Annotated in this window: 54 protein-coding genes (2 of these 54 running past the window's edge); 28 read left to right on the top strand and 26 right to left on the bottom strand. The window is 62.7% G+C overall.

Going from position 1 to position 57,671, the window contains the following annotated elements; all coding sequences use genetic code 11:
* The 3 genes in view from THALAR_RS04160 to THALAR_RS04150 are tightly spaced (each overlapping or abutting the next) and all read left to right on the top strand, a layout consistent with a single transcriptional unit that may run on beyond the window.
* On the top strand, positions 1-534 hold the 3' portion of the coding sequence (locus THALAR_RS04160) for a DsbA family oxidoreductase (protein WP_021100235.1). The gene continues 111 nt to the left of window position 1, outside the view; only the last 534 of its 645 coding nucleotides appear in the window; the start codon falls outside the window, past its left edge; it ends in the stop codon at positions 532-534.
* On the top strand, positions 531-1,007 hold the full coding sequence (locus THALAR_RS04155) for a metal-dependent hydrolase (protein ID WP_021100234.1): 477 nt from the start codon (positions 531-533) through the stop codon (positions 1,005-1,007). Before THALAR_RS04160 ends, THALAR_RS04155 begins: the two co-directional genes overlap by 4 nt.
* Positions 1,004-2,191 (top strand): multidrug effflux MFS transporter, encoded by a 1,188-nt coding sequence (locus tag THALAR_RS04150; protein WP_021100233.1) that lies wholly within the window; start codon positions 1,004-1,006, stop codon positions 2,189-2,191. The genes THALAR_RS04155 and THALAR_RS04150 overlap by 4 nt, the downstream gene beginning before the upstream one ends.
* 246 nt (positions 2,192-2,437) lie before the next feature.
* Here the strand turns inward: THALAR_RS04150 and mfd are convergent, their stop codons facing one another.
* Positions 2,438-5,884 carry a transcription-repair coupling factor gene (gene mfd, locus THALAR_RS04145; RefSeq protein ID WP_021100231.1) on the bottom strand — a complete coding sequence of 1,149 codons (3,447 nt, stop codon included), beginning with the start codon at positions 5,882-5,884 and terminating at the stop codon, positions 2,438-2,440.
* A gap of 31 nt (positions 5,885-5,915) precedes the next feature.
* On the bottom strand, positions 5,916-6,437 hold the full coding sequence (locus tag THALAR_RS04140; RefSeq protein ID WP_021100230.1) for a hypothetical protein: 522 nt from the start codon (positions 6,435-6,437) through the stop codon (positions 5,916-5,918).
* A 177-nt stretch (positions 6,438-6,614) separates the two neighbouring features.
* Here THALAR_RS04140 and hemB point away from each other — a divergent pair, with 177 nt between their 5' ends.
* From hemB to THALAR_RS04125, 3 genes are all read left to right on the top strand, one after another.
* Positions 6,615-7,613 (top strand): porphobilinogen synthase, encoded by a 999-nt coding sequence (gene hemB, locus THALAR_RS04135; RefSeq protein WP_040817673.1) that lies wholly within the window; start codon positions 6,615-6,617, stop codon positions 7,611-7,613.
* Positions 7,610-7,981, top strand: a complete 372-nt coding sequence (locus THALAR_RS04130; RefSeq protein WP_021100228.1) for a hypothetical protein — start codon at positions 7,610-7,612, stop codon at positions 7,979-7,981. Before hemB ends, THALAR_RS04130 begins: the two co-directional genes overlap by 4 nt.
* 128 nt (positions 7,982-8,109) lie before the next feature.
* Entirely contained in the window at positions 8,110-8,667 is a 558-nt protein-coding gene (locus tag THALAR_RS04125; RefSeq protein ID WP_021100227.1) for a lipid-binding SYLF domain-containing protein, read from the top strand.
* A 120-nt stretch (positions 8,668-8,787) separates the two neighbouring features.
* On the opposite strand, the gene guaD is transcribed toward THALAR_RS04125, so the two are convergent.
* The 5 genes from guaD to xdhA all read right to left on the bottom strand — a co-directional run bounded on the left by guaD (position 8,788) and on the right by xdhA (position 16,447).
* The gene (gene guaD / locus THALAR_RS04120) at positions 8,788-10,083 is read right to left on the bottom strand and encodes a guanine deaminase (protein WP_021100226.1); all 1,296 of its coding nucleotides are present in this window, start codon (positions 10,081-10,083) and stop codon (positions 8,788-8,790) included.
* 72 nt (positions 10,084-10,155) lie between these two features.
* Positions 10,156-11,760, bottom strand: a complete 1,605-nt coding sequence (locus tag THALAR_RS04115; RefSeq protein ID WP_040817183.1) for a xanthine/uracil/vitamin C permease — start codon at positions 11,758-11,760, stop codon at positions 10,156-10,158.
* A gap of 44 nt (positions 11,761-11,804) precedes the next feature.
* On the bottom strand, positions 11,805-12,647 hold the full coding sequence (xdhC, locus tag THALAR_RS04110) for a xanthine dehydrogenase accessory protein XdhC (RefSeq protein WP_021100224.1): 843 nt from the start codon (positions 12,645-12,647) through the stop codon (positions 11,805-11,807).
* Between the two features lie 4 nt (positions 12,648-12,651).
* Complete coding sequence (gene xdhB / locus THALAR_RS04105) at positions 12,652-14,976, bottom strand: xanthine dehydrogenase molybdopterin binding subunit (RefSeq protein ID WP_021100223.1); 2,325 nt, start codon at positions 14,974-14,976, stop codon at positions 12,652-12,654.
* Positions 14,977-14,989: 13 nt separating this feature from the next.
* Complete coding sequence (xdhA, locus tag THALAR_RS04100; RefSeq protein WP_021100222.1) at positions 14,990-16,447, bottom strand: xanthine dehydrogenase small subunit; 1,458 nt, start codon at positions 16,445-16,447, stop codon at positions 14,990-14,992.
* Between the two features lie 123 nt (positions 16,448-16,570).
* Between xdhA and THALAR_RS04095 the strand changes: the two genes are divergently transcribed.
* Complete coding sequence (locus tag THALAR_RS04095; RefSeq protein ID WP_021100221.1) at positions 16,571-17,488, top strand: LysR family transcriptional regulator; 918 nt, start codon at positions 16,571-16,573, stop codon at positions 17,486-17,488.
* A 123-nt stretch (positions 17,489-17,611) separates the two neighbouring features.
* Entirely contained in the window at positions 17,612-19,231 is a 1,620-nt protein-coding gene (locus tag THALAR_RS04090) for a caspase family protein (RefSeq protein ID WP_021100220.1), read from the top strand.
* 8 nt (positions 19,232-19,239) lie between these two features.
* On the opposite strand, the gene THALAR_RS04085 is transcribed toward THALAR_RS04090, so the two are convergent.
* Together THALAR_RS04085 and THALAR_RS04080 are read right to left on the bottom strand one after the other, a co-directional pair.
* Positions 19,240-19,983 (bottom strand): hypothetical protein, encoded by a 744-nt coding sequence (locus tag THALAR_RS04085; RefSeq protein ID WP_021100219.1) that lies wholly within the window; start codon positions 19,981-19,983, stop codon positions 19,240-19,242.
* A 67-nt stretch (positions 19,984-20,050) separates the two neighbouring features.
* Positions 20,051-20,926, bottom strand: coding sequence for an NAD(P)-dependent oxidoreductase (locus tag THALAR_RS04080; protein ID WP_021100218.1), 876 nt, complete (start codon positions 20,924-20,926; stop codon positions 20,051-20,053).
* A gap of 99 nt (positions 20,927-21,025) precedes the next feature.
* Here THALAR_RS04080 and THALAR_RS04075 point away from each other — a divergent pair, with 99 nt between their 5' ends.
* Positions 21,026-23,488, top strand: coding sequence for a penicillin acylase family protein (locus tag THALAR_RS04075; protein WP_021100217.1), 2,463 nt, complete (start codon positions 21,026-21,028; stop codon positions 23,486-23,488).
* Positions 23,485-24,021 carry a histidine phosphatase family protein gene (locus THALAR_RS04070; RefSeq protein WP_021100216.1) on the top strand — a complete coding sequence of 179 codons (537 nt, stop codon included), beginning with the start codon at positions 23,485-23,487 and terminating at the stop codon, positions 24,019-24,021. The genes THALAR_RS04075 and THALAR_RS04070 overlap by 4 nt, the downstream gene beginning before the upstream one ends.
* Before the next feature lie 99 nt (positions 24,022-24,120).
* On the opposite strand, the gene THALAR_RS04065 is transcribed toward THALAR_RS04070, so the two are convergent.
* The 10 genes from THALAR_RS04065 to dusB all read right to left on the bottom strand — a co-directional run bounded on the left by THALAR_RS04065 (position 24,121) and on the right by dusB (position 36,471).
* Positions 24,121-24,528, bottom strand: a complete 408-nt coding sequence (locus tag THALAR_RS04065) for a DUF2177 family protein (RefSeq protein WP_021100215.1) — start codon at positions 24,526-24,528, stop codon at positions 24,121-24,123.
* A gap of 57 nt (positions 24,529-24,585) precedes the next feature.
* Positions 24,586-25,872, bottom strand: coding sequence for a GTPase HflX (hflX, locus tag THALAR_RS04060; RefSeq protein ID WP_407638125.1), 1,287 nt, complete (start codon positions 25,870-25,872; stop codon positions 24,586-24,588).
* Positions 25,856-26,095, bottom strand: coding sequence for an RNA chaperone Hfq (gene hfq / locus THALAR_RS04055; RefSeq protein WP_021100213.1), 240 nt, complete (start codon positions 26,093-26,095; stop codon positions 25,856-25,858). Before hfq ends, hflX begins: the two co-directional genes overlap by 17 nt.
* Before the next feature lie 137 nt (positions 26,096-26,232).
* On the bottom strand, positions 26,233-27,780 hold the full coding sequence (locus tag THALAR_RS04050) for a potassium transporter TrkG (RefSeq protein ID WP_245622344.1): 1,548 nt from the start codon (positions 27,778-27,780) through the stop codon (positions 26,233-26,235).
* Between the two features lie 2 nt (positions 27,781-27,782).
* Positions 27,783-29,168 carry a Trk system potassium transporter TrkA gene (gene trkA, locus THALAR_RS04045; RefSeq protein WP_407638130.1) on the bottom strand — a complete coding sequence of 462 codons (1,386 nt, stop codon included), beginning with the start codon at positions 29,166-29,168 and terminating at the stop codon, positions 27,783-27,785.
* 69 nt (positions 29,169-29,237) lie between these two features.
* Complete coding sequence (gene ntrX, locus THALAR_RS04040; protein ID WP_021100210.1) at positions 29,238-30,659, bottom strand: nitrogen assimilation response regulator NtrX; 1,422 nt, start codon at positions 30,657-30,659, stop codon at positions 29,238-29,240.
* A 25-nt stretch (positions 30,660-30,684) separates the two neighbouring features.
* The gene (locus tag THALAR_RS04035; RefSeq protein ID WP_040817180.1) at positions 30,685-32,943 is read right to left on the bottom strand and encodes a sensor histidine kinase NtrY-like; all 2,259 of its coding nucleotides are present in this window, start codon (positions 32,941-32,943) and stop codon (positions 30,685-30,687) included.
* An 86-nt stretch (positions 32,944-33,029) separates the two neighbouring features.
* Positions 33,030-34,400, bottom strand: a complete 1,371-nt coding sequence (locus tag THALAR_RS04030; RefSeq protein WP_021100208.1) for a response regulator — start codon at positions 34,398-34,400, stop codon at positions 33,030-33,032.
* Positions 34,401-34,426: 26 nt separating this feature from the next.
* A complete protein-coding gene (locus THALAR_RS04025) occupies positions 34,427-35,503 on the bottom strand; it encodes a two-component system sensor histidine kinase NtrB (RefSeq protein WP_021100207.1) in 1,077 nt (358 codons plus the stop codon).
* On the bottom strand, positions 35,500-36,471 hold the full coding sequence (gene dusB / locus THALAR_RS04020) for a tRNA dihydrouridine synthase DusB (protein WP_021100206.1): 972 nt from the start codon (positions 36,469-36,471) through the stop codon (positions 35,500-35,502). The genes THALAR_RS04025 and dusB overlap by 4 nt, the downstream gene beginning before the upstream one ends.
* A gap of 174 nt (positions 36,472-36,645) precedes the next feature.
* Here dusB and THALAR_RS04015 point away from each other — a divergent pair, with 174 nt between their 5' ends.
* From THALAR_RS04015 to THALAR_RS03985, 7 genes are all read left to right on the top strand, one after another.
* Positions 36,646-37,773, top strand: a complete 1,128-nt coding sequence (locus THALAR_RS04015; RefSeq protein ID WP_407638124.1) for a bifunctional 2-C-methyl-D-erythritol 4-phosphate cytidylyltransferase/2-C-methyl-D-erythritol 2,4-cyclodiphosphate synthase — start codon at positions 36,646-36,648, stop codon at positions 37,771-37,773.
* Positions 37,774-37,777: 4 nt separating this feature from the next.
* The gene (locus THALAR_RS04010; protein WP_021100204.1) at positions 37,778-38,266 is read left to right on the top strand and encodes a phosphatidylglycerophosphatase A family protein; all 489 of its coding nucleotides are present in this window, start codon (positions 37,778-37,780) and stop codon (positions 38,264-38,266) included.
* On the top strand, positions 38,259-38,726 hold the full coding sequence (locus tag THALAR_RS04005; protein WP_021100203.1) for a CinA family protein: 468 nt from the start codon (positions 38,259-38,261) through the stop codon (positions 38,724-38,726). Before THALAR_RS04010 ends, THALAR_RS04005 begins: the two co-directional genes overlap by 8 nt.
* 348 nt (positions 38,727-39,074) lie before the next feature.
* Positions 39,075-39,485: a DUF2852 domain-containing protein gene (locus THALAR_RS04000; protein ID WP_021100202.1), complete on the top strand. Its 411-nt coding sequence runs from the start codon at positions 39,075-39,077 to the stop codon at positions 39,483-39,485.
* A 61-nt stretch (positions 39,486-39,546) separates the two neighbouring features.
* Positions 39,547-40,008, top strand: coding sequence for an RDD family protein (locus THALAR_RS03995; protein WP_021100201.1), 462 nt, complete (start codon positions 39,547-39,549; stop codon positions 40,006-40,008).
* A gap of 86 nt (positions 40,009-40,094) precedes the next feature.
* On the top strand, positions 40,095-40,922 hold the full coding sequence (locus THALAR_RS03990) for an arginyltransferase (protein WP_021100200.1): 828 nt from the start codon (positions 40,095-40,097) through the stop codon (positions 40,920-40,922).
* A complete protein-coding gene (locus THALAR_RS03985) occupies positions 40,919-41,311 on the top strand; it encodes a VOC family protein (RefSeq protein WP_021100199.1) in 393 nt (130 codons plus the stop codon). Before THALAR_RS03990 ends, THALAR_RS03985 begins: the two co-directional genes overlap by 4 nt.
* Positions 41,312-41,435: 124 nt before the next feature.
* On the opposite strand, the gene THALAR_RS03980 is transcribed toward THALAR_RS03985, so the two are convergent.
* From THALAR_RS03980 to THALAR_RS03970, 3 genes are all read right to left on the bottom strand, one after another.
* Positions 41,436-43,790, bottom strand: coding sequence for a TRAP transporter large permease (locus THALAR_RS03980; RefSeq protein ID WP_021100198.1), 2,355 nt, complete (start codon positions 43,788-43,790; stop codon positions 41,436-41,438).
* Positions 43,791-43,802: 12 nt separating this feature from the next.
* Positions 43,803-44,729 carry a TRAP transporter small permease subunit gene (locus THALAR_RS03975; RefSeq protein WP_021100197.1) on the bottom strand — a complete coding sequence of 309 codons (927 nt, stop codon included), beginning with the start codon at positions 44,727-44,729 and terminating at the stop codon, positions 43,803-43,805.
* A gap of 132 nt (positions 44,730-44,861) precedes the next feature.
* Positions 44,862-45,947, bottom strand: a complete 1,086-nt coding sequence (locus tag THALAR_RS03970) for a TRAP transporter substrate-binding protein (RefSeq protein WP_021100196.1) — start codon at positions 45,945-45,947, stop codon at positions 44,862-44,864.
* A gap of 243 nt (positions 45,948-46,190) precedes the next feature.
* On the opposite strand from THALAR_RS03970, the gene THALAR_RS03965 reads away from it, so the two are divergent.
* Entirely contained in the window at positions 46,191-47,636 is a 1,446-nt protein-coding gene (locus tag THALAR_RS03965) for a cache domain-containing protein (protein WP_021100195.1), read from the top strand.
* Complete coding sequence (locus THALAR_RS03960; protein ID WP_021100194.1) at positions 47,633-48,277, top strand: response regulator transcription factor; 645 nt, start codon at positions 47,633-47,635, stop codon at positions 48,275-48,277. Before THALAR_RS03965 ends, THALAR_RS03960 begins: the two co-directional genes overlap by 4 nt.
* On the opposite strand, the gene THALAR_RS03955 is transcribed toward THALAR_RS03960, so the two are convergent.
* The 4 genes from THALAR_RS03955 to THALAR_RS03940 form a co-directional block, all read right to left on the bottom strand.
* Positions 48,278-49,099 carry a MauE/DoxX family redox-associated membrane protein gene (locus tag THALAR_RS03955; RefSeq protein WP_021100193.1) on the bottom strand — a complete coding sequence of 274 codons (822 nt, stop codon included), beginning with the start codon at positions 49,097-49,099 and terminating at the stop codon, positions 48,278-48,280.
* Between the two features lie 16 nt (positions 49,100-49,115).
* Positions 49,116-49,637: a DUF305 domain-containing protein gene (locus THALAR_RS03950; RefSeq protein ID WP_021100192.1), complete on the bottom strand. Its 522-nt coding sequence runs from the start codon at positions 49,635-49,637 to the stop codon at positions 49,116-49,118.
* Positions 49,638-49,810: 173 nt separating this feature from the next.
* Positions 49,811-50,173 carry a Lin0512 family protein gene (locus THALAR_RS03945; RefSeq protein ID WP_040817178.1) on the bottom strand — a complete coding sequence of 121 codons (363 nt, stop codon included), beginning with the start codon at positions 50,171-50,173 and terminating at the stop codon, positions 49,811-49,813.
* A complete protein-coding gene (locus tag THALAR_RS03940) occupies positions 50,170-50,517 on the bottom strand; it encodes a Lin0512 family protein (RefSeq protein WP_021100190.1) in 348 nt (115 codons plus the stop codon). Before THALAR_RS03940 ends, THALAR_RS03945 begins: the two co-directional genes overlap by 4 nt.
* A gap of 396 nt (positions 50,518-50,913) precedes the next feature.
* Here THALAR_RS03940 and hemP point away from each other — a divergent pair, with 396 nt between their 5' ends.
* The 9 genes in view from hemP to THALAR_RS03900 are tightly spaced (at most 40 nt apart) and all read left to right on the top strand, a layout consistent with a single transcriptional unit that may run on beyond the window.
* Entirely contained in the window at positions 50,914-51,078 is a 165-nt protein-coding gene (gene hemP / locus THALAR_RS18015; protein WP_021100189.1) for a hemin uptake protein HemP, read from the top strand.
* Positions 51,075-51,551 carry a hypothetical protein gene (locus THALAR_RS03935; RefSeq protein ID WP_021100188.1) on the top strand — a complete coding sequence of 159 codons (477 nt, stop codon included), beginning with the start codon at positions 51,075-51,077 and terminating at the stop codon, positions 51,549-51,551. The genes hemP and THALAR_RS03935 overlap by 4 nt, the downstream gene beginning before the upstream one ends.
* A gap of 13 nt (positions 51,552-51,564) precedes the next feature.
* On the top strand, positions 51,565-52,827 hold the full coding sequence (locus THALAR_RS03930; protein WP_021100187.1) for an imelysin family protein: 1,263 nt from the start codon (positions 51,565-51,567) through the stop codon (positions 52,825-52,827).
* Between the two features lie 21 nt (positions 52,828-52,848).
* Complete coding sequence (locus THALAR_RS03925) at positions 52,849-53,115, top strand: (2Fe-2S)-binding protein (protein ID WP_021100186.1); 267 nt, start codon at positions 52,849-52,851, stop codon at positions 53,113-53,115.
* Positions 53,090-53,575 (top strand): bacterioferritin, encoded by a 486-nt coding sequence (gene bfr / locus THALAR_RS03920; protein ID WP_021100185.1) that lies wholly within the window; start codon positions 53,090-53,092, stop codon positions 53,573-53,575. The genes THALAR_RS03925 and bfr overlap by 26 nt, the downstream gene beginning before the upstream one ends.
* Positions 53,547-55,100: a di-heme oxidoreductase family protein gene (locus tag THALAR_RS03915; protein ID WP_040817176.1), complete on the top strand. Its 1,554-nt coding sequence runs from the start codon at positions 53,547-53,549 to the stop codon at positions 55,098-55,100. The genes bfr and THALAR_RS03915 overlap by 29 nt, the downstream gene beginning before the upstream one ends.
* Positions 55,097-56,104 (top strand): imelysin family protein, encoded by a 1,008-nt coding sequence (locus THALAR_RS03910; RefSeq protein WP_040817173.1) that lies wholly within the window; start codon positions 55,097-55,099, stop codon positions 56,102-56,104. The genes THALAR_RS03915 and THALAR_RS03910 overlap by 4 nt, the downstream gene beginning before the upstream one ends.
* Before the next feature lies 1 nt (position 56,105).
* Positions 56,106-57,182 (top strand): DUF1513 domain-containing protein, encoded by a 1,077-nt coding sequence (locus tag THALAR_RS03905; RefSeq protein ID WP_021100182.1) that lies wholly within the window; start codon positions 56,106-56,108, stop codon positions 57,180-57,182.
* Between the two features lie 40 nt (positions 57,183-57,222).
* Positions 57,223-57,671, top strand: partial view of a benzoate/H(+) symporter BenE family transporter gene (locus THALAR_RS03900; RefSeq protein ID WP_021100181.1) — the 5' portion only. Its footprint extends 736 nt past the window's final position; the window shows 449 of its 1,185 coding nt (coding positions 1-449); the start codon lies at positions 57,223-57,225; its stop codon lies beyond the right edge, outside the window.

Genomic DNA, 57,671 nt, shown 5'->3' with positions numbered 1-57,671 from the left:
TGGCACCCGTTCCAACTGAACCCGACGATGCCCGAGGGCGGCATGGACCGCCGGGAGTATCTTGAGCACAAGTTCGGCGGCAAGGAAGGCGCGGTGCGCGTCTACGCCCAGATCGCCGAGGCTGGCGAGGCGGCCGGGCTGGAAATCGACTTCAGCGCGATCCAGCGCACGCCGAATACCATCAACGCCCATCGCCTGATCCATTGGGCGGGGCTGGAGGGGCGGCAGACCGCCATCGTCTCCAAGCTGTTCCGCGCCTATTTCAAGGAAGGCCGCGATATCGGCGACATCGAGGTTCTGCTCGACGTGGCCGAAGCCGCAGAGATGGACCGCGAAATGGTCGCCCGCCTCATGGCGACCGATCAGGACATTGACGACATCCGCGCCCGTGACGCCAACGCCCGCGAGCGTGGGGTGACCGGCGTGCCGACCTTTGTCGTCGCAAACCAGCACGTCCTGCCCGGCGCGCAGCAGCCGGAGCTTTGGGCCAATGTGATCGAAGAAATCAACGCGCAGCTTGCAGCGCAGCCATGATCACCGCCCACCTCCCTTCGGGCTACGTTCTGGGCCGCACCGCGCGGCGCTACGGGGTGCATCCGTGGCTGATGCCCGCCGCGATCATCGGCGCGGTGCTGCCTGATCTGGACCTGATCTGGTTCTACCTGATCGACGGCGGCGCCGTTCACCACCATTACTACTGGGTGCATATCCCGTTTTTCTGGTTGCTGGTCTGGCCCCCCACCATGCTGGCCCTGCATCGCTGGAAGCCAAACTGGCTGCCCCCTGCCCGCGCCTTCTTTGTGGGCATCCTGCTGCATCTGATCCTTGACACCGTCGCGGGCGATATCGCGTGGGGCCTTCCCTTCACCGACCAGCTGTTCCACCTGTTCACGGTGCCTGCCACCCAAAGCCATTGGGTGCTGTCCTACATGCTGCACTGGACCTTCTCGCTGGAGCTGATGATCTGGGCGCTGGCCATCTATCTCTTTGCCAAGGCCAAGCTATGAGCGCCGCCATAAGGCGCCTGTCGCGCCCCGAATTCATCGCGCTCATCGCCGCAAACATGGCTCTCACCGCATTCAGCATCGATTCGATGCTGCCCGCCTTGCCCGAGATCGCCCAAGCCCTGACACCCGATGCCCCCAACCGCGCGCAACTGGTGCTGACCAGCTTCGTCTTCGGCATGGGGCTTGGTACCTTGTTCACCGGCCCGCTGTCGGACAGTTTCGGTCGCAAGCCGGTCATGTTCGGCGGCGCAATCCTCTATGTCATCGGCGCTTTGCTGGCCGCCCATGCGCAAAGCCTCGACACCATGCTGGCAAGCCGCGTAGTGCAGGGGATCGGCATGGCAGGCCCACGGGTGGTGACGCTGGCCATCGTGCGCGACCAGTATGAGGGGCGCACCATGGCGGCGATCATGTCCTACGCGCTGATGATCTTCACACTGGTCCCCGCCGTGGCCCCCCTTCTGGGCAGCTACATCATCGCGGGCTTCGGCTGGCGGGCGGTGTTCTACAGCTTCATCGTTTTCGCGTTTCTCGCCATCGGCTGGCTGATGGTCCGTCAGGCCGAGACCCTGCCGAAAGAGGCCCGCCGCCCGTTCAACCCCTCGGCGCTGGTGACCGCCACGAAGGAGTGTTTCGGCTACAAGGTCTTCACCCTGTCCACGTTTCTCCAAATCCTGTCCTTCGGCATGCTGTTCGGCTGTCTCAGCTCCGTCCAGCAAATCTTCGAGACCAGTTTCGACCGCGCCGCTTCCTTCCCCTACTGGTTCGCCCTGATCGCCCTTGTCGCAGGCTCCGCCTCGGTGCTGAACGCGCGGCTGGTGGTGCGGGTGGGTATGCAACGTATGATCGCGGCGGGCTTCGGGATGCAAATCTTCTTCTCCGTCGCGGTGGTTCTCGCGGGCCTGTCCACCAGCGTTCCGTTCCCGCTCTACGTCATCTGGACCACCTCCTTGTTCTTCATGGCGGGTCTGGTGATCGGCAACCTCAACGCGCTGGCGATGGAGCCCGTCGGCCACATCGCAGGCCTCGCGGCCTCGGTGCTGGGGGCCGTGGCGACGGTGCTGGGTGCGGCCATCGCGGCCCCCATCGGGCTGGCCTTCGACGGCACGCCGCTGCCGCTGGCAATCGCCACGACCATCCTGTCGACCCTCGGCTACGCCATCGTGAAGCGCGGCCTGCGCTAGGGTGCAACGCACGCAGGGTTAACGCGCTGGAAAGGCCCCGGCGGCTAAACCCCCGCTCGGATATCCAAAGACAGAAGACCAGGATCTCCCGCACCCTCGAACTCATCTTTTGCCGGATGCAGGGGGGCAAGGGCCGATCCGTTTTGCGCAAGACGGGAAACGATCCGCCACCAACCGGCGGCCGCCGACTTCTTTTCAGGGCAACGCGCCCGGCACCACATTACCGAGATACCAACCCCGCAAAGATCAGGCTTTCGCCTTCTTCGCCGGTTTGAACGTGCCCGCATGTTCCGCCAGATCGCGGGCAATGGCGAAGGCGCCCTTGATCTTATCCGCTTCCTTGCTCCAGTCCCGTTGCACCACAACCTTGTTGTCGCGCAGCTTGGCGTTGTTCTTCGGGTCCTGCAAATACGCCACCAACCCTTCGGGTTTGGCGAACTTGTTGTTGTGGAACTCGATCGTCGCCCCGCGCTCGCCCGCGTTCAGCTTGGCGATACCGGCGCGTTTGCACATCGCCTTGATCCGCACCACCAGCATCAGCGTGTTGACCTCGCGCGGCAGCTTGCCGAAACGGTCGATCAACTCGGCGGCGAAGCCTTCCAGCTCCACCTTGGTGGTCAGGCCGGACAGGCGACGATACAGCCCCAGACGCACATCCAGATCAGGCACGTAATCCTCGGGGATCAGCACCGGCACGCCAAGGTTGATCGTCGGCGCCCATTGGTCGTCATCGTCGGTCAGGCCTTCCAACTGGCCGGAGCGTATCTTGGCCACCGCCTCCTCCAGCATAGACTGGTACAGCTCGTAGCCAACCTCGCGCATGTTGCCGGACTGCTCCTCGCCCAGAACATTGCCCGCGCCCCTGATATCAAGGTCTTGGCTGGCGATGTTAAAGCCCGCCCCCAAGCTGTCAATCGACCCCAAAACCCGCAACCGCTTCTCGGCGGTGGGCGTCAGTTTCTGACGCGGCTTGGTGGTCAGATAGGCGTAGGCGCGGGTCTTGGAGCGGCCCACCCGTCCGCGTATCTGGTAAAGCTGGCTAAGCCCGAACATATCCGCGCGGTGGATGATCATCGTGTTGGCGGTCGGAATGTCGATGCCGGATTCGATGATCGTGGTCGCCAGCAGCACGTCATATTTGCCGTCGTAAAACGCATTCATCCGGCTGTCCAACTCGCCCGGCGCCATCTGCCCGTGGGCGACCAGATAGGTCACCTCCGGCACATGTTCCTTCATCCAGGCCTCGATATCCGGCAGGTCGGTGACGCGCGGCACCACGTAGAAGCTTTGCCCGCCGCGGTAATGCTCGCGCAACAGCGCCTCGCGCACGGTTACGGTGTCAAACTCCGACACATAGGTGCGGATCGCCAGACGGTCGATGGGCGGGGTGCCGATGATCGACAACTCCCGCACGCCCGACAGGCTCAGTTGCAACGTGCGCGGGATCGGGGTGGCCGACAGGGTCAGCACGTGAATGTCCGAGCGCAACTGCTTCAGCCGCTCTTTATGTTGCACGCCAAAGTGTTGTTCTTCATCAATAATCAGCAGCCCGAGGTTCTTGATATTGACCTGTTTCGACAGCACCGCATGGGTGCCCACTACGATATCCACGGTGCCATCCGCCAGCCCCTTGCGGGTCTCGGCGGCCTCCTTGGTGCCGACGAACCGCGATAGTTGCCGCACGGTGATCGGGAAGCCGCGGAAGCGGTCCTTGAAGCTTTGCGTGTGCTGGCGCGACAGCAATGTGGTGGGTGCGACGACCGCCACCTGCAAGCCGGACGCCGCCGCGATAAACGCCGCCCGCATGGCGACTTCGGTCTTGCCGAAGCCCACGTCGCCGCAGACCAACCGGTCCATCGGGCGGCCCTTGGCCAGATCGTCCATCACCGCCTCGATGGTGGTTAACTGGTCCTCGGTCTCCTCGTAGGGGAAACGCGCGCAGAACGCCTCCCACATATCCGCAGGGGCCTCCAGAATGGGCGCACGGCGCAATTCGCGCTCGGCGGCGATGCGGATCAGGCGGTCGGCCATATCGCGGATGCGCTGTTTCAACCGCGCTTTCTTGGCCTGCCACGCCCCGCCGCCCAGCTTGTCGAGCAAACCTTCCTCATGGCCGTAGCGCGACAGCAGTTCCACGTTCTCGACCGGCAGATACAATCGGTCCCCGCCTGCATATTCCAGCAGGATGCATTCGTGCGGCGCACCGGCGGCGGTAACGGTTTCCAGGCCGATATAGCGCCCGATGCCGTGGTCGACATGGACGATCAACTCGCCCAACGACAGCCCTTGCGCTTCGGTCAGGAAATTCTCCGCCCGCTTGGTTTTCTTGGCGCGGCGGATCAAGCGGTCGCCCAGCACGTCCTGCTCCGAGATCACCGCAAGACCCGCAGCGGTAAAGCCCTGTTCCAGCCCCCAGACCGTCAGATGAACGCCGCTTTTGCGCACATCCTTGAAGGATGACACCAGCTTGACGTCGTGGATATCCTGATCGCTCAGCAACCCGTGCAGCCGCTCCCGCGCGCCGTCCGAGAAGCTGGCGATGACCACAGCACGTTCGTCCTTGAGCGCATTAACATGATCCGCCAAGGCACTGAATATGTTGCGGTCTTCGGCTTGGCGTTCCGGCGCGAAGTTGCGCCCGATGCGCCCACCTGCATCCACCACACCTGCCCCCGTCGCTTGCGGCAGCACGGCCAGTTGCAGCACGCGGGTGTCAGTTAACGCTTTCTTGAAGGCGGCATCGTCCAGATACAAAAGCTGCGGCGGCACGGGTTTGTAAACGCTGTCCATCCGCGCCTTGGATTTCAGCGCCTCGGTGCGGTTTTCATACTGGTCGGCGATGCTCTCCCACCGCGCCAAACGCGCGGGCGCAGTCTGGTCGTCCAGCGCCACAACGGCTTCGGGCAAATAGTCAAAAATGGTTTCCAGCTTCTCGTGGAAGAAGGGCAACCAATGCTCCACACCCTGATGCTTGCGCCCTGCGGACACCGCTTCATATAGCGGATCATCCGTCCCCGCCGCGCCGAACTCGATGCGGTAGTTCTGGCGGAACCGCGTGATCGCCGCCTCGTCCAGAATGACCTCGGAGACAGGTGCCAGCTCCACCCGCGTCAGCTTCTCGGTCGTGCGCTGCGTCGCTGGATCAAACCGCCGCGCGCCGTCCAGCACGTCGCCGAACAGGTCCAGCCGCACAGGGCCGGATTCGCCCGGCGGGAAGATGTCGATGATGCCGCCGCGAATGGCGTAATCGCCCGGCTCCATCACCGTGGGGCTTTGCGAAAAGCCCATGCGCACAAGGTAGTCACGCAAGGCTGTCTCGTTGATCTGGCGGTCCACCTCGGCCACGAAGGACGCGCCCGCCAACACCTCCCGCGCCGGCACATATTGGGTCGCGGCGTTCAACGTCGTCAGCAGGATAAACGGCCCCGGCACGCCGCCCGCCAGCGCTGCCAAAGTCGCCATCCGCGCGGCGGCCACATCGGCGTTGGGCGACACGCGGTCATAGGGCAGGCAGTCCCATGCGGGGAAGTCCAGCACCGGCACTTCCGGCGCGAAAAAGGCCAGCGCGGTGCGCATTGCGGCCATACGCTTGTCGTCGCGGGCCACATGCACCACGGGGCCGCGCTCAAGCTCCTTAAGCAGCAGTTGCGCGTCAAAGCCCTCGGGGGCGCCGGAAATCGTGATCATATCCATGGCGGCTGACCTAAGTTATCGGGGGCGGGTGTCAACCGCCCAGCACGCCCACGGACAGGTTGTGGAACATTCCCCACATCGACGTCACAAGGATCGAAAACATCCCGATCACCTGAATGGCCAGCCGGTGGCGGCGCAGTTTCAGCCGGATATCGCCAAGCGAGTTGTGGTCGATCCGCCGCGCACAACGCACCGACAGCGCGAAGACCAGCGACATGGGCGCGAAGATCAGAAACAGCGCCTGCGAAAACTCCAGCCCGTAGTAGAACCCCATCAGCGCCAGCGCGGTCAAAGCGAAAAAACCGAACCCCACCAGCCAGTTACCAGCCGTGTCTGCGATATAGGTGAAGCGGTTGGCGTTGACGCGGACAAGGTCTTTCAGGTCCTGCTCCACCTGCCCGCCATATTTGACCGCGCGGGCGACCACGTCATAGGGCACGCCGATGACATAGTGCGACGCCGCCGACCATGCGTAGGCCAGCGTGATCCAGAACCACAGGTTGGAGAAAGAGCGCATGTCGATCAGCTCGAAAGCGGTTGTGTAGAAATCCACGCTTGAGGCGCCTCTTCGGTCTTGGTGTTGTAAAGGCGCACCCTAGTCGCGGATTGCGGCGATGGAAAGACCAAGGCTGCGGCATTTGAGACCGGCAGCGGTGCCGGGGGCTTGAGGCATATGGGATATCATGCGACCACTGGCAAAATCGCACCACGAAAGCCGCCCGCCATGCCCTTGACGCCCATCAACGCGCCCTTCCCTGCCACCCGCCTGCGCCGCTTGCGCCGCATGCCTGCCTTGCGCGGATTGGCGGCTGAAAACACGTTGAGCGTGAACGATCTGATCTGGCCGATCTTCGTGATGGAGGGCGAGGATGACGCGTATCCCATCCCCTCCATGCCCGGCGTGTCGCGCCTGACCCTTGACCGCGCGGTGGACGCCGCAAAAGAAGCCCGCGGCCTCGGCATTCCCGCGATCTGCATCTTTCCCTATATCGAGCCGTCCTTGAAAACCGACGACTGCGCGCTTGCCTGGTCCCCCGACAACCTGTCGAACCGCGTCACAGCGGCGATCAAGTCTGCGGTGCCGGAGGTTGCGGTTATGACCGACGTGGCGCTCGACCCCTATAACGCCTCCGGCCATGACGGCATCGTGCGGGACGGCGTGATCGTCAACGACGAAAGCGTGGAGGCGCTGGTAAAGATGGCGCTGGCTCAGGCCGCTGCGGGGGCGGATATCCTCGGGCCGTCCGACATGATGGACGGTCGCATCGGCGCCATGCGCGGCGCGTTGCAGGCAGGCGGGTTTCAGGATGTGGCGATCCTCAGCTACGCGGCCAAATACGCCTCCGCCTTCTACGGGCCGTTCCGGGATGCGGTTGGCGCGTCGGGCGCTTTGACCGGAGACAAGAAAACCTACCAGATGAACCCCGCCAATTCCGACGAGGCGCTGCGGCTGGTCGCCCGCGATCTGGCCGAGGGGGCCGACATGGTGATGGTCAAACCCGGCCTGCCCTACTTGGACATCTGCCGCCGCGTGAAGGACCAGTTCGGCGCGCCGACCTATGCCTATCAGGTCAGCGGCGAATACGCGATGATCGCGGGCGCGGGTGCAAATGGCTGGATCGACGAGGAAAAGGTGATGATGGAAAGCCTGATCGCGTTCAAACGTGCGGGCTGCGACGGCATCCTGACCTATTTCGCCCCCCGCGCCGCAAAGCTGCTGGGCGCATGAGTTTCGCCGCCGGACAGGTCTGGACCTTCCCCGAGCGCGAGGGCTGCCCGCAACTGACCGTCACCATCGGACGCGTCGATACTGCCGCCGATCTGGGGGCGGACCCCGCAAATTCCGCCGTGCTGTCGGTCTCGATCACCCCCGACGCGGAGGCCGAGGACTGGCCCGCCGTCGGGCACACCCCCATCGCCGCTTCGGCCTTCGCGGGCGGGGAACTGGTGATGGACGGCGTCACCCCGCCCGAGGACTTCGACGATGACTACGACACATGGCGCAGCGCTTTTGACGCGGGCGAGGCTGGTGTCTTCACCACCGCCCCACCCGACGCCTACAGCGCGATCCTGCAAATCTACGCGGAACGGGACTAAGCATATCGGCGATCCCCCGCCCAAACTGGGCGCAATTTGCGTGACATCGCGGCCCCCTTGCCTTATTTTATCCACAAGGCCCGATTTTCAGAGGTCAACGGCAGTATAAAAATATAGGCGGAACTCCCATGAGCATTCTTTCCCGGCGCACATTTCTTGCGACCACCGGCAGCGCAACCCTTCTGGCGGCCTGCGGCAACGGCGTGAACTCTCAAGGCGGCGCGAAAATCGACGCCCGCGTCGATAGCGCGTTCGACTTCATGTATAACAATGTCGGCGGCACCACCGACCTCGCCAACAAGGCGGCAGGCATCCTGATGATGCCGCTGGTCTCGGAGGCTGGCTTCGGCATCGGTGGCTCCTACGGGCGCGGCGCGCTTCGGGTCAATGACGTGACGGTGGATTACTACTCGACCACCGCCGCCAGCTTCGGCTTCCAGATCGGCGCACAGCAATACGCCCACGCCCTGTTCTTCATGACCGAGCAGGCCCTGTCGGACTTCCGCCGCTCGCCGGGCTGGACCCTCGGCGCGGATGCCCGCTACGCGGTGGCCAATGACGCCGGCAATCTGGGCGTGGACACCACCACCGCCCTTAGCCCCGTGATCGCCGTGGTCTTCGGTCAGGCCGGCCTGATCGCAGGCGCCCAGATCGAGGGCAACAAGTACAACCGCATCATCCCGTAGAGCTTTTGACTGCGCGGGAGGGGGGCGACACCTCTCCCGCCGCGCCCTATCGTGCCATGGCGTCGCCAGTTTCGCATCGCCTCTGGTGAGACGTAACTCTTGTGGATACGCTGATCCATCTCAGCCCTCCTTCTGGGCCATGCCCGCGACGTAGGTTTGGGCGATGGCGCGGTCGTCCCCCATCATCTGGATAATGAAGAGTTCGTCCGACAGGGTTTCGGCCCGGTCCATGCGCAGATCCATCGCCGGTGTGGCGCGGGCGTCGAGCACCACGACATCGGCCTCGGTCCCCGCATCGAGCGTGCCGATCCTGTCCGCCATCCCCAGCACGTCCGCATTGCCGCGGGTGATCCAGTGAAACGCCCGCAGCGTGTGCAGGGCCTGATCCTGCAACTGAAGGATTTTGTAGCCCTCATTGAGCGTCTGGAGCATCGAATAGCTGGTGCCCGCCCCGATATCCGTGGCGATGCCGCTCTGGATGCCGCGTGCGCGCAGGCTGGCGTCGTCGAACAGACCGCTGCCGAGGAACAGGTTCGAAGTCGGGCAGAACACCGGATGCGATCCGGTGTCTGCTATCGCCCCAATCTCGCGGTCTTTCAGATGAATGGCGTGCCCCAACAAGGTGCGTGGCCCCAGCAGGCCATAGCCTTCGTAGACGTCGAGATAATCGCGGGCATTCGGATAAAGTTCGGCCGTAAATGCGATTTCATCGTGGTTCTCGGACAGGTGGGTCTGGACGTAGCAATCGGGATGCTCGGACGCCAACGTCCCCGCCATGGCAAGCTGTTCCGGCGTCGAGGTTATCGCGAAGCGCGGCGTGATTGCGTAGGAGGCACGCCCGGTGCCGTGCCACTTTTCGATCAAGGCCTTGCTGTCGTCATAGGCTGATTGCGGCGTGTCCAGCACCGTCTCCGGAGCGTTGCGGTCCATCATCGTCTTGCCCGCGATGATCCGCATATCGCGGCTGGCGGCCTCGGAGAAAAGGGCCTCCGCCGATGCGGCGTGGACGGAGCAGAAGGCGACAGCGGTTGTCGTTCCGTGATCGGTGAGCATCTCGCAAAACCGCCCCGCCATCGCTCGGGCGTGCTGCGTGTCGGTATATTCCGCCTCTGCGGGAAAGGTGTATCCGTTGAGCCAGTCGAGCAACTGACTGCCCCAGCTGGCGATAATCTGCACTTGCGGGAAGTGGATATGGGTGTCGATGAAACCGGCCATCAGCAAATGCGGACGGTGATCTATGACCGTCGCACCGCTGGCTTGGGGCGCGACCTGGGCATACTCTCCCGAGGCGGCGATAATACCATCGCGCATCAGCACCGCGCCATCTTCGATGTAGCTGTAGGCGGCGCTGTCATCAGGTCCGGCAGGCTCCGAATGGAACGTCAGAATACGGCCGCGCAAAAGGGTGTCGGTCATGGAAGAAATGCCTTCGAGGGATTGGTGGAGATGGGCGAGGCGATACTGAGACCGCCTCGCGTTATCGGTGTATCAGGCGCGGTCGAACGCGGGTGTGTTATCATCCAGAATATCAGGCTCATCCGGCACGATGATGCGGTGCTCAAGGTCTTCGCTGGGGGCAACGCGCGGATAGACCAGCATGAAGGCCCCGATAATCAGATAGCCGATGGTGATCGTGTCGAGCTGCGGCATCTGCAAGGTGTAGCTGTGAATGATGCCGACCGATGACATGACGGCAGCCGCGATGGCGAAGCCGCCCGCCTGTTTGAACCTGCCGTCGATCACGTCCGCCACGATGGCCCCCCAGACCAGACCGGTGATGATCGCCCCTTGGGACAGCGCCAGATGGCCTTCGTAATGCGCCCCTTCCATCAGCAACGCGGCGGTCAGCTCGCTGTCGCCCAGAGCGGGCAGGCCCTCGACGCCAGTGTTGCGCAGGGCGTTCATCAGAGAGCCCCATTTGGTCATCAGGAAGTTCGAGATATGGGGCAGGATCGCAAAGGCGACAGCGGCCATATGGGCAGGCTTCACCGCGTAGCCGGTATTGGTAATCAGGCTGACGGCCACGAACACCAGAACGGGGGCAGCGGCGGCAATCGGGATCAGACCGGCTAGGAACGACAGAAACCCGAGGAACGCGGCGGCACCGATCACCAGTGCAACAGCGACGATATAGCCCGCATGCGCCCCCATGCGCTTATAGGCCGGATGGCCGATATAGACCGTGGTCGGGAATGGCGAGCCGAACAGTGCGCCGATCATGGTGCCTGCCCCGTCCGTTACCTGACAAACAGCCACGGGATAGCTGTCACCCGCAGCCTCCGCGGATTCCACGTTGTTCATCGTCTCGATGAAATTGTAGATCTGCACGGGGATCAGCACGAGGAACAGCTCGGGGTTGGCGAACAGGTACTGGATGCCCGCGATCATGTCGCCGAAATATGGCACCGGCACAAAGACCCCGATGCCGTCGGTGTTGAACGACGACTGCCCCAGAAAGATCGCGATGACCGTGCCGACCGCGATGGCGACCAGACCGGCGGGCACATTGCCCGGCAGACGGAAACGCCCGATCAGCCCCCAAAGGATGAACAGCAGCGATGTAAAGCCGATCAACGGCGATTCGAAGATGGTGGCCAGCGGCACGGAGCCAATGAACACCAGCGCGATACCACACAGCGTCCCCAGCATCCCCGCACGCGGCGTGATCCGCTTCAGAAACGGCCCGACAATTGCGCCAAGCGCCGCGACGATGCCGCCCATGAAGCCCGCGCCGATGCCCACCTGCCACGCCAGCAGCGAGTCGCCGGTGGCCCAGTAGATCGGGCCGATGACGCCGAACAGATAGACGAACATCACAGGGGTCGAGATGCCGTAGGGCAAGGCCGTCACGTCCTTGCCGTGTTTGTCGGCAAGCCATTTTGCCATCAGCGTATAGACGACAACCCCCGCAAGGATCGCCACCGCCGCGCCCGGCACGATGCGGCCGAAGACGATTTCGGCGGGCATCTGAAACACGAACTGGCACACGCCAGACAGGATCAGAAGGTTGACGAGGTTGTCGGTGAACAAGGCCCAGAACGCATTGAAGTCGCTCCGGTCGAACAGCTTGTAGCTGTAGGTGGTATCGGACATTTCGGGTTTCCTCCCTTTGATTTTTGCCCCCCGCATCGGCCTCCTCAGACGATATGCGCAGGATTTTTCTGCTGGGTCGTTGCCAGCGTTTTTTGGTCCACCGATTTGGTGAGACAGGTCATGACTTCCGCCGCAACAAAGGCTGCGATGATTTCTGGTCGTTTGTCGGCGCTGGCATTTGCCCCGATGGGGCAGGTCAGACCGCTGATGTCTTTCGTGTCCGAATGCGAGGCGTGATAGCGCGAGAACTTCACCCGTTTGGTGGCTGACCCGATCAGCCCCACATAGGCCGCGTCGCCGCGGTCCAGCGCCTCGGAGGTCAAAAGGAAATCAAGCGCGTGATCGTGGGTCAGCACGACAAAGGCGCTGCCCGCAGGCGCGTCGCGGATATCGGCTTCCGCCATGGCGGACAGGCGCGTTTCGACCTTTGCGTCGGTCAGGGACAGCTCTTCCTGCCGCGCGTCGATCAGGATGCAGCGCACGGGCAACAACTGGCAGAAACGCGCCAAGGCGCGGCCGACATGGCCTGCGCCAAGGATGTAGACATGAGGACGCTCTGCCACGTCCCGCGCGTCGCGCGCGCAGGCGTCCATGCGGTCCGCATCGGTCATTTGCGCCAAGCGCACGACCACGCGCCCGCCGCAGCATTGGCCAATCTCAGGCCCCAACGGGACGTCCATCACTTCCGCCTCGCGTCCCGAACGCAGCATCGCCCGCGCCTTGTCGATCGCCATGTATTCCAACTGCCCGCCACCGATGGTGCCGTGGAGCCCATCCGAAGCTACAAACATCTGCGCCCCCGCCTCACGCGGCGACGAGCCGCGCACCTCGGTCAGGCGGACAAGGATCACCTTGCGGTGGTTGGCGAGGAATTCGGAGACCGACACCGGCTCAACCCCGCAAGCGTTCGATCGCCATCAACACCCGCTCCGGCGTGGCGGGCGCGTCAAGGCGGGGGCAGGTCTTGTAGTCGTCAACGCTTGCGACCGCATGGGACAAGGCCTCGAACACCGAAATACCCAGCATGAAGGGCGGCTCGCCCACGGCCTTGGATCGCTTGATCGTGTGCTCCTTGTTCTCGGACCACTTGGCAAGCTCCACGTTGAAAACACGCGGGCGGTCGGAGGCGAGCGGGATCTTGTAGGTGGACGGCGCATGGGTGCGCAACTGGCCCGCGCTGTCCCACCAAAGCTCCTCGGTGGTGAGCCAGCCCATGCCCTGAATAAACGCGCCTTCGATCTGGCCGATATCAATGATCGGGTTCAGCGACTTGCCGACGTCATGCAGGATATCCGTCCGCTCCACCCGGTATTCGCCGGTCAAAGTGTCGACCGACACCTCCGAGCACGCCGCGCCATAGGCGTAGTAGTAGAACGGGCGGCCCTGCCCGGTGTCACGGTTCCAGTGGATTTTCGGCGTCTTGTAAAACCCTGCTGCGGACAGGTGGACGCGGGCCATATAGGCCTGCTTGATGAAATCAGGGAAGGAAATGATCTCGTCACCCACCTGCACCGCATTGGGCAGAAATCGCACATGGCCAGCATCGGTGTTCCAATGCTCGGCGGCAAATGCGACCAGCCGTTCCTTGATCTGTCTTGCAGCGTCCTGCGCCGCCATTCCGTTCAGGTCGGACCCCGACGACGCCGCCGTCGCAGACGTGTTGGGCACCTTCTCGGTCGTGGTCTTGGTGATCTTGATGGTGTCGAAATCGACCTGAAACGCGTCCGCCACCACCTGTGCGATCTTGGTGTTCAGCCCCTGCCCCATCTCGGTGCCGCCATGGTTTAGATGGATCGAGCCGTCCGAGTAGATGTGCAGCAACGCGCCCGCTTGGTTGTACCAGGTGGCGGTGAAGGAAATGCCGAACTTCACCGGCGTCAGCGCGATGCCCTTGCGGATGGTGCCGCCCTTGGCGTTCCAGTCGAGAACCGCCTGACGTCGCGCCTGATAGTCGGCCTTGTCCTCCAGCTCCTGACAGATACGCGGCGCGATGTTGTCCTCGACCGTCTGGTGATAGGGCGTCACATCACGTCCGTCCTCGCCGTAAAAATTGCGCTTGCGCACCTCAAGGCTGTCGAGCCCGCGATGGTAGGCGATCTCCTCCATGATCCGCTCGGCGGCGATGACGCCTTGCGGGCCGCCAAACCCGCGAAACGCGGTGTTGGAGACCGTGTTGGTCTTCATCGGGTGCGAGTTCAGCAGCACGTTGGGGTAGTAATAGGCGTTGTCGGCATGAAACAGCGCGCGGTCCGTGACGGGGCCGGACAGGTCAGAGGAAAACCCGCAGCGCGCGGCGAACTCGCCGGTGACGGCCTCAATCACGCCGTTGTCGTCAAAGCCCACCTCATAGTCGATCACGAAGTCATGGCGCTTGCCTGTCGCGGACATATCGTCGTCGCGGTCGGGGCGGATTTTGACCGCGCGATTCCATTTCTTCGCCGCCACCGCCGCTACCGCGCAAAACAGGTTCATCTGGGTTTCCTTGCCCCCGAACCCGCCGCCCATGCGGCGCACGTTGATGACGACAGCGTTGGACGGCACGCCCAGAACATGGGCGACCATATGCTGCGCCTCGGAAGGGTGCTGGGTCGAGGAATGGACGACCACATCGTCATCCTCGCCGGGGATGGCGAAGGCGATATGGCCTTCGAGATACATATGGTCCTGCCCGCCCACGCGCATCTTGCCCTTGATGCGGTGGGCTGCGTTCTCCATCGCGCTGCGCGCCTCGCCCCGTTTCAGGGTCAGCGGCGGGGTCACGTAGCCCATATCCGCCGCTTGGGCCGCTTCGGGGTCAAGTGCGTGGGGCAGTTCTTCGTAGCTTACCTGCGCCAGCTTGGCGGCGCGCCGCGCGGCGTCGCGGGTTTCGGCGACAACGGCAAACATCGGCTGGCCCCAGAATTCCACTTTGTCGGTGGCGAAGATGGGCTCGTCATTGCGCCCTGTCGGGGACACATCATTGACGCCCGGAATATCATCCGCCGTCAAAACGCCGATCACACCGGGGGCTGCGCGAACGGCGCTGAGGTCCACGTCGCTAAGCCGCGCATGGGCCTTGGTGGACAACCCCAGATAGGCGTGCAGCGTGCCCAAAGGCTCCGCGATGTCGTCGCAATATTCGGCGCGGCCGGTGACGTGCTTGATCGCGCTGTCGTGGCGCAGGTCCTTGCTGACGCCGCCTTTGATGGTGGCACGGGATGGCTTTTGAATGTTCATGGCAATCTCTCCCTTATGCGCTGAGGCGGTCTGTTGCGGCGTCGCCCTGCTGGTCGAGCCAGAACTTGCGGAACAGGTTTCTGGACACTTGCAGGCGGTATTCGGACGACGCCCGCCAATCGGTCAGCGGGCTGAAATCCTCACCGAGTTTTGACGCGGCTGCGATGAGCGCCGCTTCGCTCCACGCAGCGCCAACCAGCGCGGCCTCGGCATGGCTCGCCCGTTTGGGGGTGGCGGCCATCCCGCCAAACGCAATCCGCGCGTCGGTGATCTTGCCGTCCCCAACGGTGACATTGAACGCGGCACAGACGGACGAGATGTCCTCGTCCCGACGCTTGGAAATCTTGTAGGCCGCGTGAATGGCGTTGCTGGCGGGGCGCGGGATGGAGATGCTCTCGAGGAACTCGCCCTTGGTCCTGTCCTGTTTGCCGTAGTCGATGAAGAAGTCCTCAATAGGCAGGACGCGACGCGTGCCGCCCTTACGCAGCGTGATCGACGCCCCAAGCGCGATCAGGACCGGCGGGGTATCCCCGATGGGGGAGCCGTTGGCGACATTGCCGCCGATGGTTCCCATGCTGCGGATTTGCCAGCCTGCGATCCGGTCCCAGAACGCAGATAAATGCGGGTAATCGGCGGCCATGACGTCGCGGCTGTCGGCATAGCTGACGCCCGCGCCCATGGTGATCACATCGTCGCTGACCTCAAGCGCGCGCAACTCGTCCAGATGGTTGAGGAACACGACCGGAGAGATATCGCGCAAGAACTTGGTCACCCACAGGCCAACATCAGTGGCACCGGCGACTATCGTGGCGTCGGGGGTCTGCTCCAGCACCGCGGCCAGATCATCGACCGAGGCCGGCAGGATGCAGCGGCTATTGCCCCGCGCAACCTCAACCCGCTGGCCATCGCACAGCTTTGACAGTTTTTCTGTCATTGCGGTGCGCTCACGCACCAAAGCGTCATCCGCTGGCGAGCCGAGTTGTGTCGCAGCCTTCGCGGCCTTGATGATCGGCTCGTAGCCGGTGCAGCGGCACAGGTTGCCCTGAAGGGCTGTCTCGATCTCGGTCTCTGACGGGTCTGGATTGCCCATCCAGAGCGCGTAGAGCGACATCACAAAGCCGGGCGTGCAGAAGCCGCACTGGCTGCCGTGATGCTCGACCATGGCCTGTTGAACCGGATGCAGCTTGCCATCGGGGCCGGACAGATATTCGACCGAGACGACATGGCAGGCATCGAGCGAAGCGGTCAGGCGGATACAGGCGTTCACCGGCTCGTAGCGCAGGACGCCGTTTTGCAAACGGCCCACAAGGACGGTGCAGGCGCCGCAATCGCCCTCGGCGCAGCCTTCCTTGGTGCCCGTCAGGCGGCGGTCGATGCGCAAGAAGTCGAGCAGCGTGTCGCTTGCGCCGACGCGGTCCAGGGTGACGTCACGGTCGTTCAGAACGAAGCGTATTTCGGATCTGGCTGTCATTATATCCTCCCATGCCGCAATCGGGATTCTGCGGTCGTCCCCAGTATGATCCCATTTCGCCTCATAAAATACGGCGCAGTCAGCTATGCTATTTCAACGAATCGTTGAAAATAGGAGAGCCGCTTGCCTTATGTCGAAAGCCTCAGAGTCTTCGTGCGCGTCGTCGAACTGGGCAGCATCACCGCAGGTGGCCGCGACTTGCGGCTGACGCCTGCGGTCGCCAGCAAGCGTATCAAGGAGCTGGAAAACAGGTTGGATGTGCGCCTGTTCAACCGCACCACGCGCAAGTTATCCCCCACCGAAGTCGGCCAGACGTTCTACGAACATGCGCGTCAGGTCGTGCAATCCATCGAGGACGCCGAAGCCGCAATCTCGGGCTTTTCGCAAAGCCCGCATGGCACCGTGCAGATCACCGCGCCCCTTGGCGTGGGCAAACGTCTGATTGCGCCGATTATCCCTGATTTCGTTGACCTTTATCCGGATGTCTCGGTGCGGCTACGGCTGTCAGACCGCAAGGTCGACCTGTTGGAAGACGGCCTTGATGTCGCGCTGTTCGTCGGTCAGCCACCGGATTCAAACCTGAAGCTGCGCAAGATCACGGACACCCCGCGCCTTTTATGTGCCGCCCCCACGTATCTGGAAAAATTCGGCGTGCCGCAAACCCCCGATGATCTCAAGCGTCACAATTGCCTTCTGCTGCGTTATCCGCGCTCTCCCGAATGGTTCTGGACGCTTTCAACATCGGAAGGCCCCAAGCGGATGGACGTCTCCGGCAGCTACGATTCCGATGACGGGGATGTGCTGACGGGATGGGCGCTGGCGGGACGCGGCATCATCAACAAGCCGCGCTTCGACGTGGCCGAGCACCTGAAACGCGGGGAGCTTGTCGAGGTCCTGCCGGAAACACCCCCCGAACCCGCGATGTTCGGATGTCTCTACCCGCATCGAAGGTTGCAGGACAACAAGGTGAGACTCCTCATTGATTTCCTGCTGGAGCGCTGCCGGAAGGAACTGACCAAGGTCTCGACGCAAGTTGAATGAGTGTGGACCGGTCGAAAGCTCCGTCATGCCACATAAGATGGGTCCGGCCTTGGATATATTCGGCCACCCGCGTCCAAACATCCGCTCTTGGTGGCAAGCGGCTTCGCGTGTTACCCTGCGTCAATGAGTGTTTATAGCGTAGCCCTGATTGCCCCGTTCCTTGTCGCCGCCCGGCACGTCCGGACGTTAGCAATTCTTGTGCTTTGCCTGATCGCCAGTCTTCCTTCCTACGCGCAGGACGCAGCCGACAAGCGCATTGCCCTGATTATCGGCAACGCTGCCTACAAGAACGTGCCGGAGTTGAAGAACCCGCGCAACGACTCGCAGGATCTGGCCGCCGCGTTGGAGCAGGTCGGGTTCGAGGTCTTGCTGCATACCGACCTGACCCAAGGCTCCATGCTGGACACGCTGCGCGGCTTTCGCCGCCGCGCCACCGAGGCCGATGTGGCGCTGATCTATTTTGCGGGCCACGGCATCGAGATCGACCGCGAGAATTACCTGCTGCCGGTGGATGCGGTGCTGGAAACCGATTCCGACATCAATTTCGAAGCGGTGAAGCTGGAGACGATGATCTTCGCCGCCAGCGGCGCGGACCGGCTGAGCATGGTCATCGTCGACGCCTGCCGCAACAACCCATTTGCGACGTCGATCAAGCGCACCAACCCGAACCGCTCCATCGGGCGCGGGTTGACGGCGGTAGAGCCGTCGAAGAACACCCTTGTGGCCTACGCTGCGAAAGAAGGCACGACCGCCGCCGATGGCAACGGGCGCAACAGTCCCTATGCGGACGCGCTGATCTCGTCGCTGAAGACCCCCAAGCTGGAGGTCGGCCTGATGATGCGTCAGGTGCGCGACAAGGTGCTCGACGCCACGGGCGGGCGTCAGGAGCCGTTCGTCTACGGCTCGCTGTCGGCCGACCAGATATACCTCAACGACCCTGACGGCGGCACCGAAGCGCAGCCCGCGTTGATGATCGCCGAAGACGTGGTGCAGGATGTCCCCGACACCAGCGCCGCCGAGATCGTGTTCTGGAAATCCATCTCCGACCAACACGCGGTCGAGGAATTGCAAACCTATCTGCAAAAATACCCCGAGGGGTTCTTTGCCGAGCTGGCGCGGGCCCGCATCAAACGCGCAGGCGGCGAGGTTCTGACCCCTGTGGAGCCGCAGGTGCGGCTTGAGCCGGAGGAACCGGAGATCGAGGTCGACCGCGCCCTGACCCGCGACGAGATTGTGGAGATGCAGGAGCGTCTGTCGGCCCTGGGGCACAGTCTGGGCCGCGCCGACGGGGTGGCAGGCCGCAGGACCAAGGCCGCGATCCGCGTGTTCGAGCGTGAGGAAGCATTGCCCGTGCGGGGGCAGCCGACATTGTCGCTGATAACGGCGTTGCGTGCGCGGATCGGCGAAGACGAGCTTGCCATATGGCGCAACTCTCAGGCGGCGCGGGTGGCCCCGGCGAAACCCGCCGCGACGCGCACCAAGGCCAAGGCGAAAACGCCGGTCAGAACCCGCCCGAAACCCGTGGCGGCGGCACCCAAGGTGGCCCGGCCTGCGCCCGCCCCGACACCCGCCCCGGCCCCCGCGCAAACGAAAGTCTCCAAGCCTGCGGCCAAGTACAAACAATTTTGCGCCGCCAACCGCCAATGTGCCACCCGTACCTGCCGCCGCGGCTCGCAAGGCAACTTCTTCAGCAACGCCCGCAACTGCAAGTTCTGCGACCTGTATGTGCAGCGTTGCCAGTAGGCAGAATGCTAAAGCTGGATGTGGAGATGGTCGTCGTGGCGAGCGGCTCGGCAACCCTGAAACCTGATCCGAGAACTACTGGCGTTAAATCTCGCGGCAAGATGCGGTTCGATAAACACTTTCCCGATCCGATTGTCTGAACCAAGCCATTTCAAAGCCGCAGTCATTCGCAAGGGTTCCAGCTCATAGTCCGGCCAGAACGGTTGCAGCCAGGCAAAATCCCATCTCAAGCTCAACGTCGTTCGAGGGCAATCGGTCGGCCCGTCTTCGAATGCAAAGTAGCCGATGGGCGATTTCGCAGTATCAGGGAGATATCCGCTGTCATCCTGATAATAGAACGCCAGATCAACTTTGCGCCCGTCGTTATGTGACAGATGCGGAAGTAGCGGGAATCCGGACACGAACGGAAAATTCGCGTCGAGGATGCGCGTCGTAGTGTCGGGGAAGGTACTTTCCATACGATTGGCGAACTCGTGCAGCACAACTTTGAGTTCAGGAGTCACATATTGCCTGTTCAGGACGCAAAACAGTTTCGACTGCATCTTCAATGCGTCGCCTGAGATGCAAGGCAAGGGCTCGCGACCCATGACAGGAGCCACCCAAAGCGCGGTCACTGACAAGGTGGCGTAGGCAGCGACAAACGCAAGAATGCGCTTGCGGAAACACAGTGCGACAATCCAAGCAAGCCCCCCGAGTTGTGACAGGAGAGTTAAAAAAATGACAACCGACAGATGAAAGAAAACCCGGCTCAAAGCGGCTCGCCCGATGGAAAACTTGTAATATACATGATGTCGGAGGACCGGCCGCTGTTGCCGCCCGCTACCCGTCCAACGCCCTTAGCCGCTTGATCAGCGAGGACGTGTCCCAGCGGCCGCCGCCGAGTTTCTGCACGTCCTTGTAGAACTGGTCCACCAAGGCGGTGACCGGCAAGGACGCGCCGTTCTCGTCTGCGGCGTCCAGACATATCCCCAGATCCTTGCGCATCCAGTCCACCGCGAAGCCGTGGTCGAACTTGTCGTCGATCATCGTCTCGTAGCGGTTCGACATCTGCCACGAGCCCGCCGCGCCTTGGGAGATCACCTCGACCACCGCCTTGCCGTCCAGCCCTGCCTTGTCGGCGAAATGCAACGCCTCGGACAGGCCTTGCACCAGCCCCGCGATACAGATCTGGTTGACCATCTTGGTCAACTGCCCTGCCCCGTTCTCGCCCAGTCGCTTGCACGCCTTGGCATAGGCGTCGATTACAGGCTCCGCGCGGTCATAGGCGCCCTGATCGCCGCCGCACATCACGCCAAGCTGGCCGTTCTCGGCCCCCGCCTGTCCGCCGGACACCGGCGCGTCGACGAAGCTGATCTGGCGCTCATCCGCCACGGCGTAAAGCTCGCGGGTGACTTTGGCCGACACCGTGGTGTGGTCCACGAAGATCGTGCCCGCCGACATGCCCGCGAACGCGCCGTCATCGCCCAGACAGACCGCGCGCAGGTCGTCATCGTTGCCGACGCAGGCCATCACGAAATCCGCGCCCTCGGCCGCCTCGCGTGGGGTCGGCGCAAAATTGCCACCATGCTCGGCGGCCCATTTCTCGGCCTTGGCGGTGGTGCGGTTGTAAACGGTGACCTCGTGGCCTGCCTTTACCAGATGCCCCGCCATCGGGTAGCCCATGACGCCCAACCCCAGAAAACTAACTTTGGCCATGTGCGGGCCCTCCCTGTTTCATCTGTTTGATTATGCCTGCTGACGGGTGTAACGACAGGGGCTGAGGCGTCAATAGCGGCGCGAAAACATGGCGGATAAATGGGTCTGGTTTTCAAATGGTCGTTGCGGCTGTTCCTGCTGCTGGCGCTGCTGGCCGGATTGGCGCTTGCGGGGGTCTACTACCTCGCCTCGCGCTCGCTGGTGGACTACAACGCCGACTACACCGTCCCCGCAATCAGCGGCCCGGTCGAGATCATCCGCAACAATTCCGGCGTGCCGCATATCTTCGCCGAGGATGACAACGACGTCTATTACGGGCTGGGCTTCGCCCATGCGCAGGACCGCCTGTGGCAGATGACCATGCTGCGCCGCACCGCCCAAGGCCGCCTGAGCGAGCAGTTCGGGGAGCGTACGGTGAAGGTGGACAAGCTGATCCGACGCCTCGACCTCTACGGCCATGCGCAACGCGCGGTGGCCTTCCAGGACGACCGGACCCGCGCGGCGCTGGATGCCTATGCCGCGGGTGTCAACGCGTGGCTGCGCATCGTCAACCGCGACGCCTTGGGGCGCGGTGCGCCGGAGTTCTTCCTGTTCTCGCCGCAGATCGCGCCCTGGCAGCCCGCCGACAGCATCGCGGTCATCAAACTGATGGGTTTGCAGCTGTCCGGCCATCTGGAGGAAGAGGTCATCCGCGCCCGAACCTCGCTGCTGCTGGAGCCGGAGCGGGTGCGTGACCTGCTGCCCGACGCGCCGGGCACGGGGATCGCGGCGCTGGACTATGCGGCGCTCTTGGAAGGCCTGGACCTGCCGCGCTATGCCGCCAATACCAGCGGGCCGAAAAACCCGCTGTCACCCTTCCCAGAACGCGGTCTGGCCGGCGCCTCCAACGCCTTCGCCGCCGCGCCGGAACGCTCTGCGGCGGGCGGCACCTTGCTCGCCAACGACCCGCATCTGGGCCTGTCGGCCCCGTCGATCTGGTATCTGGCCCGGCTGGACCTGTCGACCGGCGGCGTCATCGGTGGCACCATTCCCGGGATGCCGGTGATATTGACGGGACGCTCCGACAAGGTGGGTTGGGGGCTGACCACCGCTTATGTCGATGACCAAGACGTGCTGATCGAGAAGGTGAACCCGGACAACCCCGACGAGTATCTGACACCGGACGGCTACAAGCCGTTCCGCAAAGGCCAGTCGATCATCAAGATCAAGGACGCGCCGTCGCAAACGATCAACCTGCGCTGGACCGATAACGGCCCCGTGCTGCCGGAGGACCATTACAATCTGGGCACCATCACGCCCCTGAACCACGAGGCGGCGCTAAGCTGGACACTGCTGACCGATCAGGACACCTCGATGCAGGCGGGGTTGCAGATCATGCGCGCGGGCAGCGCGGCGGAGGTCATCGCCGCAGCGGCGGATTACGTGGCCCCTGCGCAGAACCTGACGATCGTGGATCAGGAGAGCATCGCGCTGAAAACCATCGGCCACGTGCCGCGCCGCAACCCCGCCCACCAGTCGCGCGGGCGCATCCCGTCACCCGGCTGGCTGGAGCAGAACCGCTGGCTGGGCGTGATGCCCTACGCGTCGAACCCCGAGTTCACGCGGCCCTCGGGCGGTATTCTGGGAAACACCAACAACAAGGTGATTGACCGTCCCTTCCCCAACCATATCAGCTATCACTACGGCGACACCCAGCGGGTGCAGCGCTGGCGGCGGCTGATGCTCAACCGCGAGGTCCATACCCGCGATAGCTTTGTTGAGGCGCAGCTTGACACCGTATCCTTCACCGCACGGTCCCTGTTGCCGCTGATCGCCGCCGACCTGTGGTATACCGACGAGGCTGCGCCCGATGGCACGCCGGAGCGGCAACGCCAGCGTGCGCTGGCCCTGATGGCGGAATGGAACGGCGAGATGTCCGAACATCTTCCCGAGCCGCTGATCTACGCCGCGTGGCTGCGGGCGTTGCAGACACGACTGATCCGTGACGAAATCGGCACGCTGGAGAGCGAGTTCACCCATGTGGAGCCGCTATTCATCGAACGCGTCTTCCGCGACGTCGAGGGCGCTGCGGTGTGGTGCGACGTGCTGCAATCCGCGCCGGTCGAGACCTGCACCGACATCTCGCGCTACGCGCTGGATGACGCGCTGGTCTGGCTGGAGGAAAAATACGGCCGGAATATCGAAAGCTGGCGCTGGGGCGACGCGCATGAGGCGACGCATGACCATCAGGTGCTGGGCAGCATTCCGTTGCTCTCGGCCTTCGTAAACATCCGGCAGTCAACATCGGGTGGCGACAACACCCTGCTGCGCGGGCGCACCTCCGGCAAGGGGCCGGACCCGTTCCAGAACGTCCATGCGGCGGGCTATCGCGGGGTGTATGACTTCGCCGACCCTGACAGTTCGCTGTTTGTGATGGCCACGGGGCAATCCGGCCACCCCTTGTCGCGGCATTACGATGATCTGGGCGTCTTGTGGCGGCGCGGCGAATATATCCCCATGTCCCTCGATCCGGAGCTGGCGCGGGCCGGTGCCGAGGGGACAATCACACTGGTTCCCGAATGACCATCCACCTGATCCGCCACGGGCAGTCGGCCTTCAACGCGGTGTTTACCGGCGCGGGCGACCCGATGATTTTCGACGCCCCCCTGACGCCTCTGGGCGAAGCACAGGCCGCCGCCGTGCGCGCCGACGTGGCGCGGCTGGGTATCCGCGAGGTGGTCTGCTCCCCGCTGACGCGGGCGCTGCAAACCGCGCGGCTGATTTTTCCGAGGGAGCGCATTCATGTGGTGGCCGAGGCGCGGGAGCATCTGGGCCATAGCTGCGACGTGGGCCGTAAGCCCGCCGAATTGAAAACGGCTTTTCCCGACATCGACTTCGCGCATCTGCCCGACATCTGGTGGCACGCAGGGCCGGAGACCGCCGCAAGCGTGCCAGTGGAACCGCAAGAGGTTTTCCTAGAGCGCATGGCGGCCCTTGCCATATCGCTGGCGGCGCGTCGGCAGCGACCGCTTGCGCTCGTCTGCCACGGTCATGTGATCGAGGCGCTGACCGGCATCCACCCCGACAATTGCGGCATCGTCGCGTTCCGCCCCTAGAGCAGAAATCGGTAAATCCGAAACGCTCAACGCTGCCTGGAATCAAAGATTTCAACGCGTTGAGTGATGCGGTCTGTTGGAGATTAAACCGATTTCGCTTTAGCTGAACGCCCGTGTGATCGCGACGCCCGCGGTGGCGGAGGTTGCCGTCAGCAAAGTGCCCCATGTCAGGTCGGTGGCGACCATGGTCCAGCTCCAGCCTTTCATCACGGCCAGCGAGGTGAACTCGTAGGTGCCGTAGCCGATGGCCCCCAGGAACGCGGCGGAGCCGAAGACCCAGAGCAGCGACTTGTCGCCGGACAAGGCGGGGATCGAGACGAACCACAAGAGCCCCACGGCGTAGAACGCATAGAACAGCAGCGCCGGGCCAAGGCGCGGGCTGTCGAGCAGGAGATCGGGGATGAAGCGCTCGAAGGTGGGTTTGATCAGGTAGCTGAGCCCGATGTAGTCGAGCGCCAGAAAAATGGCGAATGTGCTGCCGTAGAGGATCAGGTATGTGCCGGTCATGAAGATGCTCCTTTTGCGCTACCGATCCATATAGAACGCGAAAGGTTCGGGGCGAGCCTAGAGCTTTTCGAACTGGCCCTTTTGCGCAGGGCTCCATGTCACGGTCAGGTTGAAGCCGGTCTCGGTCTGCTCTTCGCTGTCCACGACCTCTTGGCCGAACAACCATGCCCGCGCCTTGCCGTCGGCAAAACCCAGCTCGATCACCTCGGTGGTGGAGCCTGCGCGAAGCAGGGTCGAGACTGCATCCAGCAGCCCGTCAATGCCCGCGCCGGTGGTGGCGGAGGTCAGGAAGATGTGCTCGTCGCGGTCGGCTTTGTTGGTGGCGGCTTCCAGCGCGTCCGGCGACAGGCGGTCGGACTTGTTCCAGACCTCCAGCACCGGCACATCCTTGTCGACCCCCAGATCGGCCATGATGGAGCGCACGTCGCGGGCCTGCCCCTCGCTTTCGGGGTGCGAGATGTCGCGGACATGGAGGATCAGATCGGCGCTCAGCACCTCCTCCAGCGTGGCGCGGAAGGCGGCGACAAGCTGCGTCGGCAGGTCCGAGATGAAACCCACCGTGTCGGACATGATGATCTCCAGCCCGTCCGACAACTCGACCGAGCGCATGGTCGGGTCCAGCGTGGCGAACAACATGTCCTTGACCAGCACCTCCGCCCCCGTCAGGCGATTGAACAGCGTGGATTTGCCCGCGTTGGTGTAGCCCACGAGGGCCACCACCGGATACGGCACTTTGGCGCGAGCGGCGCGGTGCAGCTCGCGGGTTTTGACGGTTTTCTCCAGCTGGCGGCGGATGCGCACGATGGCGTCGTCGATGGCACGGCGGTCGGCCTCGATCTGGGTCTCGCCGGGGCCGCCGACGAAGCCAAGCCCGCCGCGCTGGCGTTCAAGGTGTGTCCATGCGCGGACGAGGCGCGTGCGCTGGTAGCTGAGGGCGGCAAGTTCGACCTGCAACACCCCTTCGCGCGTTGCGGCGCGGTCGGAAAAAATCTCCAGAATCAGGCCGGTACGGTCAAGGATCTTGACGCCCCATTCTTTCTCCAGATTGCGCTGCTGCACCGGCGTTACGGGGCCGTCGATCAGGACCAGCTCGACTTCGGCCTCTTTCAGGCGGTTCTTCAATTCAACGATCTTGCCGGTGCCGAACAGCGTGCCCGCCCTGACCTTGGGCAGGGGCACGATCTCGGAGCCTGCGACCTCAAGGCCCGGCAACGCCTCGGCCAGCGACACGGCCTCTGACAGCGCGAAGCTGGCGAGCCTGCGGGCCTTGACGTCTTTAATGTCGGGGTGGATCACCCACGCGCGGGTGAGACCGGAGTCCTCGGTTTCAAGAATTCTCTTCACCATCGTAAAGGTTGATGGGCTGCGACGGCATGATCGTCGAGATCGCGTGCTTATAGACAAGCTGCGACTGTCCGTCGCGACGCAAAAGCACGCAGAAATTATCGAACCACGTGATGACGCCCTGCAATTTGACGCCATTGATCAGGAAGATCGTAACGGGGATTTTGGTTTTACGAACGTTATTGAGAAATGCGTCTTGAAGATTTTGCTTATCAGCGGCCATTTTTTATTGCCTTTTTTCTTGCGCTTATTGTGCGAGTGCCAATGAAATCAGCACACTGTCCCTGATGAATTGTCAGTATGTCTTGGGATGAAATGGAGGTCCAGCCCCGAAATCAGGCTTTTCCGGCGGTTTGCGGCCTACCGGCGCCAGAAATCGGGATTGAAAAGCGCGATGATGGCAAGGGTTTCCATCCGGCCCAGCACCATGGCCCCGATCAGGATGCATTTGGCACCGGTTCCCAGTTGCGCATAGGTCGCGCCGTTGTCGAGCGCGACCTGTACCAGCGGGCCGGTTGTCGACAGGGCGGAGATGGCGAAAATCACAGCGCTTTCGAAGTTCAGGCCGGTCAGCGCCAGCGTCACCGTCACCGCCGCGATGGACAGTGCGAAGAGCATGAAGAAGATCCACGCGATGAACGCCCCCTCGCGGCGCATCCCCCGCCCCAGTCTGCCGCCGCCACCGACGGAGGACGGGTGGACCAGCCGCTCCATCTCGCGCAGACCGTGCTTGTAGAGCGCATAAAAACGCAGCAGCTTGACGCCGCCCGCCGTGGTTGCCACGCCGCCGCCGATGATCGCCAGCCCCGCAAGGATCAGCCCCGGCGTCGGCAGCGCCGACCAGTCGCGGGCGGTTTCCCAGTCGGCGGACACGAAGCCGGTGGTCGTCAGGAAGGACAGCACGGTGAATACTCCGCCCCACATCGCCTTGACGGAGGCGAGCAAGTTTGCCTCCTCGTTGACCTCGATCGCGCCGATGAAATGGCGGAACCACAGTGCCAGCGGCACCACGACGACGAAAACAACGGCAACCCGCATCTCGGCGTCCTGCACGAGGGTCGGAAGATAATGCTTGTCGCGGGGCAAGGAGATCATCTGCCGCGTGACGGCAAGCAGAAGGAAGGCGAAGATGATGATCTCGGCAGGGATCGACAGGCCCATATCGGCCAAGGTCTTGAGCGGCAGAATACCGCTGGTCGACATGGTCGACAGCGCGATCATCAACCCGTGGAAACTGTTGGTGCCTGTGACCACCAGAAACAGCCAGATCGCGAGCGTCAGCGCCAGATAGATCGGCAGGATGCGTTTGGTGTAGCGGGCGATGCGCTCGTTCGGCTCGCTGGCGCGGGCCAGCTGCGCGCCGGAGCCGGGCCGCCCGCCTTCCGCCGCCGTGGGGCGCATGACCTCGAACCCGCCAAGGGTCATGGGCGCCAGCACCGCAATGGCCGACACGATCACCAGAAACCCGCCAAGCCAGCCAACGAGCGCCCGCCACAAATGCACCGGATCGGGCACCACGCGCGGGGTGTCGAGCGTGGTCGCGCCGGTTGTGGTGATGCTGGAGACCATCTCGAAATAAGCGTTGAAGAACGACATGGAGGGCCGCGCCTCGTGCAGCGGCACCGCGAGGAACACCGGCAGCACCAGATAGGCCGCCACCAGCGTCAGAAGCTGGCTGCGGGCCACGTTGCGCACCGGCTGGCGATAGGTGGCCAGCCCGATCAGCGCGGCCAGAACCCCGATCAGAATTGCGCCATAGAAAAACGGCTGCGCGACGCGGTGCTGGTTCAGCGCGAAGGCGTGAATTGCGGGGATCAGCATGGCAGCAGCGCCGGCGCCCAGAAGCTGCACCACCAATGGCAGGCGCAGCAGCATCGGCAGTCTGGATGCTTTGAGACCCTGCCCCATGATCAGAAAAAGTCGACCGAGACCTGCAACAGCCGCTCGACCTCCGGAACATCCGCGGCCAGCGCGAAAATGACGATGATGTCGCCCTCCTCCACCCGCGTTCCGCCTTCGGGGCGCACGATCTTTTTGCCCTTCTGGATCGCGCCGACCAACACGCCTTCGGGAAAGTTGATGTCGCGGATACGCTGGCCGGATATGGGCGATGTGGAGAGTACCTGCGCCTCGATCACCTCGGCCTCCGCGTCGCCCAGCGAGTAGATCTGGCGCACCCGCCCGTGGCGGATATGGCGCAGGATGGACGACACAGTGGTGGCGCGGGGGTTGATATAGGCGTCGACGTCGAGCGCATCCATCAGCGGCACCAGCGTCGGGTCGTTGATGAGCGCGATGGCCATGGGGCAGCCTTCGGCCTTGGCGCGGACGGCGGCCAGCAGGTTGGTCTTGTCGTCGTCGGTGACACAAAGTACCGCGTCTGCGCGGCTGATATTGGCCTCGTTCAGCAGATCCGCGCTGAGACCGTCGCCATGCAGCACGATCGTGCGTTCCAGCGCGTTGGCGGCGCGTTCGGCGATGGTGCGGCTTTTCTCGATGACCTTGGCGCGGATGCGTACGGTGCGGGCCTCCAACGCCTGCGCGACCGCAAGGCCGACATTGCCGCCGCCGATGATGACGACACGTTCCTGCTTGGACTGGGTCTTGCCGAAAATCTCCATCGTGCGCGGCACGTCTTCGCGGTGGGCGCAGACATAGACCTGATCGCCGTCAAACAACTGGTCACCGGGATCGGGGGAAAACAAATTGCCCTCGCGGCGCACGCCCACCACGACCGCGCGCAGGGTGGAAAACAGCTCGGTGAGCTGGCGCAGGGGCGTGTTGAGGACGGGGCAATCCTCTTCCAACTGGATGCCCAGCAGCTGCACCTGCCCCGACAGGAAGTTTTCGGTGTCGAAGGCGGCGGGGTCGGCGAGGCGTTGCAGGGCGGCCTCGGCCACTTCCTTCTCGGGGGAGATCACCACGTCGATGGGCATGTGATCGCGGCGGTAGAGGTCGGAATAGATCGCCGTCAGGTAGCTTTGCGAGCGCAGCCGCGCGATCTTGCGTGGCACGGAAAAGGCGGAGTGCGCCACCTGACAGGTGACCATGTTGACCTCGTCCGAATGGGTCGCGGCGATGATCATGTCGGCGTCGCGGGCGCCTGCACGGTCCAGCACATCGGGGTAGCTGGCAAAGCCGGTGATGCCTTGCACGTCCAGCGATTCCGTCGCGCGGGACACCAGTTCGGGGTTGTTGTCGACGACGGTGACGTCGTTCTTCTCGCTCGACAGGTGACGGGCGATTTGCCAGCCGACCTGCCCTGCCCCGCAGATGATAACTTTCATCGGTTCAATCCCGTTTGTCCGAGTGCCCAGCCATGGCAGATGGCCGCGCGGCGGTCAATTGGATTGCAGGCGCGGGGGTTAGTCGGACCCCGTCGCCTCCATCTCGTCTTCCTGCACCTGCGCGATACGCGCGCCCGCTTTGTTGGACGTCACCACGCCCAGCGATTTCAGCTTGCGGTGAAGGGCGCTGCGCTCCATCCCCACGAAGGCGGCAGTGCGGGAAATATTGCCGCCGAAACGGTTGATCTGGGTCATCAGGTATTCGCGCTCGAACATCTCGCGGGCTTCGCGCAGTGGCAAGGTGGCCAGATTGCCGCCGATGGTCACGCCGCTTCCGCTTTCGCCTGAGCCTTCCGACTGGGGCAGTTCCTTGGCCTCGATATCGCCCTTGTCCGGCCCGAGGATCAGCACCCGCTCGATCACGTTCTTGAGCTGCCGGATATTGCCCGGCCAGTGCATTGTTTGCAGCAGGGTCACGGCGTCATCGGCCAGTTTGCGCAGCGGCAGGCCTTGGGTCTGGTTGAACTGCGCGATAAAATGGTTGGCCAGCGTCGGGATATCCTCGCGGCGGTCTTCAAGGCTGGGAACGGCGATCGGGACCACGTTGAGGCGGTGATACAGTTCCTCGCGGAACTCGCCTGCCTTGATCGCCTCGGCCAGATCGCGGTTGGTGGAGGTGATGACGCGCAGATCGACCCGCACCTTGTCGTTGCCGCCGACACGCTGGAACTGCTGCTCCACCAGCACGCGCAGGATCTTGGATTGGGTGCCAAGGGGCATATCCGCCACCTCGTCGAAGAAGATGATGCCGCCATGGGCCTGCTCCAGCAGGCCCGGCTCCACCCCGCGCTCGCGGCTTTCGCGACCGAACAGGACTTCCTCCATCCGCTCCGGCTCCACGGTGGCGCAATTAACGGTCACGAACGGCGCGTGGGAGCGGTTGGAATGGGCGTGGATATAATGCGCCGCCACGTCCTTGCCCGCCCCGGCAGGGCCGGTCAGCATCACGCGGCCGTTGGAGCCGGTGACCTTGTCAAGTTGCGCCTGCAACCCTTTGAAAGCAGAGCTTTCGCCGACCATTTCCGCGCTGGCCACCTCGCCCCGTTTCAACTGGTTGTTCTCGCGGCGCAGGCGGGAGGTTTCCATGGCGCGGGTGATGACGACCATCAGCTGGTCGATGTTGAAGGGCTTTTCGATGAAGTCATAGGCTCCCTGCTTGATCGCCGCGACGGCGATTTCGATATTGCCGTGACCGGAGATGATGACCACCGGAATGTCGGGATTGTCCCGCTTGACGTGTTTGAGGATGTCGATCCCGTCCATGGCGCTGTCTTTCAGCCAGATGTCGAGGATCATCAGCGCTGGCGGGTCGGCGTTGATCTCGGCCATGCAGGCCTCCGAGGTTCCGGCAAGGCGGGTGGTGAAGCCTTCGTCCTTGAGAATGTCCGAGATCAGCTCCCGAATGTCGCGCTCGTCGTCTACGATCAGAATATCGCCCATATTTCTGCTCCTTGTCAGCGGCCCCTCAGGCCACGTTTCTGCGTTTGCCCGCCGCGAGGCGCGGCAGTTTTATGACGGCCATTGCTCCGCGATGGCCTGTGTCGTCGAAGGCTTCGGCATCGCGCAGCACAAGGCTGCCGCCGTGTTCTTCGATAATTTTCTTCACGATGGGCAGGCCAAGGCCGGTGCCCTTCGCACGGGTGGTCACATAGGGCTCGAACAGGCGGGTGCGGTCTTCGGGAAGCCCCACGCCGTTGTCCGAGATGGTCACGGTTACGTCCTTGTCGCTGGTCGTCACCGCGACTTTTATCTGTGGCTTATGCCCGTTCGCTGCGCCGTTTTCCTGATATGTTTCAATGGCCTCTCCTGCGTTCTTGATCAGGTTGGTCAGAGCCTGACCGATCATGGTCTGGTCCAGTTCCGACAGGATTTCCGGCTCGGTGCTGTCCAGCGTGATCTCTACCCCCGGCTGGCCGGATTGCTGCAACACAACCGCGTCACGGACCAGCTTCATCAGGTCCGTCTCGCGCAATTCCGGCTCCGGCATGCGGGCGAATTTGGAAAACTCGTCGACGATGCGGCGCAGGTCGTTGGTCTGGCGGATGATGACGTCTGTGTATTGCTCCAGGCTGTCCAGCTGGTCGCCTGCGAGCGGCGTAAACTTGCGCTTGAGCCGCTCGGCGGACAGCTGGATCGGCGTCAGCGGGTTCTTGATTTCATGCGCGATGCGGCGGGCCACGTCGCCCCATGCGGCCATTTTCTGGGCGCTGACCAGTTCGGACACATCATCGAAGGCCAGCACGTAGCCTTCCAATTCACCCTCTTCGGAGGTCCGTGTGGCGACGCGCACCAGCAGGCTTTCAAGCTGGCCGCGGCGGGTCAGTTTGACCTCTTCCTGCGCCGTCTCCGCGTCGGAGTCGGAGAGCGATGCCAGAAGCGACGCGAATTCCGGCACCAGCGTGGGCAGGTCTTGCGAGATGTCCGCGTCGTCCTCAATATCCAGCATACGTAGGGCGGAGCGGTTCATGAAGGTAATCTGGTTATCCGCATCCAGCCCGATCACCCCTGCGGTGACCGATGACAGGACGGAATCGAACAGGCGGCGGCGGCGCTCGATCTGTTCGGTATTGCTCAGAAGCGTCTCGCGCTGCACTTTAAGTTCACGCGTCATCTGGTTGAAAAGGCGACCCAATAGCGCGATCTCATCCTCGCTTTTGGCCTCGACCACCTGCACGTCCAGATCACCCGCCCCAACACGCTGGGCGGCGGCGGCAAGTTGGCCGACAGGGCGCGCGAGCCGTTCCGCGAACCACAGACCAAGCCAGATGGCGGCGAGGATCAGGATCACCGCGAAGCCCAGATAGATCAGCCCGAACTCGAACAACAGGCGTCCGCGATCATTCTCAAGCTGCTGGTAGAGCCGCACGGTTTCCTGCGTCTGGTCCAGCAGGCTGAGGATCTCGCCATCGACCGAGCGGCTGATATAGAGGTAGCGGTCGGGATAGGCGGTCAGGCGCAAAAGCGCGCGGAATTCGTTGTTGGGCCAGTCCTCGATCACCACGGGGCGATTGTTCTGGGCCTCCTCGAACGCCGTTTCCGGCACCGGCTCGAAGTCGAAGCGATAGGACCGGTTTCCGCGCGACACCAGATTGCCCGCGCCGTCGACGATAAATGCCTCTTTCAGGCCGCGCTGCACCTGCTCCTGCGCTTGGGTCAATACCTGCCGGAGGTCCGAATCAGAAATGAAATTAGTAGTTTGCTTGGCGATATTCACGTAACCGGCAAGGCGCAAGGCGTCGTCCGACAGATCGTCGCGCTGCTCCTGCTCGTAGGCTTGTGCGGCAGAAAGCGACGTGCCGACCACGTTGCGCACTCGGTCGGAGAACCAGCCCTCCAGCCCGAAATTCAGCGTCACCACGGCGAAGACGGCGACCAGAATGGTCGGCACAAGTGCTACCAGCGCGAATACCCCCGTGAGGCGCAAATGCAACTGCGAACCGGCAGAATTGGCACGGCGCGAGGCGATGACCTTACCGACCTTTTGGGCGACGAGTGCTGCGACCAGCAGCACATAGACCAGATCGGCCAGAAGGATGAGGCGGATGCCGTGCGAGGTGGGGTCAAGCTCGAACGGGCCAAGGCCCAGATAGGTCAGCACGGCCAGCACCGGACCCAACACCACAAGGCCCAACGTGGCAATGTTCTGCACGCGCCTTTGCTTGCGCAACCGATTCAGCCTGTTCCAGGACGCAGTCCGTCCGTGGAGACCCGTTGGGGTTTTCATCTGCTTTCTTACCGCCTTGCCACGTCTTGTTGATGTGATCGTCGAGGCGTCCATGCGGCCCGATCGTCACGGTGACTGTTGCGGTTTTACATCAACTTGCGGCGCCGTGTCACGCGAATATCGAGGTCGGTGACCTTTTTTCTCAAGGTATTGCGGTTAATGCCAAGTAGATCAGCACATTTAGCCTGATTTCCGCCTGTGGCCTCCAATGCGATTTCCAGCAAGGGAAGCTCCACCTCGCGCAATATCCGCTGGTAAAGGCCGGGTGGCGGAAGCACCCCGCCGTGCAGATCGAAATAGCGCCGCAAGTGTTGCGCGACCGAATCCGACAGCTTGTCCGCACCTACATTGCCCGCGACCGGCTCCATCTCGGGTTGTGCGCCGAGCACCAGTTCGACATCCGCGCGGGAGATATCCTGCTCGCTCGCGGTGACAATCAGGCGACGCACGGCGTTTTCCAGTTGGCGGACGTTGCCCGGCCAGTTGTAGCTGCGGAACAACTCCATCGCATCTTTGGAAAATTGTCGTGAAGGCGCGCCGTCGCGTTCAGACTTCTGCAAGAAATGTGCCGTTAGAAGCGGGATATCTTCCACCCGCTCACGCAAGGAGGGCACAGTCACATTCACACCACCAAGGCGGTAGAACAAATCCTGCCGGAATTCCCCGGCCTCCATCTGCGCCATCAAGTCCCGCTGTGACGTAGCGAGAATGCGCGGCGCGTCGTCGGTCAGGCTGTCGAGCATACGCACAACGCGGGCTTGTGCGTCGGCATTCAGGTCAGACACCTCGTCGAACAGGATGGAACCACCGCGCGCACGGCTCAGGATTGCGGCCGGTCCTTCCATTGCGGCCAGATCGGCAGGCCTGACCCTGACGAACGGAAGATTGCGCCGGTCGGAAAAATCGTGGACGGCGCGGGCGATCAGACTTTTGCCGGTGCCGCTTTCGCCGCTGATCAACACGGGCAGATCGGTATTCATAACGCGGGCGACAAGGCGGTACAGGTCCTGCATCACAGGGGTGCGACCGACCAGCGGCAGGTCGTCGCCTTCGTTTACCGGCACATCACTGGTCACGCGCGGCGCAGGCACGCGCTTCTGGTCCAGCGCACGGGCGGTGCGCTTCATCAGGTCCGGCAGGTCGAACGGCTTGGGCAGGTAGTCGTAGGCGTCGGCCTCGGTCGCCTGAATGGCCGTCATGATGGTGTTCTGGGCCGAGATGATGATGACCGGCAAGCTAGGGCGTTTCTCATGGATGGCAGGCAACATTTCCAGCCCGTTCCCGTCCGGCATCATCACGTCGGAGATCACCAGATCGCCTTTCCCCTCGCCCACCCACCGCATCAGCGTGGTCAGTGACGAGGTGGCGTGAACCTTGCAGCCCGCCCGCGTCAGGGCCTGTGTCAATACGGTGCGAATGGTGCGGTCGTCATCTGCGACTAAAACGGTGCCGTCCATGGTTTACGCTTCCTTGCTGTGAGGGGTCATAGCTCGTGGTCTTTCGGGGCGACAGGCAGGGAAATGCGGAACACCGTGCGCCCCGGCACGGAGTCGACGGAAATCCAGCCGTCATGTTCAGAGATGATCTTGGACACCAACGCCAGTCCCAGCCCTGTGCCGTTGTCGCGGCCGGACACGAAAGGCTCGAACACCTCGCTGGCCAGATTATCCGGCAGGCCCGGACCGTCGTCGATGATTTCCACCTGCAACGGCACGGCGGAGCGGCTGCCGTCGGGGCGTTCCACCCGCAGCGACATCTCGTAGAAGGTGCGGATTTCGATGGTGCCGCCGGATTTATCCGCCGCCTGCGCCGCGTTTTTCAGCAGGTTCTGGACCACCTGCAACAACTGGTCCGCATCCGCGTAGGTGGGGGGCAGCGACGGGTCGTAGTTCTCTCTGATCCGCATATGGGCGGCGAAGCCCACGGCGGCGGATTTTCGGGCGCGGTCGAGCACGTCATGCAGGTTCACGGCGCGGCGCATGGGCGGCCGCAGGTTGCCGAACTGCTCTACTTGTTCCAGCAGCTTCACGACGCGACGGGACTCGGCGACGATCAGGTCGGTCAACTCTATGTCGTCGCCCGACAGGTTCATGCTCAGAAGCTGCGCCGCGCCGGTGATGCCCGCCAGCGGGTTCTTGATCTCGTGGGCCAGCATTTCAGCCATGCCGATGGCCGACCGCGCGGCGGATTTGGACTGCATGTCGCGGCCCATTTTATGGGCGATCTGGCGCGGCTCCATCAGGATCAGGATGTAATCCGGCCGATCCACCATGGCCGACAGTTGCACATTGCATTGCACGGGGGGCTTTTCGCCGGACCCCACATCGACGGTATTCACGAACAAGGCGGAGCCGTCACGGCGCACGCGCATCACGGCCTCGTCCAGCGGCGCGTTGACATGGAGCTTGTCCCACACGGGCGCCCCGCGCAGGGACTTGGCGGATGCGTTCATGAATATCTCGCCCGCAGGATTGATCTCGGCGATGGCGTTTTGGGCGTCGATCACCAGCGCAGGCACCGGCAGGGAACTCCAGAGTGTGTCGAAGAATTGCGTACTCATGCGGCAGCCTCCAAGGCGGAGGGCAATTCTGACAGCACCGCGCGGGGGGACTTCGCGGTCAGCACTTCGCGGCGCAGCGGCGCGGCGGTCCCTGCCCCGTCCATGTACCAGCCCAGATGTTTGCGGGCGACGCGCAGGCCCAAATCGGGGCCGTAGAAATCGAGCATGTCCTCGTAATGGGCGGCGACCATTTCGGCCAGCGCTGCGCCTTGGGGAATGTCGGGCGCGGGCGTGCCGTGGAGGCGGTGCGCGACCTCGGCCAGCGCCCACGGGCGCCCTTGGGCGCCGCGCCCTATCATCACCCCGTCCGCGCCGGAGGCGTCGAGCGCGGTGCGAGCGGTCGCGGCGTCGGTGATGTCACCATTGGCGATGACGGGAATGCTTACTGCGTCTTTTACGGCGCGGATCGCGGCCCAGTCGGCGCGGCCCTTGTAGAACTGGCAGCGGGTGCGCCCGTGGATGGTGATCATGCGGATGCCCGCATTCTCGGCCCGTCTCGCCAGCGTCGGCGCATTGAGCAGATCGTCGTCCCAACCCAGTCGGGTTTTCAGGGTCACGGGGATATCGACCGCGCCGACCACGGCGTCGATCAGGGTCAGCGCGTGGTCGAGATCCTTGAGCAGCGCGGAGCCGGAATAGCCGTTGGTGACCTTCTTGGCTGGGCAGCCCATGTTGATGTCGATCACGCGGGCACCGTTGGCGGCGACTAGGCGGGCGGCCTCGGCCATCCAATGCGCCTCGCGGCCTGCAAGCTGGACGGAGGTGTTGGCGAACTCCATGCCCAGCTCCGCCTTTTCGCGCACGCCGGGTTTGGCCTGCACTATTTCCTGACTGGCGACCATCTCGGAGACCACCAGCCCCGCGCCGAAGCCGGACACCAGCTTGCGGAACGGCAAATCGGTGATGCCGGCCAGAGGGGCCAGCAAAACGGGTGGGTCGATGGCGTGTTCTGCCAGATGAATGGGCAAACGCTTAATCCTTGAGCAAGTAGAGCCATGGCTAAGCCGTTGCGGCGGGTCTGGCAACGATATGGCTCATGTTATTTGGAGGATACGGTGTTTTGGGCGAAACTGCCCAATAATTAGGCAGAAGCAATGGGCATTGTCCTTCGCGCGCGCACAACATAGACAAATTCCATGAATGTGAACCGCCCCTCAGTGGTCGCCGTGATCGTGGCGGCAGGTCGCGGCACCCGTGCGGGTGGCGAGGTTGCGAAGCAATGGCGAATGCTTGGGCGCAAGCGCGTCGTGGCATGGGCCTGCGACGCGTTTCGCGGGCTCGCTGACGAGATTGTGCTGGTGGTGCCGCATGACGCCCCTGCCGACTGGATTCCTGACGGGGTGACATGCGTTGTCGGCGGCGACACTCGGGACGCATCGGTGCTGAACGGTTTGCAGGCCGTTGAAGGGCGCTTCGATCTGGCGCTGATCCACGACGGGGCACGGCCCCTGGTCGGCGCAGACGTGATCGGACGGGTTCTGGACGCGCTGCGTGATGCGCAGGGCGCGGCCCCTGCCTTGGCGGTCACGGACGCGCTGTGGCAGGGTGAGGACGGCAAAGTTTCGGGCACGCGGGACCGCGCGGGGCTGTTTCGGGCGCAAACGCCGCAAGGGTTCCATCTGGCGGAAATTCTCGCAGCCCACCGCGCGCATGACGGCGGCGCGGCGGACGATGTGGAAATCGCGCGGGCGGCGGGGATGGACGTCACCATCGTCGCGGGCGCGGAGCGGAACTTGAAGATCACCGGCCCCGAGGACTTTGCGCGGGCCGCCCAGTATTTGGAGAACAACGTGGATATACGGGTCGGCAACGGGTTTGACGTGCATCGCTTCGGGCCGGGGGATCATGTGATCCTGTGTGGAATCAAGGTGCCTCATGGACGAGGCTTGCAGGGACATTCCGACGCCGATGTGGGGCTGCACACGATCACCGACGCGATTTATGGCGCTCTGGCGCAGGGCGACATTGGCCAGCATTTCCCGCCGAGTGACCCGCAATGGAAGGGCATGGCAAGCTATGTGTTTCTGGAACACGCGCGGGATCTGGCGGGTGAGATGGGGTTTGCGATCTCCAACGTGGATTGCACGCTGATTTGCGAGGAGCCGAAGATTGGACCGCACGCTTTAACGATGCGTGAGAGGGTATCGGAATTGTTGGATATTTCTCTTGACCGTGTAAGCGTCAAGGCCACGACGTCAGAGCAGCTGGGCTTTACGGGCCGTCGCGAGGGGATTGCCTGCATGGCAACCGCCACGCTGGTGAAGGGGTAGCGCGATGTTCTCGGTCTCTAAATTCTGGGCGACCTTCTTCTATGTCGGCCTGTTGCGCCCTGCGCCGGGCACATGGGGCTCGGCCGCGGCGGTGATCGCGGCTTGGGGCATAATAGAGTGGCGCGGCTACGTGGCACTGGCGGCGCTGACGGTGATAATGTTCGTGCTGGGCTGGGCCGTCACCGCGATGGAGACCAAGGGCAAGGACGACCACGACCCCTCCGAGATCGTGATCGACGAGGTGGTGGGGCAATGGATCGCCCTGTTGCCGGTTGCGGTCGGGATCAGCCATGCGGGCGTGTCGTTCTGGGCCTTGTGGCCCGGCGTGGTGACGGCTTTCATCGCATTCCGGCTGTTCGACATCTGGAAACCCGGCCCCGTGGGATGGGCGGACCGCAAGGAAGGGCCACTGGGCGTGATGCTGGATGACGTTATCGCGGGCGTTCTGGCGGCTTTGGTCGTGATGCTTGGCGCTTGGATATCCCATGGCTGACGCGGCTGACGTTCTTGCGGCGGCGCGGGCCAAAGGCTGGCGCATCGCCACGGCGGAAAGCTGCACCGGCGGCTTGATCGCGGGGGCGTTGACCGAGGTGGCGGGCTCGTCCGACGTGGTGGAATGCGGGTTCGTGACCTATTCCAACGCGGCCAAGAAAAAGATGCTGGGCGTCACGGCGGCGTCGCTGGAGGCCCATGGCGCGGTATCCGAACAGGTCGCGCGGGAGATGGCGCAAGGGGCGTTGCGGGCGTCCGGCGTGGATCTGGCGGTGTCGGTGACGGGGATCGCGGGACCGGGCGGCTCGGAGGTCAAACCGGAAGGTATGGTCTGCTTCGGCGTGGCGACGGCGGGGGGCGTTGAGACTGAGACCGTTCAATTCGGCGCCCTCGGCCGCAGCGAAGTGCGTCGGGCCACCGTGGCCCATGCGCTGGCATTGTTGCTGTCCGCGCTTTCTTGACGGCCGCTGTCGCGGCACGGCCGCTTGTTTTAGCCTGAGAGTCCAGCAGCGACGCAGTCGCCATTGTTCTAGAAGGGCCGCAATTGCGACCAACGAATTGGTCGTTTTGGCCAAGGTGATCCTGCCGTTTCACACCCCCAAAGAAGAGGAAATCACCGGTCTGGAGCGGTCTTTGCACGGGGAAAGGGCTGATGAGCTGACCTCCTGAAGTCGAAAAACCTCAATGAATTCAATAAAGCCACCGAATTTTGCGCCCTTTTCTACGTTTTTCGGGCGAAAGTTCTTGAAAGAACGCCGCGCATGCCCAAATATGTAAATGTAAATAACATTCACTTAAAGGAGCGCCTGATGACACCTACCCCTTCCGTCACCCCGACAATGCCCCGCATGGGCTGGTTTTCCCGGGCCGAAGCCTGGCTGGACGAGCGCGGCAAGGGCGCATGGATCGCGACGCTGATCCTCGGCTTCGTCTTCTTCTGGCCCGTCGGTCTCGCCCTTCTCGCCTATATGATCTGGAGCAAACGCATGTTCAATTCTTCCTGCCGCAGCCGCGCCATGGCGCATCGTTCTTCCCACGGGTTCAAAAGTTCGGGTAACACCGCCTTCGACTCGTACAAGGCCGACATGTTGAAACGTCTGGAAGACGAGCAGCACGCATTCGAGACCTTCCTGGAGCGTCTGCGCGAAGCCAAGGACAAGTCCGAGTTCGACTCCTTCATGGACGAGCGTGCGAAAGCCGCAAAATCCGACGACGCCTGATCGTCACATCGCGCCCCCGATCATGGGGGCGCGCCTCTTTCAATTCCGGAGACCCGACCCCATGTCCTTCACCATGAATGACACCTACAGAGCCCTGCCCGACCCCGTGACCGAACCCGCCTTTTACAGCGGCGTCAGCGTGAAGCGCCTGTTGGCGTGGGTCGTGGATACCGTTATCGTAGGGATAGTTGCCGCCGTGGTGGCGAGCATCCCATTGTTCCTGCTGTGGTTCGTGTTCCCGCTGGTGTTTCTGGTGGTCTCGCTGATCTACCGCATCGGCTCGATCCGCGCCTTCTCTGCCACACCCGGCATGCGCCTGTTCAACATCGAGCTGCGCAACCGCGAAGGCGCGAAGCTCGACGGCACCGATGCCGCCTTGCACACCGTCGCCTACATGGTGGCCAGCGCGTTTTTCATCCCGCAGGTGGTTTCGGTCTTCCTGATGTTGATGACGGAGCGCGGTCAGGGCTTGCATGATATGTTTACCGGCGTGGTGGCGATCAATTCACCCGGTCGTTACTGACGACGCTCCGTCAATGATGAAAAAGGGTTTGTGAGTCGCATGGGGCATTGCTAGGCTTTTTCGCAATGTTCGAATTCTGAGGTTTCATGCGCCACACCCTGCCTATCGCCCCCCAGTTCTACGTCACGGCCCCGCAGGCCTGCCCGTATCTGGACAAGCGCCGTGAACGCAAACTGTTCACGGCGTTGCAGGGCGAGCATGCCAACACGCTGAACAACACCCTAAGCAAGCAGGGCTTCCGGCGGTCACAAAACGTACTGTACCGCCCCTCTTGTGCCGACTGTTCAGCCTGTCTGTCCGCCCGCATCCGCGTGGCGGATTTCAAGCCCAACCGCAGCCAGCGCAAGTGCCTCAAGCGCAATCACATGCTGGAGCGGGAAGCGACCTCGCCCTGGGCCACCGAAGAGCAATACGAGCTGTTCCGCCGGTATCTGGACCCCCGCCATTCGGATGGCGGGATGGCCGATATGGATATTTTCGAGTTCGCCGCAATGATCGAGGAAACGCCGGTCAAAAGCCGCGTGGTGGAGTATTGGGACCGCTCCGGCGACAGCCCGGCGCTGATCGCCACGTCGCTGACCGACGTGCTCGATGACGGGCTGTCGATGGTCTATTCGTTCTACGACCCCGACTGGTCGCGCAACTCGCTGGGCAGCTACATCATCCTCGACCACGTGCGGATCGCGCAGGAAGCGGGGCTGCCTTACGTCTATCTGGGCTATTGGGTGCCCGGCTCGCCCAAGATGGGCTACAAGGCCGGGTTCGGCGCGCTGGAGATTTTCCGGGGTGGCGTGTGGCAGAACCTGAGCGACACCGAGGATTACGACGCGGACACCCATCCGCTGTCCGTTGACCCGATTGCCGAGCAGGTCGCGCGTATCAATCTGCCCGACACCCGCGCGCCGAAGGAATGAGCGCCTATATCTCGGCATTCACCATTGTGGTTCCGGATTACGATTCCGGGCTGGATTTCTATGTAGGGCGCGCGGGGTTTCACCTGATCGAGGACACCGATTTGGGCGGCGGCAAGCGATGGGTGCTGATTGCCCCCTCGCCCGACGCCCAGACACGCATCCTGCTGGCGAAAGCTGCGGACAACGCCCAAAGCGCGGCCATCGGCAAACAGACCGGCGGCCGCGTCGGGTTCTTCCTGCACAGCGACGCGTTCGACGCCGACTACACACGAATGCTGGCGGCGGGCGTCACCTTCGAGGAAAGCCCGCGCGAGGAAAGCTACGGCAAGGTCGCCGTCTGGAGCGATCCGTGGGGCAACCGATGGGATTTGTTGCAGCTTAGCAGCTAGCGATCAGGCGCAGGTTGTCGGCGCCTCTGTCGGCCGAAGCGCAGCGACGAAACATCTTGGGTATCAATGTGAGACATGCGCGGCCCTTTTCAGGAGCCGCGCATAATGATTGTCTGCGTCAGGATCAGTTGCCGATCAGGTTCGGCAGGATGGTCACCACGGACGGGAACAGCGCCAGCAGGCCAAGGCCTGCGACCTGGATCAGCACGAACGGAATCACACCGCGGTAGATGTGGCCTGTGGTGACCTCCCTCGGGGCGACGCCGCGCAAGTAGAACAGCGCGAAGCCGAAAGGCGGTGTCAGGAACGACGTTTGCAGGTTCACCGCGATCATGATCGTCACCCATTTCGGGTCCATCGTGCCGCCATAGATGACCGGCCCGACAATCGGGATCACGATGTAGATGATCTCGAGGAAATCCAGCACGAAGCCCAGTATGAACAGCACCACCATCACGATGATGAAAACCTGCCACTCGTTGTCGAAAGATCTCAGGAACTGCTGGATGTAGTGCTCACCCCCGAAGGAGATCACCACGAGGTTGAGCAATTGCGACCCGATCAGGATGGTGAACACCATGGACGTGACCTTGGCCGTTTCCCGCACCACGGGGCTGAGCACGCCGTAGTTCCACAGCACGTAGCAGCCGAAGAGCAGGCCGAACATGGCGTAGAGATAAGCCGCCTGCGCCACGAGGAAGGCGAGCGTGTTCTCGAAGCTGACCTCTTCGATATTCATGCGCAGGTCGAAATTCACGCCGACAAGGATCATGATGATGAGGGCGAAGGTGGTCCAGATCACAACGCGCCCCGACCGGCCCTCGTCCTGCAACTTGCGGTAGGCCGCGAGCATGATCGCCCCGCCTGCCCCAAGTGCGGCTGCGGGCGTCGGGTTGGTGATACCGCCGAGGATCGAGCCAAGCACCGCCACGATCAGGACCAGCGGCGGGAATACCACGCGGATCAGGTCGTTACGGGCAAGTATACCGGCCGCGTGTTTGGCGCCGTAGAGCATCATGGCAATCGGGGCTAACAGCAGCAGGAAAGTCGTGCCGGGCGACGTGGTGGGCGCGATCAGCAGCGTGTCCACCAGCAGGGTCAACAGGATACCGGCGGTGCCGACGATCAGCGGAACGGGGTTGGCGGTGGGCGAGACGCCACGCGCCACTGCGAACATCAGACCGAAGAGCAGCAAACCGACCGCGATGCCGGTGCCGATAGGCGCGGCATTCGCGACCTTGGCGTCGATGGCCGTTGCCAGTTCTTCGGGGCTGAGGCGCACCGACTGCGCCACGCCGCCTGCCTCGTCGATGACGGCCTGCTCGGCCAGCGCGGTATCCCATGCCTCCTGCCCGTGCAGCTCGATCATCGCGCCCTGACATTGCTGGGACACTTTGGTGCGCAGCGACGCTGTTTGACCGGCGTCGGAGAAGCTGTCCACCTGATAGTTCTGCGAGCCGATGATGTTGACCTGCATCAGCAGGATCAGCCCGACAATCAGCCCGATGGGGGCGAACAGGAACCATGTCAGCGCTTCGGAGCGACGGATCGGCTCGCCGGTTGCGGCACCCAGTTCCACGGCGGGGGCTTTCGACGGGTTCAGCACGGCATAGCCAAAGGCATAGAGCGCGTAGAGTATCGCCAGTAGGATGCCGGGAAGCAGCGCCGCCTGGAACAATGTGCCGACGGACACCACCGCAGGCTCCCCCAGATAGGTCAGCGCGTCGGAGCAGCCGACCTCTCGGGCGCGGGCTTCCTGCGCGGCGGAATAGAGATCACCGGCCAACGTGCCCAAAAGCACGATCACGATGGAGGGCGGGATGATCTGCCCCAATGTGCCCGACGCGGCTATAACGCCGGTGGCCAGTTCTGGCGAGTAGTTGTTCTTGAGCATGGTCGGCAGCGACAGCAGCCCCATGGTGACAACAGTGGCCCCGACGATGCCGGTGGACGCCGCAAGGAACGCGCCCACGACGACCACGGACACGGCCAGACCGCCGGGCAGCGGGCCGAAGACGCGGGCCATGGTGGTCAGCAGGTCGTTGGCGATTTTGGAGCGTTCCAGCGTGATACCCATCAGCACGAACATCAAAACGGCCAGCAAGGTCTCGATGGAGGCACCGGCCAGCACCCGCTCGTTGATGCGGTTCACGATGAAGGACACGTTGCGGTCCAGCGCGACTTCCCAGCCTTGCACGAACACCGGCTCCGCCAGTCTTGGCAGGTCCGGGTATCGGAACACCGATATGGTCTCGGGCTTCAACCCTTCCGCGAGCAGCGCCGCATATTCCGCAGAAGACGGGTCGATCGCCTGATGGATCAGCAAACCGCCCGAGTCGAGCGCGGCGATGATCGCAAAGGAAATGACCCCGGCCCCGCCGATGGCGAAGGCGACCGGAAAGCCGGACAGGATGCCGCCGAAGAGGCAGAGAAAGACAATGATAAGGCCGATTTCGACGCCATCTAATCCGAAAAGCATGTGATCTGCCCCTTAGTGAATATTTGCGGCCAACTCGGCGTCTTCATCGCCAAGCAGGTCTTTGTCGAGATACTTGCCGTCGCTTTCCGGCCCTTCTTTCCACTCCAGATAGGAGCGCATGAAGAAGGACATCGCGTGGATGAACACCATGGCGGTGAACAGGCACAGCAGTATCTTGAAGAGGAAATAGGCGTTGAAGCCGTTGGGCGAGAAACCGATGGTCTCGATGTTCCAGCGCAAGGCGCGGGCCTTGAGCATCAGCTTGTCCAGCGCGTCGGAAGCCGAGGGGTTCGGCACCACCAGATGCCGCCACAGGAAGAACCAGCCGTATAGCCATGTCAGCACCGCAACGGGCATCATGAACAGCAGTGAGCCGACCATGTCGATGACCTTCTTCGCGCTGTAGCTGACTTTGGCATAGACGAGGTCCACCCGCACATGCCCGCCCTGCACGAAGGTGTAGGTCACGCACAACGCGACGACGAGGGCGTTGTACAGCTTCAGTTCTTCGGCCCACCAGCTGATGTCCTTGGAGAAGGCCATGCCGAAACCCATGGAGATTTCGGCCTGCGCGAAAATGCGCTGCATGAAGATGATGACGATCTGCTGTAACACCATGAGCAAGCCCGCCCATGCAGCGATGCGGCCCACTGTGTTTGCGAAGCCTTCCAGCACCCGCACGCAGCCCCACATGAACTCGTTGCGCCAGAACCCGATGGCGAGAACCACGAGGAAGGTGGTGAGTATGACGAAGAACAGCTCGACCGAAGCACCGTAGTAGATGAAGCGCATCAGCGCTTCCTTGTTCTCGGTCTCGGGCAGGGATTGGTTGATATAGGGCACCCATGACAACCACTGCCCCGGATGCGTGAGCGCATAGAACAGGTTGTAGAATGACATGGCGATGTTGGTGAAGAACCAGACGATGGCGTCCAGCATGGTATGCCCCCCGATGTGACGATCGGCCTGCCTAAATCCCCGCGGCGGCCTATTCTATATGCCACGGCCCTTTCAAAGAGATGAAAGGGCCGGAGTTATTTGATATCAGCGCCCTACTAGGCGCTGTTCACCTCAGCCCAAAACGCGGTCGCGTTGGGTCCGGTAGGTGCCTTCGGCTTTCTGGATCCAGCCCGAAGATGCTTTCAGAGACGCTTGGTAGTCGTCGTAGATCTTCTTGTAGAGCTCGTCGCCCATGTTTTCCTGATGCACTTCGTCGGAGGCTTTGCCGAACGCATCCCAGACGGAGTCAGGGAATTCCAGAACCTTCACGCCAGCCGATTGCAGACGCTGGAGCGCCGCACCGTTGTTGTTGAGGAACTGCGCGAGGTTCCACTGGTGGGCCTCGGCGGATGCGATCTCGACGATCTTTTGGTGCGCAGGCGACAGCGAGTCGAAGACTTCGCGATTGGTTGCGATGGACAGACCAGCGCCCGGCTCGTGGAAGCCTGCGGTGTAGTAGGTCTTGGTGATTTCCTGGAAACCGGCTTTCTCGTCCGCCCATGGGCCGATCCATTCGGTGCCGTCAATCGCGCCGGAGGCCAGCGCTTGATAAACTTCCGCGCCGGGAAGATTCTGCACTGATGCGCCGAGTTTGCCCAGAGCCAGACCGCCAAGGCCGGGCATACGGAATTTCAGGCCGTTGAAATCTTCGGGGCCATTGATTTCCTTGCGGAACCAGCCACCAGCCTGCGCGCCGGTGTTGCCGCCCAGGAAGGATTTCAGGCCGAAGATTTCGCCCAGCTCGTCATGCAGCGCGTGGCCGTTGCCGTGGTAGTACCAGTTGGCCAGCTCTTGCGCCGTCATGCCAAACGGCACAGAGGTGAAGAAGGCATAGCCCGGATGCTGACCCACAAAGTAGTAGTCAGCGCCATGATACATGTCGGCCTGACCGGAGGTCACGGCGTCAAACACTTCGAACGCGCCAACCAGTTCGCCTGCGGCCTTGACGTCAATCGTCAGGTTACCGTCCGACATGGCGGTGATGCTGTCAGCGGCGTGCTGTGCGGCGTCGAACACGCCTGCGAGACCACGGCCCCATGTGGTGACCATGGTCAGGGTGCGTTTGCCCTGCGCGTAGGCTGGCGCAGCAAGAGCAGTCGTTGCTGCCGCCGCAGAGCCGCCAAGTGCGGATGTTTTCAGAAAAGAACGACGATCCATAGGTATTTCCTCCCAAAGGTTTCATCGAGCCACGGGTGCGGGCGACTCGACGGATCGTTACAAGTGGCGTGACCCTACGTGCGAGTTTCGCGAAACAAAATACCCAGCGGTGGGTAGATGGTGGAGTTTTCCGACAAAATCTTGCCGCAGCGTGCAGATTTATGTCTGGCGTGCCGCATTGACGCCTCTAGTTGTGTGTCGCATCCTGCCCGACGTCGTCCACCGAGGAGGGGCGGCCCGTTCATGACCAAACTCTGGGCCACGATACACGAGCGCCTCGCGCTCACCTACCGGCAGAAAATCTTTCTGCTGACCACCCTGCCCCTTGTGCTGGCGGTCGCGGCTATCGCGGCTGTTGTCACAGTCCAGTCGCGCCAATTGGCAGAGCGCGAAATCCGCGAACTGGAGGCCCAACTGATTGCCGCCAAGCGGGCCGAGCTGAAAAACTACCTGTCGCTGGCACGCACCGCCATCGGCTCCATCTATGGCAACGCCGCGCCCGATGACGAGGAAGCTAAGCTGAAGGTGACCCAGATGCTCAGCGCGATGATCTACGGGCAGGACGGCTTTTTCTTCGTCTATGACTATGACGGCAACAATCTGGTCTCGCCCCGACAGACTTTTCTGATCGGCAAGAACTGGAAGGGTCTGGAAGATCTGAACGGTGTGCCGGTGGTCGACACCATTCTGGAGACCGCCAGATCGGGCGGCGGCTATCATGCTTATGACTGGGCAAAGCCCTCCACCCGCGAGACCGCGCGGATGGTTGTCTATGTGATCGGCTTGCAGGACTGGAAATGGGCGCTTGGCACCGGCATCTTCATCGACGACGTCCTGAGCACCGTCGCGGCAGCAGAGGCCGACACGCAAGCGCGGATCCAGAAGACGTTTGTTTATATCGTGCTGATCACCATATTGGCGCTGACTGGGGTTTTTGTCGCGGGTCTGCTGCTGAACCTGCGCGAACGCAGGCTGGCCGACGCCAAGCTGCGCGCCCTGACCGAGCGGATCATCGACACGCAAGAGGAGGAGCGCGGGCGGGTGGCCCGTGAGTTGCATGACAGCATCAGCCAGATTCTGGTCGGCGTCCGCTACATGCTGGAGCTGGCCCGCAAAAGGCTTCTGACGGGCGATCCCAAGGCGCCGGAGAGCCTGAACAAAGGCATCGCCGGATTGACCGAAGCCATCCATGAGGTGCGTCGCATCTCTGCCGATTTGCGCCCCGGGGTGCTGGACGATCTGGGCCTTGGCCCCGCGCTCAAGTCGCTGGTCGACGAGTTCTCCCGTCGCACCGGCATCAAGGCTGATTTCAAGACGGTGGTGTTCAGCAACCGTCTGGACAAGGACGCCAAGATCGCGCTCTACCGCATCGCCCAAGAGGCATTGACCAACGTGGAGCGACACGCGGATGCGAGGAGCGTCTATATCGAGGTCTTCGGCCACCGCATGGGCGCAACCCTGCGCATTACCGATGACGGTGTCGGAATCGCGGCCCGCGACCCACGCGAGGGCGTCGGCGGGCTGGGCTTGCGCAACATGCAGGAACGCATTGACCAGCTCAAAGGCACGCTGCGTGTTCTGTCGAGCGAGAACGGCACGATTATCGAGGCCTCGGTGCCGTTGACGCATATGCTCTCGCCCGAGACCAAATCCGAACCCCCTGCCCCGAAACCGAGGAAATCCGCATGAATGTCCCCGTGAAGGTCCTGATCGTCGACGACCACCCCATGGTGGCCGACGGCATCTGCGCAATTCTGGAAAGCTATGACGATATCGAGGTCGTGGCGACGCTCAGCAACGGCCAGGAGGTGCTGGACCAGATCGGAGCGTTAAAGCCGGATGTGATCCTGATGGACCTCAACATGCCGCAGATGGGCGGGCTGACGGCGACGGAGATATTGCTGGAGAAGACGCCCGACATCCGCATCCTGATCCTGTCGATGCATGACGCGCCGGAATATGTCTCCACCGCCATGTCCCACGGTGCGCGGGGCTACCTGTTGAAGGACGTGCCGACCGAGGAGATCCATAGCGCCATTCAGGCGGTGATGCGTGGGGAGACCTATCTGTGCAGCGGCGCGACCGCATCGCTGTCCCCCAATACCAGCGATGGACGGGAGCCGTTGACCGCCCGCGAGCAGACCATCCTTTTGCAACTGGCGCAGGGCAAGTCGAACAAGGATGTGGCCGCTGATCTGGATATTTCCGTGCATACGGTCGAGACGCACCGCAAGAACATCAAGCGTAAGCTGGGGATCAACTCGACCGCTGGACTGACCCGCTACGCGATGGAACATGGTGTGTTGCAAGGCACCGGGGTGGAGTTCTGATCAACTGCCAAACCAGTTCGCCAACATCCAGACGCCCATGCCCAGCATGATCAGGTTCTCGGTGAGCGAGATGAACCCCAAGGGAACGTTCGAGTCGCCGCCGACGCAGGCGCAGGTCAGTTCCCGCCCGTCGACATAAACCGCCTTGATGACGGACACCGCGCCGATGGTGCCGATAAAAATGCTGACCGGCGCGACCAGCCAGATCAAAAGGTTTCCCGTGCCGATCAGTGCCATCATGCCCACACCCGCGTAGAGTTCCAGAAACGGATAGGCATAGCCGTATGGCACATAGCGCCGCGCCAGCAGGTCGTAGCCGAGAAAGCCGTTCACGAAGCTGCCGACATCCTGCAACTTCTGGATCGCCAGCGCGACCATCGAGAGAGCAAAGAACCATTTGAGCCAAGTGAGCGGCGCGAAACTGTCGTAGAGGTTGAGCATTATCGCCACCGCCATCAGCGCGGTTGCGCCGAAGATCGCGATGACGGGGCGATAGGTGGTGTCATCCTCGCCCAAGACGCGCAGGCCAAAGTGCTTTTTCAAGGCCGCATAGCCGCCGATGCGGTCGCCGTCGATAAAGGTCTGGGGTGTGGTTTCCACGTTATGCTCTTCCATGAACGCGTCGACCTCGTCGCGGGTGGTCAGCAGATGGTCTTCGACCTCGAAGCCCTTGCGCTCCAGCAGCGATTTGCTTTTCAGGCCGAAGGGACAAAGATGGTCCGGCATCGCCATGCGGTAGAGCGCCGCCCGTTTACCCTCGTCTTGAGCGGTAGGGTTTGCGGGGTCGCCTTGCGGGACGGCATAGGTGCTGGTGTCTGTCATTGCGGTCTCCCTTTGCTTATTCGGAGGTGTCGCGCGAAGTTCCCGCCGGAGCGTCGCCATTCGCTTCGATGTCAGCGATGTAGCGTTTCATCTCGGCGATCTCGCCGCGCTGCGCCTCGATGATGGCATCCGCCAGTTCGCGGACGCGCGGGTCGGAGATGTCGGCCCGTTCACTGGTCAGGATGGCGATGGAATGGTGCGGGATCATGGCGCGCATCCAGGCGAGGTCTTCGACCGTCTCCTGACTGCGCACGAGCCACAGCGCCAATGCAAACGCCACCGCCGCACCGATAAAGATCGCGGCATTGACCGTGCGGTTGGAATACATCCCCAACATGAAGGCCAGCATGATGATCGCCATGGCCGCGCCCATATAGAGCGCCATCCACATGCGGGTCTGGGAGAAGAACACATGGTCCAGCGCGTAGGTGTTGAGGTACATCAGGCCGTACATCACCACGGTGGAGGTCGCGATCATCGCGAAAAAGCGTCCGTATCCCATGGAAGAAGAGTGTTTCTGGCTTTGCATATCCGTCATTGGGCCTCCGTCGGGTTGTCCGTCTGTCTGGAAACCCAACGACGAGCCGCGGCGATGGTTCCATCCGCGTCGGTCGGTGCAAGCTGACTTCGCCGCGCCTGCGGCACGTCGACCCGCCGGGGAGGCGCTGCCTCCCCGGACCCCTCCGAGGTATTTTTGAAGCAATGATGGGGTTAGGAGAGTTTCCAGTTTGCGGCGTCGATCGGCACGAAAGCCTCGATCGCGGCGGTGGCGATCACGTGGGTCTGGTCGTTCTCCGGATCATGGACGTCAAGCCCGCCCTTGACCGCTGTGACGGTGGCGCGGCCGCGTGGAAGCTCTGCCGTCAGCGCGTCGATGTCGAGTTTGTCCGGCTGTTGCACCGCGACCGTGACCTGCACGCGCATGTCGTTGTGGTCGATGCCGAGGGATTTGAACATGACGATGGAAGAATGGTGAAGCGCGTCCTGAATGGCGCGTTTTGCCGCCTTGGTGTAGTCAAGCCCGTAGAGGTCGTTCCCCGTGCCCATTTCAAGGATGATGCGGTGTTCCATCACGCGGCCTCCATGTCGAAGCTGACCATAATAGCGGCATTCGCGATGACTGTGACGCCGGAGCCGTCGGGTTTTGGAATGTCCAAGCCGCCGGGTTTGACGGTGATTGAGGGTTGTCCATAGGGAAAGATGTCGAGCAGCGTGGCGGTGTCGACTTCGTCGGGGCTCTGGACGCCGATTTCCACGTCGATAATCATGTCGGATTTCTCGAACCCGAACGCCTCGGCCAGACTGACCGAGTTGTGCCAGAGCGCGTCACGGATCGCGCGGGCCGCGGCTTCGGTATAGTCGCGACGGCGCAGCGATGTGCCCATGCCGAATTCATGGATCATGTGGGTCTTGGCCATGGGGTTTCTCCTGAGTTGGGTCGTTGGAGTTGTGCCTCCAGTCCCGTTGCGGCGCAAGCCCCTGAAAGAAAAGTCGGGTTGCCTGAAAGCGCAAATTTAATATCCGACTTAAATTGTCGGATTGACATACCCGACTTGTTCACTCAGGATTAGCGCAAGTCAAGCCACCCCGAATCTTCTGGGCAAGCCCGACACGTGAACCCCGCTTTGACCATCATGTGAGGACTTCCTGATGCAACGATCCGAACAACAGCCCGTGACAGAAAACAATGCGCCCAGAAGACCACGATCTGTCAGGACCGAAGTTCTCGATATGCTCGCCATCCAGCCAGAGATCGACGGAAGCTGCATCGAATGGCTGCTTGACCGGAGCCCACGCGACGCGCGGTGGGCAACATGAGTTTTCATTCGCCCCCGCCCAAGCACACCCCCGTGAACGCGCTGCCGACCTACGCCGCGAGCGATCTGACACAGGGCGGCGATCTGGCCCAGATCGTGCTGGGCGAGCAGACCTATATCCTGCGCATCACGCGGGCCGGCAAGTTGATCCTGACCAAATGACCTATCCTCAGCAAGGCCGTGGCAGCGCCCCCGTGGGGTTCATCTCCGAGCTTGACGGGCTGGAGGCCGCGTCGGTTATCTATCTGCGGCTTTGGTGCGACGGGCCGGATGCGCAAGCGCAGGTCTGGAGCGATCTTGCCGCTGGCCTCGGGGCCGATCAAGGGCGCAAGGCGCTGGAGGCGTTCGAGACGCTTTGCACGCTCTGCGCCCGGCATGGTCGCCGCCCGCTGATGCGGCACTCGGTCCAGTGCAAATGCCTTGGCTCCGACGAATCCTGCTTTGCCAATTTCATCGCCACCGCCGCCACGGGCGATCGCGAGGATGCGATGCTGATCGCGACGCTTCTGGTGCGGGCGGACGTGGCTCCGCTTGTCGCGTCGCTCGCCGCAGATTTCGGGCTGGCCCTCAAACGGATGCAACTTGCCGCACCGCGCGATGTGGCACCTGAGCCCCAATATCAAACGCTTCACTAACAGGACGGACCTTATGACACGACACTATCTCTATTCCACGGCAATCGCGTTGGTCGTTGCCACGCCCGCATTGGCCGTAGAGCCTGCGCAGGTGCTGGAGACCTATGCGGATATCGCCGCCGCCGGTTATGAGGACAGCCTGATCACCGCGAAGCGCCTGCAAGAAGCGGTCAACGATTTGGTGTCCGAGCCGTCGGCAGAGAACCTGACCGCCGCCCGTGCCGCATGGCTTGCGGCCCGTGTTCCCTACCAGCAAACCGAGGTCTTCCGCTTCGGCAACCCGATCGTCGATGACTGGGAGGGCAAGGTCAACGCGTGGCCGCTGGACGAAGGGCTGATCGACTATGTGGACACGACCTATGGCGGGCCGTCCGATGAGAACGAATTTGCAGCCCTGAACGTGATCGCCAACCCGGCTTTTACCCTGTCAGGCAAGGAGATCGACGCGTCCACCATCACGCCGGAACTGCTGGAGGAAACCCTGCACGAAGCGGATGGCGTGGAGGCCAATGTGGCGACCGGATACCACGCCATCGAGTTTTTGCTGTGGGGTCAGGACCTTAACGGCCACGGCGCAGGTGCCGGCGCGCGTCCATGGACGGATTACGCGGCAGGCGAGACCTGCACGAACGACAATTGCGACCGTCGGGGCGAGTATTTGACGGCGGCCACCGACCTTCTGGTGTCCGATCTGGAACATATGGCCGCGCAATGGGCGGAAGGTGGTGCCGCCCGCAATGCCGTGGCGTCCGATGCGGACACCGGAATCGCCGCCATCCTGACCGGCATGGGGTCGCTGTCCTACGGCGAGACGGCGGGCGAGCGGATGCGCCTTGGCGTCATGCTCAACGACCCGGAGGAAGAACATTCCTGCTTTGCCGACAACACCCATAACGACCACTACTACAACGGCATTGGCATCCAGAACGTCTATCTGGGCAAATACACCCGCGTTGACGGCGCCCTCGTGACCGGCCCCTCGCTCGCCGATCTGGTGGCCGAGGCCGACACGGCGCTGGACGTGGAAATGCAGTCGAAGCTGGGCGCGGCGGTAATGGCCCTCGGCCGCATCAAGATCGCGGCTGAGTCCGGCTTTGCCTATGACCAGATGCTGGAACGCGGCAACGAAGCGGGCGAAGCCCTCATCATGGGGGGTGTGAACGGGTTGATCGACCAGACACGCTCCATCGAACGGGTGGTCACGGCGCTTGGCGTAGACCAGATCAGCATCGAAGGGTCCGACAGCCTCGACGATCCTGACGCTGTTTTCCAGTAAACCCGCGAAGGTCTTGTCATCATGATCATCTGTCATTGTCAGAACATCACCGATCACGATATCCACGCGGCCATCGACTGGATGCGGGCATCGGATGACAAGACCATCGTCACCCCCGGCAAGGTGTATCGCGCACTTGGCAAATCCGCGGATTGCGGCGGATGCATGCCATTGTTCCTGTCCACCATGCGCAGCAACGACAATACCGAAGTCCCCATGCAACTGCGGAACTTGAAACCCGCGGCAACACAGGAAGAAGCACATGAACGGCGACAAGAAAGTTATTGAATATCTCAACGGCGCATTGCGCAGCGAGCTTACGGCGGTCAGCCAGTATTGGCTGCATTACCGCCTTCAGGAAGACTGGGGCCTTGGCCATATGGCCAAGAAATCCCGCGAGGAGAGCATCGAGGAGATGAACCACGCGGACAAGCTCATAGCGCGTATCCTTTTGTTGGGAGGCCACCCCAACCTGCAAAAACTGGACCCGCTGCGCATCGGCCAGACCCCCAAGGAAACCCTTGAATGTGATTTGGCCGCCGAGCAGGACGCGCAGAAATACTACAAGGAAGCACGTAAGTACTGCGAGGAAGCGGGCGACTACGTGACCAAGAACATCTTCGAGGAATTGCTGACCGACGAAGAAGGCCATATCGACTTTCTGGAAACGCAACTCGACCTCGTCGCCAAACTCGGTGAAGAAAAATATGCCCAACTCAATGCGTCAAAAATGGACGAAGCCGAGTAGTCTGCTTCTTGCTTTTCTTGCATCAACCTCCGTTGCGATAGCGGACACACCCGCCAAGTCCCCTGCATGGGACCTTGGCGACCCCCATTTAAACGTGGTGCCCCGCACGCCGGAGGAAGTCGCGCGGATCAGAAAGGTAACGGCGCCGACCACCGGTTTTGCGGCCGCCCAGAAGTTCGAGGAACGGCCCGCAGGCGCCGCGACTGTGCGCGTCACGCCGGACGCCAACGCGTTCTCGCACCCCTCGGGCAACATCACCTTCGAGGACGAGTTGCAGTTCAAGGTCGGCAACGGCCTGTTCCGCAAGCTGTGGGTGTCTTCGCCGTCCTCGACGCTGGCCTCGGACGGTCTTGGGCCGCTGTTCAACGCGCGGTCCTGCCAGCGCTGCCACATCAAGGACGGGCGCGGACATCCGCCCGAGACCAGTGAGGACAGCGCGGTTTCCATGTTCCTGAGGGTCTCGATCCCCGGCGGCCCCGAAGACCGCATCGCCGAGATCGAAGACTATATCGCCACCCTGCCCGACCCGACCTACGGGACGCAGTTGCAGGACTTCGCCGTGCAGGGCCATCCGTCCGAATACCGCCTTGCCATCACCTATGACGAAGAGGTTGTGACACTCGACGACGGCACCGAAGTATCCCTGCGCCATCCGACCTACGAGGCCGCCGATCTGGGCTATGGCCCGCTGCATCCAGACGCGATGCTCAGCCCGCGTGTGGCCCCGCAGATGATCGGGCTGGGACTGCTGGAAGCGGTCCCTGCTGCCGACATCCTTGCGAACGCGGACCCCGACGATGCGGACGGGGACGGCATCTCGGGTCGTCCGAATGTCGTCTGGTCACAGGAATTCGACAGGCCCATGCTGGGCCGCTTCGGCCTCAAGGCAGGCAACCCCACGATCAAGGAACAATCAGCTTCTGCCTTTGTCGGCGACATCGGCATCTCCAACCCGCTGTTCACGGCGGGCAGCGGCGAATGCACCGACTTGCAAGCCGATTGCCTCGCGGCAATTCACGGGGACGGTGACGACCGCGAGTACGAGATCGACGCCGAGGGGCTGGATTTGGTGACCTTCTACAGCCGCAACCTTGGCGTGCCGGCGCGGCGCGACGTGGACGATCCGCAAGTCTTGCGCGGCAAGCAGGTGTTCTACGACACTGGCTGCACCTCCTGCCACCAGCCCAGCTTCGTGACGCACCGCCTTGAAGACCAGCCGGAGCAGAGCTTTCAACTGATCTGGCCCTATACCGACATGCTGCTGCATGACATGGGGCCGGGCCTGGCCGACAATCGTCCCGAGGCGCGGGCGACGGGGCAGGAATGGCGCACGCCGCCGCTCTGGGGCATTGGTCTGACCGAACAGGTCAGCGGGCACACGTATTTCCTGCATGACGGTCGCGCCCGCTCGCTTTTGGAGGCGATCCTGTGGCATGGTGGCGAAGCGCAACCGCATCGGGACACCGTGGCAGCATTGCCCACCGACGACCGTGAGGCGCTGATCAGGTTTTTGGAGAGCCTATGAAACACAGATTTCTGGCCTGCGCGCTTTGCTTAATGCCCTTCACGGCGCAGGCGCAGGCCTCGATCGAGGACATTCTGCGCGACCATATCATGCTGCGGTTTGAGACCTTGGCGGCGACCTCCGAAGCCCTCGCACAAACGGCCTCCGACGACTGCGAGCCGGGGTCCGAGGCGCTGAAATCGGTCTATGCAGACGCCTTCGACGCATGGGTATCCGCAAGCCACCTGCGGTTCGGCCCCACGGAGGTGGAGGACCGCGCGTTCGCGCTGGCCTTCTGGCCCGACAGCCGCGGCGCGACCCCGCGCGCCTTGGCGACGCTGCTTGCAGAGGAAGACCCGATCGCCAACGCGCCTGACAGCTACCGCGATGTATCCATCGCGGCGCGCGGGTTCTACGCGCTGGAGTTCCTCCTTTATGACGAAACTCTCACCAACGCAGGCAACCCGGCTTACCATTGCACCCTGATCCAGACGGTTACCTCTGATATCGCCAGTACGTCGACGTCAATCCTGAAGGACTGGCAAAACGGATATGCCGACCAGATGCTGAACCCCGGCCCCGATGCGCCATACCGGACCGATGAAGAGGTCGTACAGGAAATGCTCAAAGCCCTTTCAACGGGGCTGCAATTCACCTCCGACACCCGCCTTGGGCGACCGCTTGGAACCTTCGACCGCCCCCGCCCCGCCCGCGCCGAAGCCTACAGGTCCGGCAGGTCGGCATCGCATGTTTTGTTATCCTTGGAGGCACTGCGCGACCTGGCGGCGCGGCTGGCGACAGGCAACGCCGATCTGGCGGAGACTCTCGACGCTCAGTTCGCGGATGCCGAGGAAAAGCTGACGGCGCTGAACGATCCGGTTTTCGCCAGCGTGGCCGACCCGCAATCGCGCCTGAAGGTCGAGGTGGTCCAACAAGCCGTGGACAAAATCCGCGAGACTGTGACCCAAGAGCTTGGCCCCACCCTTGGCGTGGCGGCAGGGTTCAACGCGCTGGACGGCGACTGACGTGGCGCTCACCGGAAGACGGCAGTTTCTGGGCGGCCTGCTGGCCGCAGGTCTTGTCCCGAAACCGACTTGGGCCGACGCAGGCTCGCCCGCGTTCCTGTCGGCGGCTGCAACCAAGGGCGGAAGCTACGTGCTATGCGGCATTGATGCGGGGCTGAACGTCGTCTTCCAGCTCCCTTTGCCGGACAGAGGCCACGCCGCCGCAGGCCACCCGAGCCGCCCCGAAGCGGTTGCCTTCGCCCGCCGCCCCGGCACATTCGCGGTGGTCATCGACTGCGTGACCGGTCGTCAAACGGCGGTTCTGAACGCGCCCGAAGGCCGTCATTTCTACGGGCATGGTGCGTTTTCGGCAGATGGAAGCCTGCTCTACACCACCGAAAACGACTTCGAGGCCGGGCGCGGGCGCGTCGGTGTCTGGGATGCCGCGAGCGGCTACGCCCGCATTGGCGAGTGGGACAGTGGCGGCATCGGCCCGCATGACATAAAGCGCTTGCCGAACTCGGACATACTTGTGGTCGCAAATGGTGGCATCGACACGCATCCCGATACAGGCCGCACCAAACTGAACCTGCCGACCATGCGCCCGAACCTTGCCTATATTGATCAGGGTGTGGTCGTTGAAACGGCGGAGCTGTCGCGGGATATGCACAAAAACTCGATCCGGCACCTGGCCGTCAGTGGAGACGGAACGGTCGTGTTCGGGATGCAGTGGCAGGGCGACGACACTCCGCCCCCGCTGGTCGGACTGCATCGCATGGGCGGGGCCATAACGCTGCCGCACGGAACGGATGAGACCGCACGCGCGATGGACGGCTACATCGGCAGCATCGCCTTCGCCGAAAATGGCAAGGCAATCGCGGTGACATCCCCCCGCGGCGGGCGGATTCAGGTTTTCGACCCCGAGACGTTGGGCCTCAGCTACACAAAGACGAGCGCAGATGTTTGCGGTGTCGCCCCGAGCGGCCGGCAATTCATCACCACATCCGGAACCGGCGAGATTGAGCGTTTGGGGCAGTACGCCGATGCAAACCCGCGACATTTGCCGTTAATGTTCGATAATCACTTGGTGTCTCTTTGAACATGCGCGCCGGAACCTTGGGCGGGGTTAGCAACTTCTTATGATCCGCGACCTCTCGATTGCTGCGGTCTCCATGGGACTGCTGGCCGCGTTTGTCGGCTATTCGGCGTCCTTCGCGATTGTGCTGGCGGGGCTGACCGCAATGGGGGCTAGCGACGCACAAGCGGCCACGGGCCTGTTTTTCGCGACGATTGGAATGGGAATTTGCAGCATCTGGCTGCCTGCGGTGACGCGAATTCCCGCAGCGGTTGCGTGGTCCACGCCGGGGGCCGCTTTTCTTGCCGCAACGGCCACCTTGCCGGGCGGTTTCGGTGAGGCGGTCGGCGCGATAATCTGTTGCGCCGCATTGATCGTCCTGACCGGCTTCATTCCCGCCCTTGGCCGCATCGTGGCCGCCATTCCCAAACCAATCGCAAACGGGTTGCTGGCAGGTGTTCTGCTCAAGCTCTGTCTGGCTCCGGCCTTGGCGTTGGGGACGATCCCGTTGTT

It is taken from the genome of Litoreibacter arenae DSM 19593, from assembly GCF_000442275.2.
Classification (GTDB): Bacteria; Pseudomonadota; Alphaproteobacteria; order Rhodobacterales; family Rhodobacteraceae; genus Litoreibacter; species Litoreibacter arenae.
The sequence above is the reverse complement of the archived record's forward strand: the minus strand, read 5'-3'. Positions and strand labels throughout refer to the sequence as shown.

Bases quoted from the DNA above. Each gene is read 5' to 3' on its own strand.
- THALAR_RS03980 (WP_021100198.1), bottom strand. From the start codon at position 43,790: ATGCTTTTCGGATTAGATGGCGTCGAAATCGGCCTTATCATTGTCTTT.
- THALAR_RS04065 (WP_021100215.1), bottom strand. From the start codon at position 24,528: ATGACCGGCACATACCTGATCCTCTACGGCAGCACATTCGCCATTTTT.
- THALAR_RS04075 (WP_021100217.1), top strand. From the start codon at position 21,026: ATGGGTCTGGTTTTCAAATGGTCGTTGCGGCTGTTCCTGCTGCTGGCG.
- hfq (WP_021100213.1), bottom strand. From the start codon at position 26,095: ATGGCCGCTGATAAGCAAAATCTTCAAGACGCATTTCTCAATAACGTT.
- THALAR_RS04025 (WP_021100207.1), bottom strand. From the start codon at position 35,503: ATGAGTACGCAATTCTTCGACACACTCTGGAGTTCCCTGCCGGTGCCT.
- THALAR_RS03950 (WP_021100192.1), bottom strand. From the start codon at position 49,637: ATGACGGATATGCAAAGCCAGAAACACTCTTCTTCCATGGGATACGGA.
- THALAR_RS03970 (WP_021100196.1), bottom strand. From the start codon at position 45,947: ATGGATCGTCGTTCTTTTCTGAAAACATCCGCACTTGGCGGCTCTGCG.
- THALAR_RS03990 (WP_021100200.1), top strand. From the start codon at position 40,095: ATGCGCCACACCCTGCCTATCGCCCCCCAGTTCTACGTCACGGCCCCG.
- THALAR_RS03965 (WP_021100195.1), top strand. From the start codon at position 46,191: ATGACCAAACTCTGGGCCACGATACACGAGCGCCTCGCGCTCACCTAC.
- THALAR_RS04150 (WP_021100233.1), top strand. From the start codon at position 1,004: ATGAGCGCCGCCATAAGGCGCCTGTCGCGCCCCGAATTCATCGCGCTC.
- THALAR_RS04010 (WP_021100204.1), top strand. From the start codon at position 37,778: ATGTTCTCGGTCTCTAAATTCTGGGCGACCTTCTTCTATGTCGGCCTG.
- THALAR_RS04080 (WP_021100218.1), bottom strand. From the start codon at position 20,926: ATGGCCAAAGTTAGTTTTCTGGGGTTGGGCGTCATGGGCTACCCGATG.
- ntrX (WP_021100210.1), bottom strand. From the start codon at position 30,659: ATGGGCGATATTCTGATCGTAGACGACGAGCGCGACATTCGGGAGCTG.
- THALAR_RS03930 (WP_021100187.1), top strand. From the start codon at position 51,565: ATGACACGACACTATCTCTATTCCACGGCAATCGCGTTGGTCGTTGCC.
- THALAR_RS03995 (WP_021100201.1), top strand. From the start codon at position 39,547: ATGTCCTTCACCATGAATGACACCTACAGAGCCCTGCCCGACCCCGTG.
- THALAR_RS04000 (WP_021100202.1), top strand. From the start codon at position 39,075: ATGACACCTACCCCTTCCGTCACCCCGACAATGCCCCGCATGGGCTGG.
- THALAR_RS04125 (WP_021100227.1), top strand. From the start codon at position 8,110: ATGAGCATTCTTTCCCGGCGCACATTTCTTGCGACCACCGGCAGCGCA.
- THALAR_RS04035 (WP_040817180.1), bottom strand. From the start codon at position 32,943: ATGAAAACCCCAACGGGTCTCCACGGACGGACTGCGTCCTGGAACAGG.
- xdhA (WP_021100222.1), bottom strand. From the start codon at position 16,447: ATGACAGCCAGATCCGAAATACGCTTCGTTCTGAACGACCGTGACGTC.
- THALAR_RS04115 (WP_040817183.1), bottom strand. From the start codon at position 11,760: ATGTCCGATACCACCTACAGCTACAAGCTGTTCGACCGGAGCGACTTC.
- bfr (WP_021100185.1), top strand. From the start codon at position 53,090: ATGAACGGCGACAAGAAAGTTATTGAATATCTCAACGGCGCATTGCGC.
- THALAR_RS03910 (WP_040817173.1), top strand. From the start codon at position 55,097: ATGAAACACAGATTTCTGGCCTGCGCGCTTTGCTTAATGCCCTTCACG.
- THALAR_RS04005 (WP_021100203.1), top strand. From the start codon at position 38,259: ATGGCTGACGCGGCTGACGTTCTTGCGGCGGCGCGGGCCAAAGGCTGG.
- THALAR_RS03985 (WP_021100199.1), top strand. From the start codon at position 40,919: ATGAGCGCCTATATCTCGGCATTCACCATTGTGGTTCCGGATTACGAT.
- THALAR_RS04130 (WP_021100228.1), top strand. From the start codon at position 7,610: ATGAGTTTCGCCGCCGGACAGGTCTGGACCTTCCCCGAGCGCGAGGGC.
- THALAR_RS03955 (WP_021100193.1), bottom strand. From the start codon at position 49,099: ATGACAGACACCAGCACCTATGCCGTCCCGCAAGGCGACCCCGCAAAC.
- THALAR_RS03975 (WP_021100197.1), bottom strand. From the start codon at position 44,729: ATGCTGGACGCCATCGTCTGGTTCTTCACCAACATCGCCATGTCATTC.
- xdhB (WP_021100223.1), bottom strand. From the start codon at position 14,976: ATGAACATTCAAAAGCCATCCCGTGCCACCATCAAAGGCGGCGTCAGC.
- THALAR_RS04070 (WP_021100216.1), top strand. From the start codon at position 23,485: ATGACCATCCACCTGATCCGCCACGGGCAGTCGGCCTTCAACGCGGTG.
- THALAR_RS04155 (WP_021100234.1), top strand. From the start codon at position 531: ATGATCACCGCCCACCTCCCTTCGGGCTACGTTCTGGGCCGCACCGCG.
- hemP (WP_021100189.1), top strand. From the start codon at position 50,914: ATGAGTTTTCATTCGCCCCCGCCCAAGCACACCCCCGTGAACGCGCTG.
- guaD (WP_021100226.1), bottom strand. From the start codon at position 10,083: ATGACCGACACCCTTTTGCGCGGCCGTATTCTGACGTTCCATTCGGAG.
- THALAR_RS04090 (WP_021100220.1), top strand. From the start codon at position 17,612: ATGAGTGTTTATAGCGTAGCCCTGATTGCCCCGTTCCTTGTCGCCGCC.
- THALAR_RS03915 (WP_040817176.1), top strand. From the start codon at position 53,547: ATGCGTCAAAAATGGACGAAGCCGAGTAGTCTGCTTCTTGCTTTTCTT.
- THALAR_RS03925 (WP_021100186.1), top strand. From the start codon at position 52,849: ATGATCATCTGTCATTGTCAGAACATCACCGATCACGATATCCACGCG.
- THALAR_RS03935 (WP_021100188.1), top strand. From the start codon at position 51,075: ATGACCTATCCTCAGCAAGGCCGTGGCAGCGCCCCCGTGGGGTTCATC.
- THALAR_RS03940 (WP_021100190.1), bottom strand. From the start codon at position 50,517: ATGGCCAAGACCCACATGATCCATGAATTCGGCATGGGCACATCGCTG.
- THALAR_RS04050 (WP_245622344.1), bottom strand. From the start codon at position 27,780: ATGGGGCAGGGTCTCAAAGCATCCAGACTGCCGATGCTGCTGCGCCTG.
- THALAR_RS04030 (WP_021100208.1), bottom strand. From the start codon at position 34,400: ATGGACGGCACCGTTTTAGTCGCAGATGACGACCGCACCATTCGCACC.
- mfd (WP_021100231.1), bottom strand. From the start codon at position 5,884: ATGGATATGATCACGATTTCCGGCGCCCCCGAGGGCTTTGACGCGCAA.
- THALAR_RS03960 (WP_021100194.1), top strand. From the start codon at position 47,633: ATGAATGTCCCCGTGAAGGTCCTGATCGTCGACGACCACCCCATGGTG.